Source organism: Cycloclasticus sp. (assembly GCF_019090545.1).
In the GTDB taxonomy this organism is placed as follows: Bacteria; Pseudomonadota; Gammaproteobacteria; order Methylococcales; family Cycloclasticaceae; genus Cycloclasticus; species Cycloclasticus pugetii.
Map to the genome: position 1 here is coordinate 1 of NZ_JAHRVT010000002.1, position 57,671 is coordinate 57,671.

Consider the following 57,671-nt stretch of genomic DNA (forward strand, 5'->3'; position numbering starts at 1 on the left):
CACCATGACAGCCATGGATATGTTTGTCTGGACGATGACAGGTGGCAACCGTGTAGTCGATAGTACAACTGAAACAGTTATTCGTAGAACCCGAAAACAAGACAACGACAACTGGTTTCCCCGTAAACTTATTAAGTCTACTCGAAACGTAAACCCATCTACGGTAACGCCTTGGTCTGTTCCTGTATATATTCGTAATGAAGCCTTCGGTGTTAAATTTGGTACATCAATTAACGCCAATGATTTAAGTGGCAGCACCTACAACATACACATCAAAGTGTGTGAAAGTAGCAGTAATTTAGAAGCTAACTGCGTTCCTTATGGAAGTGGCAGTTATTACAAGCCTGAGGGCTTAATACAAAAGAATGCAGGCCATATGCGTTTTGGTGTAACGAGTTACAGCAACACCAGTGGTAACGGAATAGATGGGGGCGTTTTACGCTCCAATATGAAATATGTCGGCACAACCATGCCAGATGGCTCTGGCGGGACAATGACTAATCCCCTTGCAGAGATTTTATCAACAGGCATTATTAACACCAATGCAAACACTGCTGATTCGGTAGCAAGTAGTGTTTCCTTATCAGGTGTTATTACCTATTTAAATAAATTCAGCGACCCTGGTTATAAAGGGAACGATCCTGCTAGCGAACTATTTTATGAATCTATTCGTTACTTTAAAAATCTTGGTCCAACAGCAGAATACCTTACAGGTGCTAATGGTGGATTCCCTATTTTAGATGGCAGTCGATGGGAAGATCCAATTCAATATGAATGCCAAAATAATTTCATCATCGGCATTAACGATGCCAATCCTTGGAAAGATAAAAAATTGCCTGGCACTCACTTTACGGCCAGTAGTTTTAATGGCACAAATATTAGTGATGATTATGGCGAACCTACCACGCCTGATTCAGACATCGATGTGACCGACCTTACCAATACTGTTGGTGACTTAGAGGGACTAACCGGTACAGCTCAAGTTGTTGGCTGTACAGCACTTAATTGCGACATGGCTAATACCGCAAAAATAATTCCAGGGTTAGGTGAAGTAATGGGCACAGCCCCTTATTCACCAAAGGAAAATTCTTACTATATTGCAGGCCTTGCTTACTATGCTAATACAGAAGATATTCGTACCGGCGCCACAGGAAATTTAGGCGCAACAACCGACTTCGCCGGTAAACAAACTATATCTACCTTTATGGTGGACTCTCAAGAATACAGCTCCAATCCTTTACTAGGGCAAATGAACATGCTGTGGCTTGCTGGAAAGTATGGTGGTTTTGTTGACGACAATGATGACGCAGACCCTAATAATGGTACGCCAGGTACGTCAACAGCCGAATGGGATGCCGACAGCGATGGCGAACCCGATAATTATGTATTAGCGACTGAACCAGACAAACTTGTATCCGCTCTTAACCAAGCCTTTACTAACATTGAGGCACTGACCTCTTCTGCATCATCAGTTGCTACTAATTCTACACGCCTAGATACTAACTCCTACATCTTCCAGGCTCGCTTTAATAGCGCAACATGGACAGGGCAGCTATTAGCGTTTAATTTAAATAATGATGGAAGTATTGGCTCACAAGCATGGGATGCCTCAACACTTATACCTGCTGAAAACAGCCGAAATATATTCTCTTACGATTCTACCAGTGGTAGCTCTACGGGCATTATCTTTGAATACGCTAACCTCAATACTACCCAACAACTACTGATGGACACAGATTCATCTGGCACAACAGATACATTAGGGTCAAATAGAACCGATTATATTCGAGGTGATACCTCCAACGAACAAAATAATGGTGGCCCATTTAGAGACCGTGTGTCTTTATTAGGTGATGTAATTAACTCCGACCCATGGTTTTCAGGTCATGTTGAAGACTTTGGTTACACTCAGTTAGCTAACACGACAGAGGCTTCCGCCTACCCTGCTCATTTAACTGCCAAACTTACTAGAACCCCTGCCGTATACTTTTCAGCTAATGACGGCATGTTACATGCTGTTAATGCAACATCAGAACCTACTGATTCCTCATATTCTTCTAGGGGCGTCGAATTATTTTCCTACGTACCTGATGCAACTATCGGAGCACTGAGTACTTTGACAGACCCTTTTTATGGCTGCGGGGGTGCTGGCTGTATTCCCCACAGGTATTTTGTTGACGGCGCTCCCCGTGGTGGAGACGCTTACTTTAGTAGTGCATGGCATTCAGTTCTAGTCACCACTCTAGGTGCTGGTGGCAAAGGTCTATTCGCCCTAGACGTTACAAACCCATCCAGCTTTTCGGCCAGTAATGTTTTATGGGAGATTTCAGATGCTCAAGCCCCAAACCCCTCAGATGTAGGTTCTTTTGCTGCTGATCTCGGCTACACATTGCCTCAGGCATCAATAGTTAAAATGCAAGATGGCAGCTGGGCTGCTGTGGTTGCTAACGGTTACGAAAGTGCAAACAACTCCGCCGTTTTATTCTTAATTGATATTCAAACTGGGCATATACTTAAAAAAATTGATACTGGTGTCGGCAGTGCAGGTAACCCTAATGGGTTATCTACCCCTATTGCAGTTGATGAAGATGGTGATAAAGTTACTGATAGTATTTATGCTGGTGACTTGCTTGGTAATCTATGGAAATTCGATGTCTCTGGTAACAATACAAGTACGTGGAAAGTAGCTTATGGTACAAATCCTAGTCCTGCACCACTATACCAAGCTCTTGATGGCTCTGGAACCCCACAACCCATTACCGCTAAACCGCAAGTTGGCAAACACCCTAGCGGTGGTTTAATGGTGTACTTTGGCACTGGTAAATACTATGCCGTTAATGACCAAATTGTTGGCCCATCACCTCAAATACATACTTTCTATGGCATTAGAGACCAAGGTTCGGCTGTTGCAAGCCGTACAAATTTACTACAACAAGAAATCCTAACAGAAAAAACTTTTGAGGTAACAGCTTCTAACGTTATACAAACACCTTCTAACCCACTCCCAAGTGACTCAACACTTATCGATTTACGTGCAACATCGAACACAACTGTTGACTACACAACAAAAGATGGTTGGTATATGGATCTAAATGTGCCCATTGCCTCCCCATATAATGGTAATGGTCCAGAAGGTGAGCGCGTGATCGCTGCCCCTCTACTAAGAAATGGGCGCATCATATTTGTTACTCTAATACCTGACCCTAACCCATGTAATTCTGGTGGCTCAAGCTGGCTAATGGAATTAGATGCTGTTAATGGAAGTCGCCTTGATACCTCGCCTTTTGATATTAATAATGATGGTGTTATTGACTTGCTTGACCTAGTAGCAATATACGACACTAATGGAGACGGAAACATTGATGCTCTAGATAATATCCCTACCAGCGGTATACGTAAGGATGGCCTTGGCATTATTAAAACGCCGGGTGTCGTTATTTGCGATGATGGTACAGAATGTAAATACTCAAGTGGCTCTAGCGGTAATTTAGACATGATCAAAGAGTCCTCTGGTAGCCCTACTGGCAGACAATCATGGCGTCAATTAAGATAAACTCTTGTAACAAGTTCATATTATGAAAACTAGAAACGGCTTTACCCTTATTGAATTAATGATTGTTGTTGCTATTATCGCTATTTTGACATCAATAGCATACCCTTCGTATGTGGAAAATACTCGTACCAATAAACGTACAACAGCGCAATCTGACTTGCTGAAATTATCTAATTTTCTTGAGCGCCGTTTCACTGAAAATAACTCGTATTTAATACTAAATGGTACGAGTGACCCTATATCATCCGCTGCCTGTGCAACTGTAGCAGGATGCACCCCGGCCTTAGAGCCAGGTATTATTCATGCTGATTATAATTATTCATTTTCATCAACACCCACGGCAACTGCTTTTGAACTACAAGCTGTACCACAAAATGCTCAAGCATCGGACAAGTGTGGAACAATGACTTATGACCAAACTGGCGCTAAAACAGCCACATTAACAAACTGCTGGCGATAAAAGGGGAGACCGAAGGGTCTAAGCGAAAGTAATCAAGCTGACTAACTTCTTGCTTTCTTAATTAATTACCTATAGTAAAATTTAGCTACTTGAGCATATGACTGAGTACGATAGTAAAAGCAGTCCTGCGCATGAACAAAGAAATACAACCAAAAGCCCTAACTAGGGCTTTTAACATCTGAATGCCCTAATGGTTTATCAGGAAATAAACAATCACGAATACGTTGCTTAACTTCTTTTGCCTCGGGAAAGCGTTGCTCTTGCTTTCGCGACCAGATATGCTTTGTCGCCTCTTCAGTATGTACATTTATTTCAAAAGTGCCCCCACTCGCTGGTATTAAAGTAACACCACCGAGCTCTTCTTCAAACGTTGTCAGTAACTCCTGTGCTAACCAGGCCGCACGTAACAACCACCTGCATTGGGTGCAATACTGTATTTCTATTCTGGGTTTATCGTCGTAGTCCAATTCAGTCACCCGTCAGTAAACTATAAACCAAAAATAATATTATTGATGGTACGCGGGGCTACTTTGATGTACTTCATCAATCATCGCCTTCACGTGCTCTGGATTAATGTCAGGTAGTATTCCGTGCCCTAGGTTAAAGATATGTTTATGCCCGTGACCATAATCGGCCAATACGTCACGTACTTTTTGACGGATTTTTTCTGGGCTAGCATACAAGCTTGTTGGGTCAAGGTTCCCTTGCAGTACAACGCTATCTTTCGTGAGCTCTCGTGCTAGCTTTAAATCTGTTGTCCAATCAACTCCTAAGCCGTTATAGCCAGCATCCGCCATAGTTTCTAGCCAAACACCCGCACCTTTAGTAAATAATAATCGTGGTACGCTTGGGTTTGTTGCTTGTAGGGTGTGTGAAATTTTTCGGCTATAGGCTAAAGAAAATGTTTCATAATCTTTTGTTGATAAGTTACCGCCCCAGGTATCAAACACCATGACTATTTGTGCGCCCGCTTCAATTTGAGCTTGTAGATAGCTTATTACCGATTGACTAACGATGTCGAGCAAACGATGCATCAACTCGGGGGTGTCGTACATCATGCGTTTAATTTTTGCGAAGTTCTTGCTCCCACTTCCTTCAACCATGTAACAAGCTAAGGTCCATGGGCTACCGGAAAAACCAATTAATGGAACAGCACCATTCAACCCTTTTTTAATGGTTGAAACAGCGTTCATTACGTACTGAAGTTCTTGATTCGGATCGGGTACAAATAACTTGTCAATATCCGCTGCCGTTTGCACAGTACGTTCGAACCGAGGGCCTTCGCCTTCTTCAAAATAAAGGCCTAAACCCATAGCATCTGGGATTGTCAGAATATCGGAAAATAGGATCGCTGCATCCATTGGATAACGTTCCAACGGTTGCAAAGTGACTTCACAAGCAAGCTCTGCATTTTTACACAGATCTAAAAAACTACCCGCTTGAGCGCGTGTCGCACGGTATTCAGGCAAATATCGGCCCGCCTGACGCATCATCCAAACAGGCGTACGCTCTGTTTTTTCACCACGCAATGTTCTTAACATTAAATCATTTTTTAACGTGGTCATTATTTAATACTCTTAAGTGTAAAAGCCGTGTATTGGCGTTGCTAAAATAGGGTAATGAAGACTATATGTTTAAGTAATCAAGGATGCCTTGGGCGGCCTCACGACCTTCGTAAACAGCCGTAACAACAAGATCCGACCCCCTAACCATATCGCCGCCAGCAAATACTTTTTCATTGGTGGTCTGATAACCAAATTCATTATGCTCTGGTGCTATCACACGGCCACGCTCATCAAGATCTATACCAAAATCTGCAAACCATGGCATTGGACTTGGCTGAAAACCAAAAGCCACAATAATACTATCAGCCGGTACGATTTCTTCCGTGCCTGGTATTACAACAGGGCTACGTCGGCCGCGTGCATCTGGCTCACCTAACTCGGTGGTCACTAATTTAATGCCTTCAACCTTGTCCTTACCAATAATTTCTACCGGTTGACGATTCCAAAGAAAGTTAACACCTTCTTCTTTTGCGTTTGCTACTTCACGACGAGAGCCCGGCATATTTTCTTCATCACGACGGTAAACACAAGTCACTTCTTGTGCATTTTGACGAATACTTGTACGGTTACAATCCATCGCCGTATCTCCACCACCGAGCACCACAACTCGTTTCCCTTTCATGTCGATGAACTCATCGCCCATGATGGTATTAACGCCTTCTAAGTCCATCAAGCGGTTGATATTAGACACTAAGAATGGAAGTGCCTCATGCACGCCCTCTAAGTTTTCACCCGGAAAACCACCTTTCATAAATTTATAAGTACCCATCCCTAGGAAAACAGCATCGTACTCGTCTAGTAATTGCTGAAATGGCACATCTTTGCCAATTTCTGTCTCTAATATAAATTCAACACCCATACCTTCTAGAATTTCACGACGGTTTTTCACCACGCTTTTTTCTAATTTGAACGGAGGTATCCCAAAAGTTAATAGTCCGCCTACTTCAGGGTAACGGTCATAAACCACCGGCTTTACACCATTACGAGCAAGAATATCGGCACAACCTAAACCGGCCGGTCCTGCACCAATAATCGCTACGCGTTTACCCGTCTGTTTGACCGTTGATAGGTCTGGACGCCAGCCTTGTTTGAAAGCCTCATCAGAAATATATTTTTCAATAGAGCCAATAGTAACAGCACCAAATTCATCGTTTAGCGTACAGGAGCCTTCACACAACCTATCTTGTGGGCAAATGCGTCCACAAATTTCCGGTAATGAATTAGTTTTATGCGACAACTCGGCCGCTTCAATAACCTTACCTTCTGAAATCAGTTTAAGCCAATTTGGAATGTAATTATGCACGGGGCATTTCCATTCACAATATGGGTTTCCACAGTGTAGGCAACGATCAGCTTGATCGGCTGCTTGCTCTGCATCTAACTCACCATAAATCTCTTTAAACTCTTGTTTTCTTTGATTCGCAGGCACCTTTATTGGGTCAATGCGAGGTACGTCAACAAATTGAAAATTATTAGCCATTTTATCTGTGTTTCTCTACGTTAAACTTCTTATGAGGTTATTGAATCTAATAGCGATTTAACGTCAGCCGCTTTAGGTGCAACCAGCCAGAAGTGTTGTATATAATCAGCAAAATTATCAAGTATATCTTGACCTCTTTTACTGCCTGTTTCGACTGTAAACTCTTCTATTAAACGGCGTAAATAGCCACAATGTGCATCCATTGACTCTGTATACACACGATGAATATCTACCAATTCATGGTTATATCTGTCGACAAACGTACGTGACTCGTCCAATACAAATGCAAAGCCACCCGTCATTCCTGCCCCGAAGTTAATGCCGGCCTCTCCTAAGACAGCAATAACACCACCTGTCATGTATTCACAACCATGGTCTCCAATGCCTTCAACAACCGCTATTGCGCCAGAGTTTCTAACAGCAAAACGCTCTCCTGCTAGGCCAGCTGCAAATAATTTACCATTGGTAGCGCCATATAAGCAGGTGTTACCCATGATGGTTGAATCATGACTATCGAACATGCTATTTGCTGGTGCTTTTAGAACCAGTTTACCACCGGCCATACCTTTACCAACATAATCATTCGCATCGCCTTCAAGTGTCATATTTAGACCACCCGCATTCCACACACCAAAACTTTGGCCTGCTGAACCGCTAAAGTGAATATCAATAGGGGCATCGCTCATGCCATTATTGCCATAACGTTTCGCGATTTCACCTGATACGCGAGCACCAATAGACCGGTGAATATTACTAATCGTATATCTAAACGAACCACCCGCTTTTGCTTCGATTGCTGGCAGCACATCTACCACTATTCCTTCAGCAAATGCGGCATCGTCAAACGGATCATTTTGTGGCGTAATGCAGTGCTGTGCTTTCGTTTCATTGCCCGGAATATAATCCAAGATAGGCTGTAGTTTTAAGCCACTTTGCTTATCTGTTAGTCCCTCAATTTGCTCAAGCAAATCTGTTCGCCCAATGATGTCTTCAAGTTTTTTAAAGCCCAGTTTCGCTAACCATTCGCGCACCTCTTGAGCAAGGAAGCGGAAGTAGTTCATCACATACTCTACTTCTCCGTGATAATGTTTCATGCGAAGTACATTATCTTGTGTCGCAATGCCTGTCGCACAGTTATTAAGATGACAAATACGAAGGTATTTACACCCCATAGCAACCATTGGGCCCGTACCAAAACCAAAGCTTTCGGCACCTAAGATAGCCGCTTTAATAACATCTAGACCAGTTTTTAGCCCCCCATCTGTTTGCAGACGAACTTTGTCTCTTAGATCATTTGCAAGCAATGTTTGATGCGTTTCAGTTAACCCTAACTCCCACGGTGCTCCAGCATAACGTACTGAGGTTAGTGGGCTGGCACCTGTACCGCCGTCATAACCCGCAATCGTAATTAAATCGGCATAGCATTTAGCAACACCTGCGGCGATCGTTCCAACACCCGCTTCTGAAACCAATTTAACCGACACAAGGGCTTCTGGGTTCACTTGTTTCAAATCAAAAATAAGCTGAGCCAAATCTTCAATTGAATAAATATCGTGGTGTGGTGGTGGTGAAATAAGTGAAACGCCTGGCTTAGAGTAGCGCAGCGTTGCAATCATTTTATTAACTTTATCACCCGGCAGCTGCCCACCTTCGCCTGGCTTAGCACCCTGAGCAACCTTAATTTGCAGGACATCGGCATTAACTAAATAATGTGGTGTTACACCAAAGCGCCCTGATGCAATTTGTTTTATTCTTGACAGCTTTTCAGTGCCAAATCTTGCAGGGTCTTCACCCCCTTCACCAGAATTTGAACGGCCACCCAAACGATTCATTGCAATAGCTAATGTTTCGTGCGCCTCAGGTGACAACGCACCCAATGACATTGCAGCTGTATCAAAACGTGTATACAAGCCTTCTGCGGGCTCTACTTCATCGATAGAAATAGCTTTTTTCTCATCTAACTTCAAGCTAAACATATCGCGAATGGAGGCAGGTGCACGGTGATTCACCTCATCAGCATACAGACGGTATTTACTAATATCACCTGAACGGACCGCTTGTTGCAAAGAGTTGACAACATCTGGGTTATAAGCGTGATACTCCCCCCCATGAACATATTTCAACAAACCGCCTTGTTCAGTACTTTTTCGTGGGTTCCAAGCTACTTTAGAGAGTTGTTTTTGCTCATTTTCTAGCGTTTCAAAACCAACCCCTTCAATGCGGCTGGTGGTTCCTTTGAAACAGGTATCAACAACTGCCGATTGCAGCCCAACAATTTCAAATAACTGCGAGCCACGATAGCTAGCAATTGTTGAAATACCCATTTTAGATAGTATTTTGTACAGCCCTTTATTGATACCCTTACGGTAATTCTGAGCCAACACATCTTCTTCAATACCAGTTATATCGCCCGTTTCCAGCATGTCGTTCAGCGTTTCATAGGCAAGATATGGACAAACAGCCGTTGCACCGTAACCAATAAGCGTTGCAAACTGGTGTGGATCTCGGACCGTAGCCGACTCAACAACAATATTTGACTGGCAACGCAAACCAACGTTGACCAAATGATGATGTACAGCACCCGTCGCTAATAAGGCATGTACTGGTAAAAAGCCCGCTGCTAACCCTCTGTCACTTAAGACAATAACAACATTACCTTCACGAACTTTTTCCTCAGCTTGCTGACATATATGCTGAATAGCACTTTCTAAATTAAACACAGACAAGTCATATTGCAAACTTATAACCGCGCTTTTATATGACGAATCTGTCATTGACAGCAGTACATCAAATTTTGATGCTGATAAGACCGGTGAACCCACTTCTAAGCGGTGCGCATGTTCGGCCGACTCTTCAAATAGATTTTTTTCCCGACCAAAGCTTGTCATCAATGACATAACCACTTGCTCACGCAAAGGGTCAATAGGCGGGTTCGTTACTTGTGCAAACTGCTGTCTAAAATAATCATACAAGCTACGAATTTTAGTTGATAAAACAGGCATGGGGATGTCATCACCCATTGAACCAATTGCTTCTTGGCCTGCTTCTGCCAACACTTTAAGTACTTGATCTCGCTCTTCAAAAGTCAACTGGTACTGCTTTTCATGCACCTGTAAAGTTGCTTTATCTAATGGCGCCAAAGTCAGTGGATCATCATCTCTTTCTGTACATAGTTTTTTAGTGTGCTCAGCTAACCATGCTTTGTACGGTTGACGAGCCTTTAAACGGTCATCAATTTCCTTCGGCGTAATCAGTTCGCCTTTTTCTGTATCCACAGCTAACATTTCGCCCGGTTTTAAGCGACCTTTTTGCACAACGTCTTCTGGCTTATAGTCATACACGCCCACCTCAGACGCCAGGGTGATATGACGGTCCTTAGTAATCACATAACGAGCAGGGCGTAGGCCATTTCGATCGAGACAACACGCTACATGACGACCATCTGTCAGCACAATGGCTGCAGGGCCATCCCAAGGCTCCATATGCATGGATGAATATTCATAGAAAGCACGCAGTTCAGGATCCATAGTGTGAACATTTTGCCATGCTGGTGGGACGAGCAGGCGCATAACACGGAAAATATCCATGCCGCCAGCAATCAGACCATCCACCATATTATCCAGACTATTTGAGTCTGAGCCTACGGACGAAACCCAAGGTCGAATATCATCCATATTAGGTATTAAAGGCGTTTCAAACGTATAGCTACGTGCTTGCGCCCAGCTTCTATTACCGCGAATAGTATTAATTTCACCATTATGTGCCAGAAACCTAAACGGTTGAGCTAGACGCCATTGTGGAAATGTGTTCGTTGCAAATCGCTGATGGAAAACACATTGTGAACTTTCCAGCTCTGGATTATTTAAGTCTGGGTAAAAAACCGGTAAAAACTCTGGCATTACCAAGCCTTTGTAAGAAATGACATTTGAAGCCAAACTCGCCACATAAAACATCTCGTCGTTTTGTTCTATCCGCTTTTCAGCACGACGTCTTGCAATATATAGGCAACAATCCATTGCTGCATTATCCATCCCCTCTTTTGCATTGACAAATACCTGCTCAATACAAGGCAAGGTTGCTAAGGCTTGTTCACCACATGCTTCTGTATTGGTTGGCACAGTTCGCCAGGCAATAACAGTGAGCCCTTCTTTTTCTATTTCTTCTTTAAGGATTAGTTTTGCTTGCTCAGCCTTAGACGCATCTTGGCTTAAAAAGACCATGCCAACAGCGAACAATTCAGTCGGTGTCGCGCCAAGCTCTTGTGCTTTTGCACGAAAGAATTTTTCTGGCGTTTTAAGGAGCAAACCACAGCCATCACCTGACTTGCCGTCTGCTGCGATGGCGCCACGGTGGGTTAATCGAGCTAACGAATCGATGGACGTCTTAATCAGCCAGTGGCTCGGTTTGTTATCAATGTGCGCAATGAGTCCAAATCCGCAGCTGTCTTTTTCAAACGCAGGGTCATATAAACCCGCTTGAGGGATTGAGGTATGTTTCACTCGGTTAACCTTATGTGCTTAGTTATTGAATAGACAACTTACTTACGCAAGTCGGCTAATAATTATACCAATCAGATAGATTATTTTCAATTTTGAAGAGCATATCTATTAACAAATACCATACTCTTAAGACCTACGCGACACACGCTTAGCTGAATATCAGCTTTTTAGCACCTAGCTCACTCTTTAACTAGAACATCTCTTTGAACGGCGTCAAACGTACGAACCCAAGGTTTTAATGCCGTCAAAGAAGCCGGCATCTTATTCGCTTTTTCTTCTGCTAGCTTTTTATTTTCAAAATCACCATAGATAACCACAAACCATTGCCCAGCATTTCTTTTATGTTGAAAAAAATATAATGGTTTAAGGGTGTTATGTTTAAGAATAAACTTTTTTGCAGACTCTTCTGTGGACACACCCAACAATTGCAAAGTGAAATGTTTTTTATCTCTACTTTCAAGCCATTGGTGATTCAACTGAATAGCTGTTAATGCTGCGGGTGCTTTGGCGCTAGGATTACTATTTTCTTTTATAGATACGACCTCCTTGCTATCGCTACCTGCCTCCTCTGCTTTGATGTTAGCTAGAACCACCGTTTGAGCATTAACGCTCCTCTCTACCTTAACGGCCTCTACCTTAACGGCCTCTATCTTTTCATCTGTATTCCTCAGGCCGCTCACCTTTGTTTTACTCGCCGTCTCTAAAGGAGCGTCTAACGTTGAAGAAGGCGTTTTGACATCTTTTATCTCGCTAAAGCCGCTTACTCTTGGCTGCTCAGTAATCGCTGTTTTAGCAGGAGTTTCTAGCGTTTGGCTATGTATCCGCCCTGCCGACTGAGCCTGCACAACAGTAGAAGGCACCTCCTCACTTTCTTCTTGAGGGTAAAAGATAAAAACTGAAACACCCAGCAATAAAATAGCTAGTGCTATTAACCCTATTACGGATCCTGATTTCACAAATGTAGGCTTTTCATGCCCCATAGCTGAGGTGCTCATTTGCGCTAAGACATCATTTATTCGCCCTGGCAAACCACCTGTTTCAATAAATAACACCACTTCATCTAGGCCTGCCAAATTAGTCAGGCCTGGATCGTTTTTTTGTATTATCTTTCGCGCATACTCTGTTGTCTGCCGTTGCGTAAATGGCTCTAGGTCAATCAACTGGCAACGCGACTCAACGGCCTCTCCTAGATTATCCGCAGAGCTTAATAAAACTTGCAAACAATCATAGCTGTCTGCCAATTTAAACAAAAAATCGAACTGCGCCTCGCCTAGTTGATGTGTATCTTCAATACAGATAATGACTTTTTTTTCTGCTTTTGACGCGGCTGCCAATCGCACAAGAAGCTGTTTATTATTGCCTTCCAATTCATCAAAAGCTTGAGTTAATACCTCCAATGGAGATGTTGTATCCATTAGCGATTTCGCTGGTATTAAGCAAAACTGCCAACGCTTATCCCTTTGTTTGTCAAATTGCCTAAGAAAAAAAGACTTTCCTGATTGTTCTGGCCCTCTTAATAAAATAGCTTGCCTTGTATTTGGAATAAGGTGAAGCATTAGATCAAGCCGCTGCTGCCTTTCTGCTGGGAAAAACTCCTCCAGCCCCACCTCTTCATTTAGGCGATTAAGAGACATCTCTGTCTTTTCCGTCAATCACTTTTTTAATTAACGACTCATCAGTGCAGTCATAAATAACGGCTTCACCAAGATTTTTTAGCAGCACTAGTCGAATAGAACCTGAGGTGTTCTTTTTATCGACTTTCATATGCTTTATAAAATCAGCACCGCCCATTTCTTCAGGTGCTTTTACTGGCAAGTTAGCTTTTATACATAAGGCCTTTATCCGGGCAGCCTTATCAGAGCTCATCCAACCCAACTGCACAGATAATTCTGCTGCTAAACACATTCCAGCGGCTACCGCCTCGCCATGTAACCATTCACCATATCCCATATGAGTCTCGATGGCGTGCCCAAATGTATGCCCAAAATTAAGTGTTGCGCGTATTCCAGACTCTTTCTCATCCTTCTCGACGATCTCAGCTTTTTTCTCACACGATCGTTTAATTGCATAAATTAATGCGTCCGCTTTTTGTGCTAATAGATACTCTATATTTTTTTCCAGCCAGACAAAAAAATCCACATCATTTATCGCACCATATTTTATGACTTCCGCCAAACCAGCACTTAGTTCTTTGGCTGGCAATGTTGAGAGCACTGTCGTATCGATCAAAACAGCTTTAGGCTGATAAAACGCCCCAATCATATTTTTACCCAAACGATGATTGACCCCTGTTTTTCCACCCACAGAGGAATCAACCTGAGATAACAAAGTAGTCGGGAGCTGAATAAAACTAACTCCTCTTTGATAGCTTGCAGCTGCAAAGCCGGTCATATCTCCAATCACACCACCACCCAAAGCGATCAACGTGACTTGCCGGTTACATCTGTTTTCTAATAATGAATCAAATATTTTATTTAAGTACTCTAGCGTTTTAAACCGTTCACCATCTGGCAGAATAGCGGTTCTAACGTCTACACCTACTGGTAGCTGATCGACTAACTGGCTTAAATACATTGGTGCAATCGTTTCATTCGTGACAATCAATACTTGGTTAGAGACAATGTGCTTTTCAACGAATGCTGGCTGCGTTAATAAACCCTCACCGATGTAAATAGGGTAGCTTCTATCACCAAGGTCAACATTCAATATCTCTAATTTATTATTCATTTTTTCTTTAGTTGCTCAAGAATACTTAAGATTACTTTCTTACTACTTGTTTTGTTTGTGCTAACAACGATGTCTGCAATTGATTCATAAATCGGCGCTCTAAGTCGCATTAATTCTTCCAGCTTCTTCCGTGGGTTGTCAATTTGCAATAAAGGCCTTTTTGTATCAAATTTTGTTCGGCTTAACTGCTGCTCAACAGAACATTGTAAGTATATAACCCAGCCTGTTTCCGTTAACACTTTACGATTTTCTTCGCTTAAGACAATACCACCACCTGTTGCAATGATAGCGCCATCCAATACCGACAGTAACTTAAGTTTATCGGTTTCTCTAGACCTAAAACCTTCTTCCCCTTCAAGCTCAAAAATTAAGGATATTTCTACCCCTGTACATTTAATAATTTCTGCATCTGTATCATAAAATGCTTTATTTAAACGCCGCGCTAACAGTTTACCAATCGTTGATTTGCCGGCTGCCATTGGGCCCACAAGATAGATATTATTTTTTTCTGGCATGAACTTTATCTTATTCTGAAATTTGCTAGAACTATATCACGAGCATTTCATAGCGCGTGCAATGTATTACTTACAACAAGTACAAGCACATAAAAAAACGGGGCTTAGCCCCGTTTTTTTATCCATCTATCGTTTTTAATTAACCGCTAAATTATCTTTTAATATTTTAGGTGTAATGAAGAATAAAAGCTCTCTGTTATTATCTTGCTTAAAGTCTTTCTTAAATAACACCCCAACACCCGGCAAATCTCCAAAGAAAGGAACTTTACGAACACTGTGATCTTTCGAACGCTCATAGATACCCCCTAAGACAACTGTATCGCCATTATTTACCAGTACTGTCGTATCTACTTCCTGTGTATTAATTGGCACACCACCCGGTTGAACATTTGAGAAATCTGGCGAGTCCTTCGTTATATTTAACTCTAAGTTAATGCGGTCATCTGGTGTAATTCTTGGCGTCACCGATAACTTTAACTCTGCCTCTTCAAAACTCGTTGAAGTAGCGCCCGAAGAGGATGCCTCTTGAAATGGAATTTCAACACCTTGACTGATTTCAGCTTCAATTTGATCAGACGTAATAACACGGGGGCTTGAAATAACTTCACCTTTTGCTTCCGTCTGTAATGCTGATAGCTCTAATTGCAACAATGAACTTCCAATCTTACCAACTACAAATTGAATGGCCCCCGCTGGCGATGCTGCGGGCAAATCCACTAATAAACCTTCACTGCCGTTTACATCAAAAATATTCCCCCCTGCAACCTCAACACCATTTCCTAGGGCACCAGCAGCAATTGCAATTGAGTCATTACTTTGATCAACACCACTTAAACCAAACCTTACCCCCAAATCTCGTGTAAAGTCATCATTTGCAATCACAATTCTTGACTCAATCATCACTTGGCGAACAGGGCGGTCTAAACGCTCAATAATTCTACGAATTTCAACTAATTTATCCGTTGTTTCTTGAACCAATAAAGTATTCGTTCTTTGATCAACAGAAACTCCTCCTCTACTTGAGATTAGTTTTGTATTCGAATTGCTATCCCCGCTGCCACCCGTTGATTTTAGGATGGTCACCAAATCAGAGGCTTTCGCATAACTAATCTCAAAAAACTCCGTCAATAATGGTGATAGCTCTACTACTTGTTTTTTAGCTTCCAACTCTAATTTTTCTTGTGCCGCTACCTCTGCCTGCGGCCCAACCATCATAACGTTACCTTTTACACGCTTAGCTAAGCCTTTACTTTTTAAAATAATATCTAAAGCCTGGTCCCATGGCACATTATTTAACCGTAAAGTCACGCTACCACCCACTGAGTCACTAGCCACCAAATTCATATCCGTAAAGTCTGCAAGCAGTTGTAATACAGAGCGAACCTCTATGCTTTGGAAATTTAAAGATAACTTCTCCCCCGTATAAGGAAATTTATCTGCTGCCAACTCTTCTTGTTCTTGTTTTGTTAATGGCTTGAACTCAATAGTTAACAACTCGTTCATTTGATACGATAAAAACTCATAATGACCAATTGCCGCAATTGATAACTTTGTATCGCGACCAGATCGCATCACATCAATAGTTTTTACAGGTGTAGCAAAATCTAATACATCTAATCTATTAGCAAGCTCAGGAGGTAACGTAGTGTCTTTAATATCTACAATAACTTTGCCACCTTCCTGCTTAACATCCACAACCGAAGAGGTATTTGTAAGGCTCACCAAAACACGCCCTTCACCTTCTTCACCACGTCTAAAATCAACAGCACTAACTAGTTTATCTGTCGCTTTTACTGGTGCTATTGTTGCACTAGGGCTGCTAATCACAGGAGCACTGGTCACATTACCTAAAGTTATAAAAATGCTTTTACCTTCTACTTTCGTTGCATAAGGCGCAGCATCATTCAGGTTTAGTACCACTCGCGTTCTTCCTCCTGCTTCTAACGCTCTGACACTAATAGCTTTACCAATATTAATTGGTATGGTGGCTTTACCAACACCATTACTTACCCCTAAAAGATCTATAGCTATTCTAGCTGGGTTATCTGTACTAAAACTTTTCAACTGATCTGGTGCAGAATCCAGCGACAACTCAAGCTGTACTTTATTCCCAGGCAAACCAGAAAATTGAATGTCTTTAAGAACAGCTGCTTGTACCGACATCATTGACATTGAAGTCCAACATGCCATAGCAAATATTCCTTTTATTAGCCGAGCTTTTTGCTTTGCTATGCCCCATCCACTTGCATTTGACTTGTGCATGACTTTTCCCTTATTTACATGTTTCATTATCAATATTCTCTTCTTTATTCAACAAGAGCCAAAGAAGCTTCTCTTTCACGCCACTTACCCGTTGTCGTAGCTACCCATTCTGCAAGATTAATTTGATGGTCTTGTATAGCTGTAATTTTGCCAAAATTTTGACCTAAATAATTGCCGGCCTGAACGCGATGAATAACCCCATCATTCGCCTTCACTAGTGCCCACAACTCATTATTTTTGGAAAGGATGCCAACCATACGTAATGTATCTAACGGGTAAGCCTCTAACTCTTCTTTTGCTCTTTCTAGGTCAGGCCCAGGCCCCTCAACACTTGCCACTACATCAATTGCTTGGGGCTCTTCAAGCTTCTCAAAGGGGTTACGCAAGCCATCAGAAACATAGATGTATGATTCATATGATTTAATAATTGGCATTGGCTCAATTGGGGTTGCCGGCTTTGACTTTACTTGTGCAATATAAGTTTTTAAATCATCAAAATCTTCACTAACACATCCGCCCATCAAGGATATCAATGCAACAGAACTTAGTAGCTTACTCAAATTAAATCGGGCCATTATTTATCACCCTCGTCTAAATAACGATAGGTTTTCGCTATTGCATTCATTGTCATCTGCCCACTTTTCTCTGTAGGCTTTAGAGCCACATTGTGAAGCGTAACAATACGTGGTAATGCCGCTAAATTACTGACGAACTTTCCAAACTCGTGGTAACCACCCACCACTGTTAACTTGATTGGTTTTTCTGCATAGAAGTCTTTTCGTCTCTCAACTGAAGGCTGAAATAAGCTAAATTCCAACCCACTCGCTAAGCCTGCTTGCGAAACATCGACTAACAAATCAGCAATTTGTGTTTTATTAGGCAGCTGTTGCAACATAGCACCAAACTGCTGTTTCATATCAATGAGTTGTTGTTTATAAGCCTCTAAGTTTACTGCCTTCGCTTGTTTTCGCTCGAATGTTTTTTTTAAAACGATCTCTTGTTTCTCAGCTCGCTCCAAATCACTCAGCTGATCAAGCGTGTCATAGTAAATCCACGCAGCAATCAAAATGACGCACATTATTATTATAGACACTACCTTAATGCCAAAAGGCCAATTACCTGCTTCTTTAAAATCCCAGTTTATATCAGCTAAATTCATCTAATTTCCCTCCACGGGTTCCCCAACTTTAGCCTGGACGACTTTTAGGGTAAAACTGTTTGCATCAACGCCTTTTGAACGAATCACATTTAAGTCGGTCCCCTTAAGCCAAGGTGATTGTTCTAAATTTCGCATATAAGCAGACACTCTTGTATTCGATTGGGCACTACCCTCGATGCTTAGTTTTTCTCCACTTTGAGTAAATTTAGTAAGGCGCACACCCTCTGGTACCGTTTTAGCTAACTGATCAAACATATGTACAATTTCAGGCCGACTACTTTGCAAACGTTGAATGACTTCCATCCGAGCAAGCAACTTACTTTTTGTCCTATCAAGCGTTTGAATTTCCTTGATTCTTTTATCTAAAACAGATATCTCATTTTGAACAAAGTGATTACGATTATGTTGCGTCTCTATCAGCCCATCAATCGAAAAATGCACCACTGCCATTACAAAAATTGACACCAACACACCTAAACCCAGGAAAATCAAAAAGTCGACTTGGCGCTGCTTTCGCAGTTCTTCACGCCACGGAAGAAGGTTAATTTTAGCCATTAATCAAAACTCCTTAATGCAAGACCTGTTGCAATCATCATTGCTGGCGCATCATTACTAAGTGCTTGTGTCTTCACTTTCCCAGCCAACGACATCTGAGAAAACGGGTTCGCTACTGTCGCGGGAGTACCTAACTTTTCCTCCAACAATGCATCAACACCTAATAATGAAGAAGTGCCACCAGAAAGAATAATATGGTCTACGCTATGTTGTGCACTAGATGAGAAAAAGAATTGCAATGAACGTCCAATTTGTTGGCACATCACATCTTTAAATGGGTCTAACACCTCTGTTATATAACTGTCTGGCAAACCACCATGTTTTTTGGCCATCCCGGCCTCTTCGTACGAAAGTCCATATCGACGTTGAATCTCTTCTGTTAATTGTTTGCCACCAAAACCCTGCTCTCGAGAGTAAATTACTTTATTCTTATGAATAATATTAAGTGTCGTCACAGTGGAACCCGTATCAGCGATGGCAATCGTTGCCTCAGGACCATAATCAGGCAACCCGCTTTGCAAAAGTCCATAAGCATTTTCCAGTGCATATGCTTCCACATCCACTATTTTGGCCTTCAACCCAGCCAAATCCAATACTGCCACCCTATCATCTATATTCTCACGCCTTGATGCTGCCAGCTGCACATCTATTAAACCAGCATTTTTTTCATTTGGGCCAATAATACTAAAGTCTAGGTTAACTTCGTCCAGAGCGTAAGGGATATATTGGTCAGCAACCATTTCAACCTGCGCTTCAAGCTCCTCATCATTTTCAGGCACTGGGATTGTAACAATTTTAGTAATAACTGCAGAGCCAGAAACAGACAACGCAGCTTGCTTTAGTTTTGTACCTGAACGCTCAATAACCGTAGACAAGGTATGCCCGATAGCTTCAATATCTGCAAAATTATTATCAATAACCGCATTTTCAGGTAGCGCTGCAACAGCATAGCTTTCTACACGATAACGCGAACCATGCCGACTGAGTTCAATTAGCTTAATCGCTGATGAACTAACATCAATACCTAATACATTAGGGTTATTACGTTTGAAAAAAGACATCCTGTATTTCCCTTCTCTTTAATCGTTCTTATAATCACACAAAGAACTTTATAAACAATTTAAATATAACTAAACAATAAAATCAATAACTAACGGCGTTTTCTTTGAGTATAGCCTCACTTTTGAATATATGTACCTTTATTCTAAAAAAATTCATTAAGCCCCAGTTAATGTGATTTTCCTCACAATGCTTATACAATAGCTCACTTTCACTTAACCCTTCGGTTACTTTTACACCTAAAATTTAGAATGAATCAACAACCCAACGCTTCCTCACTTTTTAAAAAAATCAGCATATCTATTTTTTTGATAGGTGTGATTTTTATTGGTGCCCTCGGTTTATACATCAAATTTTCAATAATACCCGACCTCCCTGATGTCAATCTCTTAAAAAATATCCAGCTCCAAACCCCTATGAGCATCTACAGCCGAGACGGCTTACTCATTGCTAAATTTGGTGAAAAAAAACGCATTCCTACACGTTACGAAGACATTCCAACGACCCAAATCAATGCCTTTCTTGCCGCTGAAGATAAAGACTTCTTTCAACACTCAGGTGTCGATTTTATTGGGCTTCTGCGTGCCACAGGCCAGCTTCTATTAACTGGCGAGAAGAAACAAGGAGGCAGCACCATTACCATGCAGGTCGCCAGAAACTTCTTTCTCACGAAGAAAAAAACGTATTCGAGAAAAATACGTGAAATCCTCTTATCTTTTATTATTGAAAGAGAGCTAAGCAAACAAGACATTCTAACGCTTTATCTAAATAAAATTTACCTTGGCCATCGCTCGTACGGTATAGCAGCAGCCGCTCAAGTGTATTATGACTCAACACTGTCAGATCTCTCTTTAGCCCAGCAAGCAATGATTGCTGGACTTCCAAAGGCACCTTCCGCCTTCAACCCAATCTCCAACCCAGAGAGATCGCTCCTTCGCCGTAACTATGTTCTTAACCGATTACTAAGTCTTAACTACATTAGTCAACCGGAGTTTAATGCCGCCATTGCCGAACCCATTACCGCTCGCTTACATTCTGCTTCTGTGGAAATTGAAGCACCTTATGTTGCAGAAATGGTGCGCAATAAAGTTTATGAAATATATGGTGATGAAATTTATACCAGCGGCATGCATGTTGTCACCACTCTCGACAGCACTCACCAAAATGCTGCCAATCATGCCGTTAGAAAGGCCTTACACGCCTATGATCGGCGCCACGGGTATCGCGGTATTTTAGACCATATTGACTTAGACAATATCGACACCAACGACTTAGATTTAAGTCCTTTATCATCGTATAAAAAAATTGGTGAAACAGAACCCGCCATTGTGACCGCTTTAACGGACAAGAGCGTTACTGCCATCACCTCAGATAAAGTACTAGTCGAAATTACTTGGGAAAACCTGAAATGGGCATGGCCATATATCAACGAAAATAAGCAAGGCAAAAAGCCAACCTCAGCCGCTGAAATTTTGGCTGTTGGTGATATTATTCGGGTTCGTCAGCAACCTAATACTGATATTTTTGAGCTTACCCAAGTGCCTAACGTTTCTGGCGCGCTCGTTTCAATTAACCCAAACGATGGTGCTCTCACTTCTCTTGTTGGGGGCTATGATTATTACTCCAGTAAATTTAACCGTGCCTTTCAATCTCAACGCCAACCGGGGTCTGGCTTCAAACCTATTTTATACTCCGCCGCCCTATCTAAAGGCTATACAACGGCTACGTTGATTAATGATGCTCCTGTCGTTTTTGATGACGCAGGCCTCGAACAGCAATGGCGACCAGAAAATTATAGCGGCAAGTTCTTTGGCCCTACCCGTTTACGTGAAGCGCTTATTCACTCAAGAAACCTAGTCTCAATAAGAATTCTACGGGACATCGGCACAAAATATGTACGAAACTTTGCCGGACGTTTTGGCTTTAACCCCTCCTCACTACCAAACAACCTCTCCTTGTCCCTTGGTAGCGGTAGCGCTAACCCATACAAAATGGCAACCGCTTATTCTGTCTTTGCTAATGGCGGCTTCAGTGTAAGCCCTTATTTTATCCAACAAATTACTTCTGCCTCTGGCGAAATACTCTTCCAAGCTAATCCAGCTGTCGCCATCATCGACAAGCAAGAAACGCCACAAAGCAAAAATCTACTTGCCGACTCAGCAATGACAACGCCGCTAATAACGCCTACGCTATTAGATAACAACACACCCATTGACCCCATCGTTGAGCCTCCTATTAGAAAAGCTCCTCGTGTTATTTCCCCACAACTTCACTTTCTTATTAATTCTTTATTAAGGGATGTTGTCAACCGAGGAACCGGGAGAAAAGCCCTTTCTTTAGGTCGCTCAGACCTAGCAGGTAAAACGGGCACGACCAATGATCAAAGGGATGCTTGGTTCAATGGATTCAACCCTTCATTGGTTGCCGTTGCTTGGGTTGGCCTTGATAACGGCAAACCATTAGGCAATAGAGAAACAGGTGGCCGCGCCGCCTTACCTATTTGGATTGACTTTATGAGGGAGGCACTTAAAAACACACCTAATATCCCCCTCTCACAGCCCGACGGCATTGTTGGTTTATTAATTAACTCTGAGACAGGGTTAAAAACAAACCCTTCAAACCCAAAAGCTATTTTTGAATATTTCCGAGAAGAAAATACACCGCCAGCTGATAATAAAAATAATGAATTCAGTAACTCGTCCCTAGGAAAACAACCCTCCATCGAAGAGTTATTCTAAAACACGCGATCTAGCTACCAAAAAAAACGCACTTAAAAGTGCGTTTTTTGTAGCAATTATTAAACGTTACGGCTATTAACGTTCGTCCAGTGACACATAATCACGTTTTGGAGAACCTTTGTATAGCTGACGTGGACGACCAATTCTACCGTTTGGATCAGCCATCATTTCTAACCAATGTGACACCCAACCAGATGTTCTAGCAAGTGCAAACATCACCGTGAACATACTGACAGGAATACCAAGTGCCTTATAAATAACACCCGAATAAAAATCAACATTTGGATACAACTTACGCTCAACAAAATACTCATCTTTCAATGCAATTTCTTCAAGCTTCATTGCTAATTCAAACATCGGATCTTGCGTGCCCGTCTCTTCAAGCACCTCGTAGCATACCTTTCTAATAATCGTTGCTCTAGGATCAAAATTCTTATATACACGATGTCCAAAACCCATGAGTTTAAATGGGTCATTCTTATCTTTGGCTTTTTCTAAGAATTTAGGAATATTTTCCACACTGCCAATTTCGTCCAGCATTGTCAGCACCCCTTCATTAGCACCACCATGGGCAGGCCCCCATAACGCTGCAATACCCGCTGAAATACAAGCAAATGGGTTTGCACCTGTACTGCCTACCAACCTAACTGTTGAAGTACTCGCATTTTGCTCATGGTCAGCATGCAAAATAAACAATAGATTCAGGGCTTTTGCTGCAATCGGGCTAACGACATAATCCTCACAAGGTACTGAAAACATCATGTACAGTAAGTTTTCACAATAATCTAAATCATTACGCGGGTAGACAATTGGCTCACCGATTGAGTGCTTATAACAAGCCGCAGCAATCGTAGGTAATTTAGAAATCAGCCTGTGCGCCGAAACCATCAAGTGCTCTTCATCATTCATGTTTAAACCATCATGATAAAAAGCCGCTAACGACCCTACCACACCCATCATCATAGACATAGGATGAGCATCATGACGAAAACCATCAAAGAACTTTTTCAACGACTCGTTAATCATCGTATGACGGCGAATAATATTACTGAAAGTTGCAAACTCTTCCGCATTTGGCAATTCACCATGAATTAACAAATACGCTGTCTCGATATAGTTACTATTTTCAGCCAACTGCTCAATGGGGTAGCCGCGATGCAACAACACGCCTTTATCGCCATCAATAAACGTAATTTCACTTTCACAACTTGCAGTTGTTCCAAAACTAGGATCGTGTGTGAAGTACCCTAGTTCACCCGGTATTCCTTTAACATCAATGGTTGAATTACCAAGCGTGCCCTCAAGTAATGGCAGCTCTACACTTTTCCCAGTTGTATTATCTGTTAGCGTTAAATTTTTTGACGACATTTATAACTCCCTATCTATAAATAGTGCTATCTCACTACTTACGCGCAATAAAAACATGCACTCATTAAAAATAATTTGAAAACTTACTCATGATTTTAACGAACTATCTTAATCAGGTCACCTAGTTTGGGCTCACGATTCGGAAAAAGATCATTCAAAAGCCTCAGTTGGTCTTCTACATGGTGAGTGATCGGCGAGTTTTTAGCCAGCAGCTTTATACTTTTATTATGTTGGCCAACCTTCACTAACACCACCTTTAACTCTTTTGCGACTTTTCTATCCTTAGCATTCAACCTTGAAAAGCTTTTAATGCTCGTAAGCACTTGCTTATCAACCTCTACAAATCTATCAGCTCGTTTTGTTGTCGCAAAAAAGACAAACGCCCTTAAGCCATCAAATACCACGGCTATTCGAACCTTGCCTTGCCCATATGGTGTTTTACCGTTAACTATCGCCTGATAGCCAGCTAACTGACCCACTGAAAAAGGCTTTTCACTGAGTGTTTTTGTTATTCCTAAGCGAGTTCTTAGAAACTCCTTAGGGGTTATTTTTTTATTTAAATCTTCTAACGTTAATTGCATCAACGCATCGTTGTTAGGGGTTGATGCAGCAATTGCGTTCGGCTTGTTCAAAATAAGCCACTGACTAGGAAACGTCAGTTTAAAATTCATCTCAGGGTGATAAAAGTGACGCCCACGAATGATTCCATCTTTCTCGCTGTCGCCAAATGTTAAGCCCTCTATTTTTTTTAAAAACGTAGTGTCTTGACCAGTCGTTCCTGAAACAACTGATGAAGCCCCTGCTCCACTTAACACTTGTTGCAAACGGGTATCATTATCGGGGTGGGTTGAAAACACACCGTGATAAGCTCGTGGCTCACGGCCTTGCTCAATAGCTAGTTTTTTATCGAACAACTCTTGATTCTTTAACGTTGAGATAACTTGTCGCATGGCAGAGGCACGATACCCCGCATTAATCAGGTACTGAACCCCTAAACCGTCGGCTTCTAACTCGTGTTCACGCCCATAACCTCTGACTATGCCCGTGCCTAACATATTCGTTAATTGTCCAGCCCCCTGCACCCCAGATGCGGCCGCAATAAGGCTTCCAATGATATTTGTTGTCGTTGCTAGGCTATGCTGACGAACAGAGTGTCTCGCTGTGACATGACCTAATTCATGACCCAACACGGCAGCCAACTCAGCCTCACTATTAAGGTACACCAATAAACCTCGAGTAATATAAATATAGCCGCCGGGTAATGCAAAAGCGTTGACTTGAGTGCTATCTAATAAGGTAAATCGGTAAATTAAGTTTTGTCGATGGCTAACACGTGCAACCCGATCACCCACCGATTGCACATACTGCTGAAGCTCTGGGTCATCATAGCGACGATATGCCTTCATTACTTGCTGACTATGCTGCCGACCTAAGGCCAGTTCTTCTTGCTCTGACATTAAGACAAAGTCACGCTCTCCCGTTACTGGGTTAACCGAGCAGCCAACACAGAGTAATACGATTATGACAATACTATAACGACTTACCATGCCTCCTCCCTAAAACACTTAAGCAAAAAAAATGCTACCTATAAGGTAGCATTTTTTTCAACTATACGCTTTAGCGTCAACTTATCCACGCTGATAACGTTTATTAAACTTATCAACACGGCCAGCCGTATCAACAATACGCTGTTTACCGGTATAAAATGGATGACACTCTGAACAAGATTCAATATGCAGTTCAGACTTACTGAGTGTTGAACTAGTTTTAAAAGCATTCCCGCAACTACAAGTAACGGCTACTTCGTTATATTCTGGGTGTGTATCTGGTTTCATAGTATTCTCTAAAAATCTGTGGCAGGACAGTACCGTCCTTAAGCTTGGTCGCGCATCATACGAAAAATGTTAGCTTTTAGCAAGTCCTTTCATTGTTACCTTTGTTCGGTATGATGTCTAATTTTATTAATTGTTCAGAAAACCCCTCATGAAAATTGTTTCAATCAATATTAACGGCATTCGCGCTGGCGAAAGAAAAGGCTTTTTTAACTGGGTACAACAACTCGATGCTGATGTACTGTGCTTACAAGAAATAAAGGCCCAAGAAGATCAACTAACTGCCGATACCTTCTGGCCCGCTAATTACCATTGTTTCTACCATCCTGCCGAAAAGAAAGGTTACAGCGGCGTCGCCATTTTTTCCAAACAAAAGCCTGACAATGTAACTAAAGGTATTGGTTGGGAAGACTTTGATGCCGAGGGTCGCTTTATTGAAGCCGCCTTTGGCAACCTAAGGGTATCATCTATTTACATGCCATCGGGGTCCTCAAAAGAATCCCGCCAAGCCTTTAAGTACGACTTAATGGATCGATTAATGCCCGTTCTACAAGAAAAACAAAAAGATGGCAAACAACATATTATTTGTGGGGACTGGAATATTGCACATAAAAAAATAGACATTAAGAACTGGCGCGGCAATCAAAAAAACTCTGGTTTTTTACCCGAAGAACGCGCCTGGCTAGACGAGCTATTTGGCAAAGAAGGCTGGGGTGATGCCTTTCGCCTTGTGAACCAAGAAGCCGAACAATATACATGGTGGTCCAACCGAGGACAGGCGTGGGCCAATAACACTGGCTGGCGGATAGATTACCAAGTTATTTCAGAAAACTTAAAAAATACGGTTGCCAATGCATCCATCTATAAAGATGAGCGGTTTTCTGACCATGCCCCCTTGATTGTTGATTACGACATCCCTACAGCCTAATTATGCCGATCTCTATCGCCCAAGGAAGTTGGCTAGGCTCTATTCGTGCCTTCTGCCAACCACCCGTCATAGCGATGCTATTTTTAGGTCTGTCTGCAGGCATTCCACTCCTATTAATTTTTTCTTCATTAGGCTTATGGCTGCGCGAAGCTGGCATTGAGCGTGCTACTGTTACTTATTTTAGTTGGGCTGCTTTGGGCTATTCTTTTAAGTTTGTTTGGGCACCCTTGGTTGATAAATTACCACTGCCTTTTTTAACCACTTGGCTCGGCTATCGACGAAGCTGGATTTTATTTTCACAGCTAATGATTATCATCTCGATTTGCTTGATGGCGTTCATAGATCCGCACCAAGATGACCTAGTTCTCATGGCTTTTGCCGCTATTTTGCTCGGTTTCTCTTCAGCGACGCAAGATATTGTTATTGATGCTTATCGCATTGAATCAGCCGAGAGCAGCCTACAGGCGCTGATGTCATCTAGCTACATTGCCGGCTATCGGATTGGCATGATTGTTTCTGGTGCTGGCGCGTTATTGCTAGCCAACCACTTAGGGTCCAGTATAGACAGCTACAGCTATAGTGCATGGCAGTGGACCTACCTATGTATGGCCAGCATCATGTTGATTGGCGTTATCACAACACTTTTGATATCTGAGCCCCGTCAAAAAATTCACTCCAATTTTTTCCACGACACCCGTGAGCATGTCCAGCTATTAACGCTTTTCACCTTGGCTGTTACGGGTTTTATTGCTGTTTATTTTTTTAGCGCCGATACGGCAAACCAACTCAAAGCAGAGCTCACCACGCTTTTCTCAAACAGACCCCTAGCCAGTGTTTTAGTCGAATTCTTCCGCCTTGGACTGGCACTGGCAGGTGCAAGCCTTGTCACCCGCCTGCTGATATCAAGTGGGCTTATTTCTTATACACTGGTCACCAAAACTTACATAGAACCCGTTAAAGACTTTTTCTCACGTTATGGTTATTCAGTTGCTTGGCTGCTACTGGCTTTGGTTGGCTTGTATCGAATATCTGATATTGTTCTAGGCGTCATTTCAAACATCTTTTATCAAGACCTTGGCTTCAGTAAGCCCGAGATCGCGAGCGTGGTAAAAACATTCGGACTACTGATGACTCTTCTGGGTGGTTTTATTGGCGGCTTACTTGTTTTACGTTTCGGCGTGATACGAATTTTGTTTATCGGCGCCTTACTATCTGCACTGACTAACTTGCTCTTTATGCTGTTAGCACAAATAGGTCACAATATGCCTATGCTTTACCTTGTGATTTCTGCTGATAATTTGTCTGCTGGTCTTGCTAGCGCTGCCTTCATTGCTTTTTTATCGAGCCTCACCAATGTTTCATTCACCGCCGTACAGTACGCCATTTTTAGTTCTTTGATGACCTTGCTCCCCAAAATATTAGGTGGCTACTCTGGTTCGATGGTTGAATTATTTGGCTATGAACAATTTTTCCTAATCACCGCGTTAATGGGGGTCCCTGTCCTTGTGCTGATCAGTTGGATTAATAAACACATTAAACTAAACGTTTAAAGGGACGTAAAAAACTACGGCACCTTGATGAATAGCTGACTAATCAACATAAAACTGTTGTTTAAAACTCAATTCCAGCGGTTTTATTACACCTTTTGGTTTTAGGCTGATATTAAATGTCACCACTTCTTTGTTCGACACTCTAAACTCACTTAAATAATAAATAGCCTTTCCTTCCGCTACTCTTCTTGATTCAAGAGTCTTTAACTGGCCCGCACGGTTAACGGCCGTTACTTTAACGTCTGCATTAACTGCTTGAGGCAACTGGCCCGGGTGTGGCTTCTTTTGAACCGACAGGTTTAACACCCCTTTATAACGGCTCCGCAAAATGCCATAAGCCGTAGCCATTTGTGGCGGCAAGGTATCAGCAGTAAACGCATTGTAATACACAATATAGTCACCAAAATCGTAAGCATTTTCTGCTGTACTCAATGTTGGGCATAACAATAAAAGTAATAAAAAGTATTTTTTAAATCGCATCTTTTTTTCCATCAAGTTGATAGAGTGCCACTTCGCCAAATAAATTAGGCCATAGCTTCATTAATGTACTTGGTCGATGATCATAATCCATGATCCCTTTTTTAGAAATCACCATTGAACGTTGATGACAAAACTGTTCAAAATCACTCACTGTACATAAATGTATGTTTTTTGTATCGTACCATTCAGCCGGTAAAGCCTTAGAAACGGGCATCCGCCCTTTCAGCGAAAGGTAAAGGCGACAGCGCCATAAACCAAAGTTTGGGAACGTCACTATACTTTTTCGTCCTACCCGCAGCATTTCCTCCAGTGTTTTATCTGGTCGATGCAGCGCCTGTAATGCTTGGGTCATAATCACGTAATCAAATGATCCATCAGCAAAATCAGTTAAACCTGCATCCAAGTCTGTCTGAATAATATTGACGTTCTTTTTTAAACAACTCAAGACATTCTGTTGGTCTATTTCTACCCCATAGCCCGTCACCTGCCGATTTCTTTGCAACCAATCGAGTAACGCACCATCACCACAACCTAAATCTAGCACCCTAGAGCCCGGCTCTACCCAATCGCAAATTTTTTCTAGTTCGGGCCTAAGCTCACTCACGGCGACACCTCAATATTTCGCATAAAGGCACCAAATGCATCGAGATAGTCGTCATTGTGCACTAAAAATGCATCATGCCCATAATTCGACTCAAACTCTAAGTAGCTAACATCTCGACCCGCCTCGGTTAATGCACTGACAATCTCTTTTGAACGAGCAGGTGAAAAACGCCAATCTGTAGTAAACGAGGCTAAAAAGAATTTTGCTTGAACTTTCTCAAATACAGCAGATAAATCGCCCCCCTCTTTTTCAGCAGGGTCAAAATAATCTAACGCCTTGGTCATTAATAAATAAGTGTTCGCATCGAAACGGTTAGCAAAAGATTCTCCTTGATATCGCAAATAGCTTTCTACTTGAAACTCAACACCGTAATCATATTTAAGTTGATCGTTTTTTAGTTCTCGACCAAATTTATCACCCATTGCATCATCAGATAAATAGGTTATATGCCCCAACATTCTTGCGACCTTTAAACCATTAGCCGGCACCGTATTATGATCATAATAACGACCGCCGTGAAAATCAGCGTCACTCATAATAGCCTGTCTCGCGACCGCATTGAAGGCGATATTTTGTGCTGATAATTTAGGGGCAGACGCAATGACGATGGCATGGCGTATCATATCTGGAAATTGAATCGCCCATTGCAACGCCTGCATACCTCCTAAACTGCCGCCCGCTACAGCGGCCCATTGACTGATACCGAGCTTATCTGCCAGTCTTTTTTGATAGTTAACCCAATCAACAACGGTCACTATTGGAAAGTCTTGACCGTAAGCTTGCGAGGTTTTCGGGTCAATACTTCGCGGCCCTGTTGAACCACTGCAGTGGCCCAAATTACAGGGCGAGACCACAAAAAACCGGTTCGTATCAATTGCTTTTCCCGGCCCTATGCATATATCCCACCAGCCTGGCTTTGAGTCGCCTTCATGATGATACCCAGCTGCATGATGATCTGCCGATAAGGCATGGCAAATTAGAACCGCATTATCTGCTGCCGAATTTAACCTGCCATAGGTTTCATAAACAATATCGTATTGCTCAATGAGCCTACCACTCTCCAACGATAACGGCTCGTCAAAATGAAGGGTTTGTGGCTCAACAATACCCACTGAATTTGTTTTAATATTAGACAATTTATTCTTTTAAGTTATAATAATATCAGTTAATATTATTTTTAATTATATCAAAAACCCTTTATATTCACCGGCCTAGTATGAATTTACTGCGCCTTAAGCGACGATAATAACATGTACCTGTATAACGAATTTGATCAAACTCTTGTCAACGAACGCGTTGAACAATTTCGCGATCAAACAAAGCGGTTCTTAAATGGCGATCTAACGGAAGAACAATTTCGCCCCTTACGCCTTATGAATGGTTTATACATTCAAACACATGCGCCAATGTTGCGCATCAATATACCGTACGGCTTATTATCAAGTAAACAGCTTCGCATGCTTGCCCACGTTTCTCATAAGTATGACAAAGACTACGGACACTTTACGACTCGCCAAAACATTCAGTTTAATTGGCCAGAGCTAAAACGGGTGCCCGATATTCTTGCTGACTTAGCAAGCGTGCAAATGCATTCTATTCAAAGTAGTGGCAATTGCATCCGAAACACGACTGCAGACCCACTAGCCGGCGTTTGTGCAGATGAAATTGAAGACCCAAGACCCTATTGCGAAATAATTCGTCAATGGTCAACTTTACACCCAGAGTTTTCATACCTGCCACGCAAATTTAAAATTGCCGTAAGCGGTTCACCAAAAGATCGTGCCGCTACGCAAGTACACGATATTGGTCTACATCTTAAAAAAAATGCTGATGGCAACATCGGTTTTGAAGTTTTAGTTGGTGGAGGACTTGGGCGCACCCCCGTTATTGGTCAAACAATTAACAACTTTATTGCTGAAAAAGACCTCTTGTCCTACCTTGAAGCGATTCTTCGCGTTTATAACCGCTTTGGCCGCAGAGATAATAAATACAAAGCCCGTATTAAAATACTCGTTCGCGAAACAGGCTTAGATACTTTTAAAGAACAGGTCGAAGCAGAATGGGCTTCCATCCGAGACAGTCAATTAACGCTAACCGACGATAACATTCAACGTGTAAAACGTTACTTCACACCACTAAATTACGAAACAGCTAACGATGAGGCTTTAGAGCAACACTTGGCTAATAGCGGTGCTTTTCGTCAGTGGTTTCAACAAAATACTAAAGCGCACAAACAATCCGGTTACCGTATTGCCTTTGTTTCGCTTAAATCACCAAAGCGTCCGCCGGGCGATGTAACCAAACAGCAAATGGAACTCATCGCCGATTTGGCTGACCAATATAGTTTTGGCCAGATCAGAACCACTCACGACCAAAACCTTGCATTAACCGATGTAAAATCCTGTGATTTATATGCCCTTTGGCAGCAATTAGCCGAGCATGACCTTGCGACAGCAAATATTGGCACGATTACCGATATGATTTGCTGCCCCGGTCTCGATTTTTGTAGCTTAGCAAATGCCAGCTCTATTGATATCGCACAAGGTATTACTGACCGTTTTACTGACAGCGCCATTGACGCTGGTAATATCAGCCTCAAAATGTCTGGTTGCATGAATGGCTGTGGCCACCATAGCATCGGTGAAATTGGTATTTTGGGTGTCGATAAAAAAGGCGAGCAATGGTATCAATTAACTCTAGGTGGTTCCGATAGCCATCAAAGTAAATTAGGGGACAGGCTTGGAAAAGCCATTGCCAAAGATGGTGTAGTAGATGCTATTGACGACATTGTTCAGGTCTATAAAGCCAACAGAATAGATGATGAAAACTTTGCAAGCACACTGCAACGCATCGGATTACAACCGTTTAAGGATAAAGTGTATGACGCTCATTAAAAACAACGAAATCGTTCAAGACCGTTGGACCAAGCTAGACGAAGAGCAAGCTCTACAAGCAGACTATAACATCATCGATCTTGCCTATTGGAATGCCAATAAAGATTCCTTAATCGCCAGCAAAGGACATCTTGGCTTATGGGTTCAAGGCGATGAAAGTGCAGAACAATTTGCAGATGACTTACAATACTTTGAGCTTATCGCTATACACTTTCCAACATTTGTTGACGGTCGTGGTTACTCACTAGCGAAAATATTACGTGAAAAGCACCATTACACCAAAGAAATCAGAGCCGTTGGTGATGTCCTACCCGATCAGGCTCTTTATTTAACACGTGTAGGCTTCGATACACTTGAATTCTCAACTAAAGAAGCTGGTTCGCTTGCCTTAGAAAAATTAAATGAGTTTAGCGTTTTCTATCAGGCTGCTACCAACTAGCAGCCTTGCCCTTATCGTTATTTTTATCAAAATAACGACAAGATACGCAAAAAAACATATTACACCACTAGCTTGCTTCTTAGCTCCCTTGCCACGCTGTAACTAAAACACCCCCTAACCGTCACACAAGCGTCATAACCTGTTGGTACATTTGATGTCCCGTTTCAATGCATAAGGACATCCAATGGATTCACTAATAAAGCTCACTCTCGGCGTCAGCTTAACGCTTGGCATATCATTCTCTACACTTTCTTTTGCTGATATTAATATCGTTAAAAAAGGTCAATATACCGAGGAATGTGGCGGTGAAGAAAGTTGCACCGAGATTTCAGCTTTTAGTCCTGTGTCGAATAGGATTTACACCACCAATGCCGAAGAGAATGAACTCAAAATTCTTAATGTAGATAGTAACGGCTGGCTCTCCGAGCACAGCACTCTGACTTTGATTGGTGGCGGCCCAAACAGTGTTACTACCTACGGGAATTGGGTTGCTGTAGCCGTAGAGGCTGTCAATAAACAAGATGATGGCAACGTTCTTATCTATGACCTTGAAGGAAATTTACAGCGGATCATAAAAGCTGGCGCATTACCCGACATGCTGACATTTACCCCGAACGGTCAATTTTTAATTGTTGCTAACGAAGGAGAGCCTGACGATGAGTATAAAAATGACCCTGAAGGTACGGTAACTGTTATCAATACAAACACTTGGATGCCTGCAACGGCTGATTTTAATACGTTTAACAGTACTAAATTAAAAAACGTGCGTATTTTTGGCCCAGGTGCGTCAGTTGCCCAAGACCTAGAACCTGAATATATTACTGTTTCAGCCGACTCCAGTACGGCTTGGATTAGCCTGCAAGAAAACAATGCTCTAGCAAAACTAGACATTGCGTCAGCGACTATCACCGATATTTATGGCTTAGGTTACAAAAAACATCAACAAAATAAAAATGCCTTTGATGCCAGCAATAAAGATAATGCAATAAACATTCAAACATGGCCAACATACGGCATGTATCAACCCGATGCTATTGCAAGTTTCGAGTATAAAGGTTCAACTTTCATTTTATCTGCCAATGAGGGCGATGCTAGAGACTACGACGGTTACAGCGAAGAAGTGCGTGTTGAAGACCTAATATTAAACCCTGACGCATTCGAAAATGCTAGAGAGCTTCAACAAATAGAGAACCTGGGGCGATTAAAAACCACCACTGCCAATGGCGATATAAACAATGATGGGGCACATGAAAAGATTTACTCTTATGGCGCACGCTCTTTTTCTATCTGGGATGAAAAAGGGTCTCGAATCTATGACTCTGGGTCTGACTTTGAACGCTTCTTAGCCACCTATGCTGATAACAACGTTGATAATGAACCATGGGAAGAAGGACGTAGTGACGACAAGGGGCCTGAACCTGAATCTATTACTACCGGTGAGCTAAGCGGTAAAATTTATGCCTTTATTGGCTTAGAAAGAGCTAATGGTATTTTTATATATGACATCTCTAATCCGCGCAAACCAAAGCCTACCGGTTATATCAACATTGAGAAGCAAGGTGACATTGGACCAGAAGGGTTAATTTTTATTAAAAAAACTGAGTCTCATGGTTGGCTAATTGTTACTAATGAGATTAGTAACACGATTAGTATTTACGAAATAAGCATTGATTAACACAATGCTTTGTTAAAAAGTCCCTGCTGATAAAACCAGCAGGGACTTTTTGTGTTCATTGCTGAAACAGCGTGCAATTTAGTTAATGATCTTACCCACTACCATTTGTGCCGATCTTTTCCGAAGCTGATATGAAATAGGCTCAAGCTTCACCCCCCGTAAGGCTAATGTGGGTAACATTTCTTGCAATACACTTAATGTTTCTGGATATGGGTGACCAATGCCCACGGCATAACCGTTTTCTAAAGCTTGTTTAATCAATATATCAAACTGTTGTTTAATCTTTTCTTCATCAATAGTGTGGTCGAGAAAAACATCACGACTAAGGACGGGCACACCTTGTTCAACGGCAATTTGCGCGGCAATAGACTGCCCAGCAGTACGACTATCAACAAAAAAATAATTTCCCTGCCGCATTGTTTTCATCACCCATTCCATATGGCCAGGATGCCGTGTTAGCAAACTCCCTTGGTGATTATTCATACCGATTGCGTGAGGTACTTTATTAAACGCTTGCAACAGGGCCTGCTCCACCTCTTTTTCTTTCATATCAATGGCTAAGGCACCCTCTTCGGCAGCTTCTCCAAGGGTTGACTGCATTGGCATATGCAGCATAACTTCGTGCCCATGCTGATGCGCAAGATTGGCCAACTGTCTGGCTTTTGGTGCATTGGGTAAAACCGCATACGTTAAGTTGGCCGATAGATTAATCAGCTGCCGGCCTTCTTCTAAACGATAACCAATATCGTCAATAATAATACTGATAACCGCCTCTGGTTTTACTTCCTCGGCGTGGCTAGGCCCTATCAAAAAAACACAAGCGATCAATAAAAAAGTCCGAGCCATAATTAACTTTTCCACCGGTCGCTCGTGCCTATCGCTTACTTTCTTAAAATATTGATGCCTTTAAGCAAATTAAGCGCTTCGTGCAAGGGGTAATCTGTACTCACTTGCTCTACTACTTTTTCTTCCTTTTCTTCTTCGCCTTCGGGGTTCACTAAATGCTTTGTTAAATCTTTTTCTTTAATTGCAACAAAATCATCTTCTAATTGTTCTAACTTTACTGCCGATAAAGTGATGTCAGGCGTGATCCCTTCAGCTTGAATTGAGCGACCTGATGGCGTGAAGTAACGCGCTGTGGTTAATTTAATCGCTCCGCCTTTATTGTTTTCTAAAATCGTTTGCACCGAACCTTTACCAAAACTTTGCTGCCCCATAATCACTGCACGCTTATGGTCTTGTAACGCACCAGCAACAATTTCTGAGGCCGACGCAGAACCACCATTAATCAACACAACAATTGGAGCACCTTTTAAAACATCATTGGGGCCTGCTTTAAAGCTCATTTTAGAATGCTCAATACGGCCTTCTGTGTAAACAATTAAACCCTCGCTTAAGAAAGCATCACTCACTGACACAGCCGCATTTAATAAACCACCAGGGTTATTACGTAAATCCAATACCAGACCTTTTAGCTCATTACCTTCAGATTCTTTTTTTAACTCAAAAATCGCGTCATTTAGGTTTTCTCCAGTCCTTGTTTGGAAGCTGGCAATTCTTACATAGCCATAGCCGGGTTCTAAAAGACGATTTTTCACACTAACCACTTTAATAACTGCACGGGTGATCTTAATTTTAAGTGGCTTCGGCTCACCTTCTCTTATAATCGTTAACAGAATATCCGTCCCTGGTTTGCCGCGCATTATTTTTACTGCATCTGACAAGGTCATGCCTTTTACTGGTTTTTCATCTAAACGAATCACCAAATCACCGGCTTCTATCCCTGCTTTAAAAGCAGGCGTATCATCAATTGGCGTAATAACTTTTACAAAACCATCTTCCATACCTACTTCGATGCCTAAACCACCAAATTCCCCACGTGTACCTTCACGCAAATCTTTAAAGGCTTTTTTATCCAAATAGGTTGAGTGAGGGTCCAAGCCCGTTAACATCCCTTTTATCGCATTCTCTAATAGGTCGTGATCACTCACCTCTTCAACATAAGACGCTTTAATTTGGCCAAATACTTCTGAAAATGCCTTTAAATCCTCTAATGGTAACGAACTGTTAACCCGTTCTTTCTCAGCCAACACGGTCCCGCCAATGCTCAACATAATACCCAGTGCAGCACCTACCATTAACACTGGCAATGTTTTACGTAAAAAATTCATATCAACTCCATTAACTTACAAAATTACCCAACGCGACCTTTTTAAACCGCTCGACACCATTGAATAGGATTCACCGGCTTTCCATTTTTTCTAATGCTGAAGTATAGACCGGCTTTTTGTTGTCCGCCACTCACTCCAACCGTTGCTATCATTTCACCCGCTTCAACCCAGTCACCCACTTCTTTGTACAACCCTTCATTGAAGGCATATAAACTCATATAGTTTGAACCATGATCGACGATAATCAACAAACCATAGCCTCTTAACCAATCCGCATACACTACTCTACCATGCGAGATAGCCTTAATGGCGGTGCCTTCGCTTGCAGCAATAACAACCCCGTCATAGCGACCAGATTGTCTTGCACTACCAAATCGCTTACGTATCGAGCCTTTTATAGGCCAAGGCAATCGACCTTTTAAGCTCTTAAAAGGTTTATTTTGCTGGGCCAACACAGGCGTATCAATAATGACTTGGCGAATACTAGCTAATAGCGTTGTTAAGCGTTTTTCATTTTCTTTTAATTCAGCCAATTCATCGGCCGCTGATTTCATCTCTTTACCTAACTGAGCCAACACCTTTTTACGTTGACTCTTAGCCGCCATTAACTGCTCGTTCTCCGTTTTTTTTGCGTCAATAAAGGTGGCTAACTCACTCAACTGATCATCTAGCGCCACTTCAACATCGAGTAATTGTTTAATACCCGCGTCCAGTGCCGTTACATTGTCCAATCTCGCTTGGTTGAAATAGTCATAGTACTGTATTACTCGACTCATCCGATCTGGGTGCTGTTGATTAAGTAACATCTTCACACGCTGTTGCTTACCCATTAAATACGCCGACTTTAATTGCTCTGCCAATAACTGTTTTTGCACCTTAGTCTGTTCTTTTAGCCTAGCTTGCTGGGCTCGCAATTGCTTAATTTTTTTGTCTGTTTCATCAAGCTTTTCATTCAGCAAACGAAGCCTTTTTGAAGACTCAGCCAAGCGTTTATCCAGTTGTTTAAGCGCCCTTTCCTCTTTAGTTTTTGATTGCTGCGTTAAAGCGATGTTTTTTTCCACCAATTGCATCCGCTCGCGCAACAAAGCCAGTTGTTTCTTTTTCTCACTCTCAGGCGATGCAAATAAGGACCCTGAACCCAGTAAAGAAACTAATATAAGCGTCGTTAAAATAAGTCGTTGCTTTAACATTCTTATTGGCTAGAGGTACTACTTTAACTGGTTAAATGAAGCAAACTATGCCCACTCATCTCGGCTGATGGACTAAGCCCCATAGCGGCCAACATCGTAGGCGCGACATCTGCTAAATCACCGCTGCTATCAAGCTGTGCAGAACGGCCAACATAAACAAAGGGCACTGGGTTGGTGGTATGCGCTGTGTGCGTCTGACCAGAATCTGGATCCGTCATTTGTTCGGCATTACCATGATCCGCCGTGATAAAAACCTCACCGCCTACTTTTTCAAGTGCTTCCAACAACCTTGCAATGCAGGCATCAATCGTTTCAACAGCTTTCACCGCTGCATCAAAATTACCTGTATGGCCAACCATATCGCAGTTTGCATAATTGGTAATAATGGCATCATATTTTTCTGATAAAACAGCCTCAACCAATTTATCTGTGAGTTCTGGCGCACTCATCTCTGGTTGTAAATCATATGTTTTAACATTTGGCGATGGAATTAAAACTCGATCCTCACCCTCATTTGGTGCGTCATCACCACCATTAAAAAAGAACGTAACATGTGCATACTTTTCAGTTTCAGCAATACGCAACTGCTTTAGACCTTTACTGGCAAGCACCTCTCCAAAGCCGTTATTTACCTCTATAGGAGGGTAGGCAACGGGCAAATCAAAATCCTCATGGTACTGTGTTAAACACACAAATTTATTCAATAACGGCACCTCAGCTCGCTCAAACTCATTGAAGCCAGTTTCTGTAAATGCCCTGGTAAATTCACGTGTTCTATCTGATCTAAAATTCATAAAAACAACGCTGTCGCCATCTTCTATTTTAATAGCCTGGCTACTGGTAGGGTGTATGCTGGTTGGCAAGACGAACTCATCTGTTTGCTCGCGTCCGTAAGATGCCATTAATCCACTAATTGCATCTTCAGCAGAATATTCTGCTTTCCCTTGGCTCAATAGGTCATACGCCAGTTGGACTCTATCCCAACGATTATCTCTATCCATCGCATAAAAACGACCTACTAAAGACACCGTTTTGCCAACACCTAACTGTTTATATAAAAGCTCCATTTTTTCTAATGACGCCTTAGCACTTTTCGGCGGTGTGTCCCTGCCATCTAAGATGGCATGCAAATAAAGCTTTTTAACACCTTTCTCAGCAGCCATTTCTATCATTGCTTTTAGGTGATCTTCATGGCTATGTACACCACCAGGCGATAATAAGCCTACAACATGTAGCGCCTTATCATCTTCAATCACATCATTTACTACATCACAAAGTACTGGATTGTTTTTAAATTCACCCGAATGAACATCATCATTTAATTGCGTAAACGTTTGCGGCAATAAGCGTCCTGCACCCAAGTGCAAATGCCCAACCTCTGAATTACCCATTTGCCTATCTGGTAACCCCACTACCGAGCCTGAACAATCTAATAAAGCTTTAGGCTTGGTTGCCCATAGTCTGTCCCAGGTTGGCGTGTTCGCCGCATTAATGGCGTTAGATTCTCCTGCCTGAGCGTAACCAAAGCCATCTAAAATCATTAACACAATAGGGCGTTTAATTAAATGTTGCTTCAAAATGCTATCTCCACAGTTTGCTTGTTATAATGGGTTAATATATGTCATCCATTTTACGATATATGCCCTTTTAATACTTTAACTATATGCAAAGACAAGCCCTATGAGCAACCTAGCTATGGACAAACTCATCGAAAGTGATGAGGAAATAAACAAAGCCGCTGATCTTCTTAAAGTGCTCTCTCACCCTATTAGGCTAAAAATCATTTGTCAGCTAGGGCATGACGAAAAAACTGTACAACAACTATTAGACAGTGTTGGCTCTACCCAAAGCAACGTCTCACAACATCTTGCAATTATGCGAAATAATGGCGTTTTACAATACCGTAAAAATGCCACTCAAGTCCTCTATAGCGTGGCTGAAAAGGCCTCTATAGATGTCGTACATTTATTAAAAAAAATCTACTGCTAATTAATCTAATACTTTAAGGCTCACCCTAAGATGGATATTTATTTGGAATTTATCAGCAATCACAGCCTGCTTTTTATTGCCTTGCTGTTTGTTATTATTTTATTGTTACAGTCTTTTTTTAGCGACATTACCCGCAAATATAAACTCATTTCCCCATCTGAAGCGATCAATCTGATTAATCGTGAAGACGCTGTCGTTATTGATACACGTACTAAAGACGAGTTTAAAAGTGGTCACATTTCAGGCGCCGTATTGATGCCGATCTCTGAGATAAAAGATAACGCTGATGCGTTAAATAAATACGAGGAACGCCCGCTAATACTTTACTGTAAGTCAGGAACACGTTCTGACGAAGCTTGCAAAACACTCAGCAAGCTTGGCAGAACTAATGTGCATGCTTTAAGCGGTGGCATCCAAGCTTGGGAAGCCGCCAGCATGCCACTCGTTAAAAAATAACCCTTTTCATCTGGAATCCATATGGCCTCTACCGAACAAACCGCTTCATCTGACAAACAATTTGCAATTCAAAAACTATATGTAAAAGACCTATCTTTTGAATCGCCTAACACACCCACTGTTTTTACAGAAAAGTGGGAACCCAATGTTGATATAAACTTAAACAGTAATTCCAAAAAAGCACCTCAAGACCTTTTTGAAGTCTCAATCACTGTTACCGTCACCGTAAAAAATAATGACAGCGTGGCCTACTTAGTTGAAGCGACCCAGGTAGGCATTTTCGGCGTTAAAGGTTTCTCAGAGCCTGAGTTAGGCCCACTCTTAGGTAGCTTTTGCCCAAGTGTTTTATTTCCCTATTTACGTGAAGTGGTTTCTGAGGTTGTCACCAAAGGCGGCTTCCCTCCAATGTTACTAAACCCTGTTAACTTTGATGCTTTATACGCTCAGCATAGCCAACAAAACGATATCTCCAAAGCCAATTAACTAATACGCAGATGAGCCCTAAAAAAATAGCTGTTCTTGGTGCTGGCTCGTGGGGTACCGCCATGGCTGTGATGATGGCCAGAGCAGGTCACCACATTACATTATGGGGACATAACCCGAGCCATATCAAGCAACTCCAGATTGATAATAGTAACGTTGAATTTCTTCCTGGCACCGACTTCCCCAGCACCTTAAGCGTTACAGATCAGCTGGAAGAAACCGTCGCAAAACACGATTTTTTAATGCTTGCTGTTCCCAGTCATGCGTTTAGACAAACGCTACTTAAATGTAAGCCTCAGCTTAAAAAAGATACTATCGTGAGCTGGATAACAAAAGGCTTTGAAACCGGCACAGGGCTATTAGCACATGAAATCGTCATAGAAACCCTAGGTAAGGATACAAAGTTAGCCCTAATCTCTGGGCCTAGTTTTGCACTTGAAGTTGCAGATAATCTGCCCACAGCCGTTGTAGTAGCTTCTACAGATATCGAGGTTGCCACTGAGGTTGCAGATATAATACGAAACGCTAACTTCCTGACCTTCCCAACTAAGCACCTTGCTAGCGCAGAAATAGGTGGCGCCATGAAAAATATCTTAGCCATTGCTGCCGGTATTTCTGATGGTTTAGGTTACGGAGCCAATGCTCGAGCCGCATTAATCACCCTAGGCTTAACTGAAATGGTACAACTCGGCCATGTCTATAATTGCTCGGAAAGTTCTTTTCTTGGCTTAGCCGGTGTCGGTGATTTAGTGTTGACTTGTACCGATAATAAATCACGTAACCGACGTCTTGGTTTACAGCTTGGACAGGGCAAAAAAATTGATGACGCAAAACAAACGATTGGCCAAGAAGTAGAAGGCATCCATGCTGCTCGTGAAGTGCATGCTATTTGTGAAAAGTGGTCACTCGATATGCCCATCTGCATTCAAACATACCGAATTTTGTATGAAGGATTAGCCCCTGACGTAGCCGTTAGATATTTGCTCAGCCGCGCTCAATTGGCCGAACCTCAGCTAGACTAGTTTTTACCATTCGAAATCATGTTGGCGCCATGCTTCATACACCGCTACAGCAACTGAGTTTGATAAATTAAGACTTCTATTACCCTCCTTCATTGGAATTAAAAGTCGCTGCTGCTCTGGTAAGGCTTCAATAAATGCCTTTGGCAAGCCTCTCGTTTCAGGACCAAAAACCAAGGCATCGCCAGCTTGATAGCTGACCTGCGAATAATTACTTTTTGCAAACCTAGAAAAAGCAAACACCCTGTTTGGTTTTTCGCCGTCTAAAAATTCATCAAAATTTTGATATTCCTTCACATCCGCCACGTCTCGGTAATCCATCCCTGCTCGCCTTAACTGTTTATCGTTAATTTCGAAACCGAGCGGGTGAATTAAACTTAAACGCACCCCAGCATTAGCGCAAAGGCGCATTACATTACCCGTATTAGGAGGAATTTCTGGTTCAAATAAAACGACATGGATCATGATGATATTAACCTTGGGTTAACTGGTATAATTGAGCATATTATCTCACTATCAGTCAGCAAATGTTACACCCTAAATTAGCCTCTTACTTTTGTGGAATGCGATTCCAAACACCCGTTGTCTTACTTTCTGGCTGTGTTGGCTTCGGTCAAGAATACACCCGCGTAGAGGGTTTTTCTCATCGAGATATTGGCGCTGTTTGTCTTAAAGGCACCACGTTGAGCGCCCGCCCTGGAAACCCAACACACCGCGTTTACGAAACCCCATCGGGCATGTTAAACGCGATTGGCCTGCAAAACCCCGGTGCCAATAAGGTTGTTGATGAGATACTTCCTTCGCTAAATTTCCAAGAAACTCGTTTTATTGCGAATGTTTCTGGCTCCACTATTGAAGAATACACTGAGGTAACACGGCTTTTTGATCAATCTGCTATTGATGCCATAGAAATTAATATTTCTTGCCCGAATGTAAAAGAAGGTGGTGTGACATTTGGCAACGATCCTGACATGTCTGCACGCGTGGTAGAAGCCTGTCGATCCGTTACCAACAAACCACTAATTACTAAACTATCCCCCAATCAAACAAATATTGCTGACAATGCACAACGTTGTATTGACGCCGGTAGCGATGCCTTTTCAGTCATCAACACCTTAATGGGCATGGCTATCGACACCAACACAAGAACCCCCATTATTGGTAATGTACAGGGCGGGCTTTCTGGCCCGGCAATTAAACCCATTGCTTTATTGAAAGTTCATCAAGTCTATCAAGTCTGCAAAGCACATAATATTCCTATTATTGGCCAAGGCGGTATCACTACCGCTAATGATGCGCTTGAGTTTATTATTGCTGGAGCTAGCGCAGTTGGTCTTGGTACAGGGCTATTCTATGACCCCTTACTGAGTAAAAAAGTTAATGATGGGATAGTCGATTATCTCGATACACACCAACTTAACCACTTTTCTGAATTAATCGGTAGCCTCGACTGTTAAGCACTAAAATCTTTAATTTTCCGAGTTAAGGTATTTCGCCCAAGGCCTAGTAATTTTGCCGCTTCTTGCCGGCGCCCCTTGGTAACATCCAATGCTTGCATAATTAATACTTTTTCTACCGAAGCCACCACCCTTTTCGCCACATCTGCTTCCCCTGCTAATAATCTTTTAGTAATATCTTCTTTTGCAGCGTCTAACCAGTCACCCTCAACCATCACTTTTTCTGTCGAGGTGATATTTTTCAACTCATCAGGTAGGTCATCTAACTGAATGATGTTGCTCGGGCACATTGCCGTTAATAAATGACAGGTATTTTCAATTTGCCTTACGTTGCCCAACCAAGGCAAACCTGACAGATACCGCATGGATTCGTCATCCAACAACTTCACATCATCTTCCAACTCGCTGGCAGCCTTAGCTAAAAAATGTTTTAGAAGTAATGGAATATCTTCGCGACGTTCTCGAACCGGAGGGATTTTGATACGCACCACATTTAAACGATGGAATAAATCTTCTCTAAAAAGTTTTTCTTCAACAAGTTTTTCTAGCCCCTGATGTGTTGCCGCAATAATACGCACATCCACCTTTATTGGTTGATGACCACCGACAGAAAAGAACTCTCCATCTGACAGTACCCGCAATAAACGTGTTTGCATATCTGCTGGCATATCACCAATTTCATCTAAAAACAGCGTCCCACCATCGGCTTGCTCAAAACGCCCTTTTCGACGACTCGTTGCGCCAGTAAATGCCCCTTTCTCATGCCCAAATAGCTCAGACTCTAATAAATCTTTAGGAATCGCCGCCATATTTAACGCTATAAACGGTTTATCTCTTCTTAAACTATGTTGATGAAGGGCCTTGGCAACTAATTCCTTACCGGTGCCTGATTCTCCATTTACCATCACCGTAATATTAGACTTTGACAAGCGCCCAATCGCCCTAAAAACAACCTGCATAGCTGGAGCACTACCAATAATGCCCGACTCACTGGCCTCATCTTGAGTATCAGGTTGCTCAACAGCGCTTGTTTTCTTTTTAAGGTGCTCGTAGGCTCGTTCAACTTGATTAACAACCTCATCAACATCAAAAGGTTTAGGCAAATATTCAAAAGCACCACCATCATAGGCAGACACCGCACTGTCCATATCTGAATGAGCCGTCATCACAATCGCAGGTAAATCTGGATAATGTTTCTGTAGTTCTGCAAGGAGTTCAATGCCACTTTTGCCGGGCATACGAATATCAGTTAGCAACACATCCGGCTTATCTTTACGCATAAGATTTAGAATACCCTCTGCACTTTCAAAACATGTGACTTGGTGCCCCTCTCTTTTTAATGCTGTTTCCAACACCCATCGAATAGAACGATCATCATCGACCACCCATGCTTTTATCTTTTCACCCATAATTAATACTATCCATTTATCTGATGCTTACGTTTTACTCGACAACCCATTAGGTATTACACTCCCTAGTTATCCTGCTTTTTCTAGCGGTAATATTGTTGAAAAAACCGTGTGGCCCGGTTCACTGGCCACTTCTATAATGCCACTATGGCGCTGCACATTTGTCTGAGCTATTGATAAGCCCAAACCTGTTCCGTCAGTTCGCCCAGTCACCATTGGGTAGAAAATTTTTGTTTGCATCTCTTTCTCGATGCCAGGCCCATCATCAATTACATCAATTTTTACCGCTAACTTTCTAGTCTCATCACCTATCGTAAAATTTCGATGTATTCGCGTTCTAAGGATAATTTCACCACCATCTTGAACAGCTTGCGTTGCATTCCTAACTACATTTAGTAATGCTTGAATAAGCTGATCTTTATCTGCCTTGATATCTGGAAGACTAGGATCATAATCTGCTCTTATGATGACTTTTTCATTAACCTCGGCTTCCACTAATTGCCTTACACGTTCCAAAATCACATGTATATTAATGTATTGATGATTCGGTAACTCTGATGACCCCAACATTCGATCAACTAGCGTTCTTAAGCGGTCCGCCTCTTCGATAATAACGTGTATATAGTCAGAAAAATCACCATTTAACTCTTTTGATAGCAACTGAGCAGCCCCCCTAATACCACCTAATGGGTTTTTAATTTCATGGGCAAGCCCTCGTAACATATTGGTCGCTAGTTCATTTTGTGCTAATAATTTTTCATCATGATCGATCTGTAAATAGTAATTAAAATCAACGATTTCAACGAGCAGCTCTTCTTCATCGTCATTACTATTATTTGATAATGGTGTTGCTGATAAACTTACGCTTCTTTTTGTTCCAACGGGGTGGCCGATGGGAACCAAGTGCTCAGTCACTTTTGACCCTAGTTGCCGGCTACGCTGAAACACCTTATTGATATCAAAGCGTGCGGTTTCAAACAGGTTTTCTGCCTTCGCGCCAATGGCTTTACGTTCACTGATATCAAGTAATTCTTCAGCTGCATTGTTTATATAAACTAACGCATTTTTTTCGTTAAACAGCAATATACCGACAGACAGTTGTTCCATGACAGAATTTGGCATAAAGGTGTGTTTTTTCATTCTAGATACCTAGCAATTAATGCGCCAAGTAGTATGAGGCGCCCTCTTTAATAAACATAGGTCTCATCATACTCGTTAACAGAAATTTTATGCACCAGTACAGTGCATTTTTATTTTAACGTCCCATTGTTAAACGCTTTATATCTTTATGATGCTGTGCTTCTTTGTAAATAAAAAGTCACACTGGGGCTAGTTATTTTTACCTCACCATTCTTATCTATTACTTGCACCTGAACAACATGCGCACCACGCTCCACCCCCTCAAGATTGAAGCCTTCTTGAACCACCCCATCAAGTAATAATTCAACCGTATCTTCTTCTTGCAAAGCCGGCTGCAAATCATATGTAACATTCACAATACCTTGATTACTCCTAACCGTTCCCTGCTCAATGGGTGAAATAATACTAATATGATCATAAGGAATATTGGCTTCAGTTAACTCTTTGCGCTCTTCTGAAGTCACTATTTTTTTTGTAGGAATATTAGGTGCCTCATAAGTCATAATCGGCGGCACAATCACTTTCTCTGCACCTTTAACAGGTGTGTCGGAGTAGGCTGTTTTCCCTTGTTTATTGATATATTTATAAACATCGGCTTGCACAAAACCCGCTAAAAAAATTGTGATTAAAATAATACTTCGCTTCATACCCTGCTCCTTTATGACTGTGCTATGCAACCATAAGACCATATTTCTTAAAATTTGTGCAAAAAAAACCCCGCAATAGCGGGGTTTTCATTACATCAATGCAATTTTACAAGCTGTAGTACATATCAAACTCAATCGGGTGAGTGCTCATCCTTAGGCGAGTCACTTCTTCCATTTTTAATTTAATGTAGCCATCAATCATATCATCAGTAAACACACCGCCCTCAGTTAAGAATGCACGGTCTTTATCCAATGCAACTAGTGCTTCATCAAATGAAGTCGCTACTTGTGGAATTGCAGCTTCTTCTTCTGGTGGCAAATCATAAAGGTCTTTATCCATAGCTTCGCCAGGGTGGATCTTATTCTTAATACCATCAAGACCCGCCATTAACATGGCTGAGAAACATAAGTATGGGTTTGCCGTTGAATCAGCAAAACGCACTTCAATTCGACGACCTTTAGGGTTTGCTACAAAAGGAATTCGAATAGATGCTGAACGGTTACGTGCAGAATAAGCCAACATAACAGGTGCTTCAAAACCCGGTACTAAACGTTTGTAGCTGTTTGTTGAAGCATTTGCGAAGGCGTTAATTGCCTTAGCATGTTTAATAATACCGCCAATATAAAACAAGGCTATTTCAGATAAACCGCCATATAAATCACCAGAAAATAATGCTTTGCCGTCTTTAAAAATTGATTGGTGAACATGCATACCATTACCGTTATCACCAACGATTGGCTTCGGCATAAAAGTAGCTGTTTTGCCATAGGCGTGAGCAACGTTTTGAACTACATATTTAAGCTCTAAGACCTCATCTGCTTTCTTCACCAATGTATTGAACACTGTGCCAATTTCACACTGGCCCGCTGTTGCTACTTCATGGTGATGAACTTCAGTCTCTTGACCCATTTCTTCAAGCGTTAAACACATAGCCGCACGCATGTCATGAAGAGAATCAACAGGAGGGACTGGGAAATAACCGCCTTTTGTACCAGGACGGTGACCCATGTTGCCACTTTCATAATCTTTTTCTGAATTCCAGCCCGCTTCTTCAGAGTCTATTTTATAAAAAGACCCCGACATGTCTGTTTTCCAACGAATATCATCAAATACAAAAAACTCATTTTCTGGACCAAAATAAGCCGCGTCACCAATACCTGTTGACTGAAGATACTCTTCTGCTCTTTTAGCAATTGAGCGAGGGTCTCTTTCATAGCCAGACATATCGCTAGGCTCAACAACATCACAACGGATAATCAGCGTTACGTCATCAAAAAATGGGTCTAAAACAGCTGTTGATGGATCTGGCATCAAAATCATGTCTGACTCATTAATACCCTTCCAACCTAGAATGGAAGATCCATCAAACATTTTGCCGTCCTCAAACACATCAGCATCTACCGTATGTGATGGAACTGTTACGTGTTGTTCTTTACCAATAGTATCAACGAAACGGAAATCAACAAAAGCGACTTCTTTTTCTTTGATCAAATCTAATACATCTTGTGCTGACATGATTACTCCTAAAGTTTTTTAAATGATTGCTTCTAAAATTAAGTTAGCTCGACATTTTGTGCACATAATATGCCAAAACATAACTTGTTGTATTTTACGGATATTTACCTTTTTCACGGCTTAAAATCCCAATATTGGTGCATTATTTACACTAGCCGCACCAATTTTGGGCAATTTAAACAAATAACACTTTTACATCCGTCACCTCTGGAAGTGTTAACGTTTTCTTTTTAAATTTTTCTGACACATCCCGTGCTTCACTAATATTATTAATGACCTCTAAAGGAAGCTCTATTTCAACCTCTACCTTACCATCCAGATAATGAAGGGTGACATTTGACACTCCGTCTTTTTCAGCAATGCCTTCCCATGACTCATTAAGCTGGCCTATAAGACGATGCCTTAAGGGTAAATCGACACTTGGCGAATAAATCTCATCATCCTCTGGGTCGATATGGACCGTCACCTCACCAATATTTTCAACGCCCTTTATTAATGATAAGCGTACCCTTTCGCTAATTAAATGTCCCTCAGAAACACTTATTTTAGGGTCCACCAAGATATGCACATCTACAAGAGCTGTATCCCCCATTTTTCGAGTACGTAAAAAATGTAGCTCTCTCGTGCCACTGGCGTCTAATATGATTTGCTTAATTTTTTCTACAACCTCTTCATCCAATGCAGTGTCGACTAACTCCTTACTCGCATTCAATGCTAGATCAACCCCAACCTTTGCCACCATTAGACCCACGATAATTGCCGCAATAGAATCAAAGTATTGAAAGCCAGCCATATCAAGACCAACACCTATTAATACAACTAAAGAAGAAATCGCATCACTCCTGTGATGCCACGCATTAGCCTTCATCAACTCAGATTTTGTATCCCGAGCAATTTTCATCGTCAGCTGGTACATGACTTCATTAGATAAGACAGAGATCATTACAATAGTAATAACCAACCAACCATGCAGCAATACATCATCATTAAAGAAGCCGGCTATTGCATTCCAAATAATTCCCCCAGCCGTAGCCACCAACAAAGCACCTAAAATGACGGTTGCTAATGTTTCAAACCTTGCATGACCGTACGGGTGTTTTTCGTCCGCCTCTTGGCCGGCATGATGCGATGCGTAATACACCAAGCCATCTGTTAATAAATCGGACAGAGAATGAAAACCGTCAGCGACCAATGCGTGTGATTGAGCGAACCAACCACAACCAATTTTGAAAACGGACAATACTAAATTAGCCAAGCCACCAATCACGGTGATATTCTTTTTGGCCCTGGTTTCAGTCATCAGTTGAGACATATTATTTAATCGCTTCCAACTTTGATAATTAGGATATATTCGTGATCAATTTCTTCTGTGCTTAAAACAGTATGTCCATTGATTCTACACCAAGCAGGAATATCTTGCATAACACCAGGATCTGTACAGCTGACTCTTACTTTATCACCTGAAGAAAGTGTCTTTATTATATTTTGCGTTTTTATAACCGGCATAGGGCACATTAACCGGCGTGCATCTAGCTCTATCATACGCGCCAAGCGTCTTGAATCTGATCCGCCTTTAAAGGCGTTACGGTAAAGTTTTTATTAACCCCGTTCTCAGTCACTTCAACATCAACAGTTTTTGCATCTCTACCTTGACTAAACCGTGCGACAATTTGTGCCGCTAGTTTAAGGTCTTCATCATTGGCCGTTCCATCCAGCAACGTTAATGGCCCTTTATGACTCATGGTTCTTAGCGTTATAAACTGCTTTTTATAACCCTGTAAGAAATTATTCTCACCTTCTTCACGAGCCACTATCAATTTAAAGTTTGGTTTTGGTCGAATATGCCGGCCTACTTTTAACAACATAATGTCGTCTATTTCATAATCTCGTTTGCCTCGAGAAGCCCATAAATCAGTTAACTTAACGGAATACGCTTTATCGGTTAAGAAACAACAACCACCAGCAGGTTGGGCGTAATCATCAAAGCCAAATTTTTCAGCCAGCGCCATTTGAGGTTTACGTGTCCGCCCACTAAAGTCATACAATTGGTCACGATTAACCCAGCCTTCACGCTCGGGCAGCGTTTCTGGCAAATTTTGCGCGCACAAAGGGCGCAATAACAAATCATCCGCGCCCGACTCTTCAGAAATTACCGGCATAGTCTCCTTACGCTGTGACATCGGACGTTGACCAATAACTTCACCGGTAATAATAAAGTCAAAGCCATTTTCTTCTGCCCACTCTTTGGCTTTTCCCACCATAAAGATTTTACAATCTAAACAAGGGTTCATATTGGCGCCATAACCATGCTTTGGGTTAAGCAAAACATCTTTATATTCTTCAATAATATCAATAATATGAAGCTTAATGCCTAGCTTTTCAGCGCTCCATAATGCATTGTTTCTTTTCGGTTTTGCTTTATCTTTTTTTCGAATTGCATGGGTATGCCCTTCCACACAAAACCCTGTATAAAAATTTATACCCTCTACATGAACCCCTTGCTCAAGCATAACTTTTGCCGCTAATAGTGAATCTAAACCACCTGATATCAGTGCGACCGCTTTACGTTGCGTTGCCATAATCTTCTCTTAAATACATTGATTGATCATTATACCCAAAGGGCCTCAAGTTTCGTATAAATGCTTAAATAGCTTATGCATTTAAGCTTGCTTTAATGATAAGTGTAGGCTTATTAGATATACTTCTCTTTTTTATTCAAACAACCGCCGAAACTACTGTGTCAAAATCTACTCAAGACCTTATGACGTTCCAAGGCCTTATCCTTGCTTTACAAGAATATTGGGCTAACCAAGGGTGTGCTATTCTTCAACCGCTAGACCTTGAAGTGGGCGCTGGAACTTTCCACCCTGCCACTTTTTTGCGTGCCATAGGCCCTGAACCTTGGTCAACGGCCTATGTACAACCCTCGCGCCGCCCAACCGATGGCCGCTTTGGTGAAAACCCAAACCGTCTACAACATTATTATCAGTTTCAGGTGCTTATCAAACCATCGCCCATTGATATTCAAGACTTATATTTAGGTTCACTCAGTCATCTTGGTTTAGACATGCTTGAACATGATATACGCTTTGTTGAAGATAACTGGGAGTCTCCTACCTTAGGTGCTTGGGGCTTAGGCTGGGAAGTCTGGTTAAATGGTATGGAAGTCACCCAATTCACCTATTTTCAACAAGTCGGCGGCTTAGATTGCCGCCCCGTTAGTGGCGAAATCACCTATGGTCTAGAACGCATTGCCATGTATATACAGGGCGTTGAAAGTGTGTATGACCTTGTCTGGACTAAGACCAATAAGGGTGTCGTTACTTACGGTGATGTATTTCACCAAAATGAAGTGGAACAATCGGCTTACAACTTTGATCATGCCAATATAGACGCCATGTTTAAACAATTCGATGAATGCGAACAGGCTTGCAACCTTTTAATTGAAAAAGGTTTGCCACTGCCTGCTTACGAACAAGTTTTAAAAGCCTCGCATACCTTTAACTTATTAGATGCTCGTCACGCCATTTCTGTGACTGAACGGCAGCGCTTTATTTTACGTGTCCGCAGCCTTTCTAAAATGGTCGCTGAAACATATTTTGCCTCTCGAGAAGCGCTAGGCTTCCCCATGCTAAAAACTGAGGAGACACCGTAATGGCCGAAACAAAAGATTTATTGTTTGAGCTCGGTTGTGAAGAACTTCCACCATCAACATTAAAAACCTTACGCGACCACCTGCTATCTGCAATATGCAGTGGCCTTGAAGAGGCAAAATTAGGTTTTACTCGTACTCATAGTTTTGCCACACCCCGCCGTTTAGCTGTATGGATAGAAGAACTCGAAACAACTCAAGAAGATATTCATGTTGAAAAGCGTGGCCCCGCTATAGCGGCTGCTTATGATGCTGAAGGCAACCCATCTAAAGCTGCTTTAGGGTTCGCACGTGGCTGTGGCGCTAGTTTTGATGACCTTGGCACGCTGAAAACAGATAAAGGCGAGTGGCTTTCGTATAAAAAGCTTGAAAAAGGTCAATCGGCTAAAGCGCTTATTCCTAGCATTATAGAAAAAGCCTTGACTCGCTTACCAATTGCAAAACGTATGCGCTGGGGTCATTCTAACGATGCATTTGTACGGCCTGTACATTCAGTATTATTGCTCTTAGGTGATGAGGTCATTAATACTCAATTTTTTGCTGTTAACGCCTCAAATACTTCATTCGGTCATCGCTTTCATGCACCTGGCCCTATTACCATTGAAGAGGCCAGCCAATACAATGATAAGCTCGCTAATGCCCACGTGATCGCTTCTTTTGAAGACCGCAAAGCCCTTATTGAACAGCAAGCCATTCAAGCTGCTAACGCGGTCAATGGTCAAGCGCACATCGAACCTAGCTTGTTAGATGAAATTACTGCATTAGTAGAATACCCTGTTGCCGTAACAGGTAGTTTTGACGACCATTTTTTAGCACTCCCCAAAGAAGTCCTCATTACCACCATGCAAATCAACCAAAAATACTTCCCTATTTTGGATGAGAACGGCGAGTTGCTTCCATACTTTATTACCATTAGTAATATTGATAGCAACAACCCAAGCTCTGTTAGTCATGGTAATGAGCGAGTTATTCGCCCGCGCTTATCCGATGCTGAGTTTTTCTGGCAACAAGATATGAAAAAGACACTTGCTGAACGAATCAGCTCATTAGATAACGTCATTTTTCAGCAAAAGTTGGGATCTATTGGTGAAAAAACTCGTCGCGTTGAAAAACTCTCTATTCAACTTGCCGATCAACTCGGGCGTGATACAGCACTAGCCTCACGCGCCGCACTTCTCAGTAAAACAGACCTGGTAACGGATATGGTTGGCGAATTTGCTAGCCTACAAGGCGTTATAGGCCGTTACTATGCCAAAGAAAATGGCGAACCAGATGAAGTCGCCGAAGCCTTACAAGAACAATACTGGCCGAAACAGTCGGGTGGTGTGCTACCGACCAGCAAAACAGGTCAACTTCTTGCCCTTACCGATAAACTCGATACCGTTGTGGGGATTTTCAGTGTCGGTTTATTACCTACCGGCGACAAAGACCCATTTGCTTTACGTCGCGCCTCTTTAGGTATTTTAAGGATTATTATTGAAGGTCAACTCGAATTTGACCTAAAAGAACTCATTAGCCTATCTTGTGCGCAATTTAGCCACACGTTTGACGCAAATAAGACCAAAGAGCTCGTTTTAAATTTTATGCTCGACCGTTTAAAAGGCTATTGTTTGTCAAATCATTACTCTCCTGAGCAATTCGTTTCCGTTGCCTCTGTTGACTGTACTCGACCTGTAGATTTTATGAATCGTATTCGTGCGGTCAAAGATTTTTCTAAACTAGACGAAGCTATGAGCTTAACTGAGGCCAATAAACGGATTCAAAACTTATTAAAGAAAGCACCGGACAATGTCAGCGCGCTTTTTGATGCCTCGCGTTTAGTCGATCAGCAAGAAATCTACCTATATCAACAATTACAACTGATCGAAACACAGACTCAGCCATTAATCGAGCAACAACAATATATTGAAGCGCTAAAAGTATTATCTAAGCTGAAAACGCCCATCGATGATTTCTTTGAACACGTTTTTATTATGGCCGAAGATGAACAGCTTAAACATTCGCGGTTGGCTTTGCTTAACAAAATTCACTCTAATTTTATTAAAATAGCTGATATATCAATTTGTTAGATAGACAGTAATGCTTACTAAAATAAACAAGCCAGACATTATTTTAGACCGTGATGGTGTTATTAATATCGACAGTGACAGCTACGTTAAAAGTGTTAATGAATGGCTCCCAATTCAAAGTAGCATTCTTGCGATTGCTAACTTGCACAAAGCAGGTCATCGAATTTTTATTGCAACCAACCAATCCGGTTTAGGTCGTGGGTACTTTAGCTTAGATACCTTAACCGCCATGCACAACAAAATGCTCGATTTAATACATCAAGCCGGCGGTGAAATTACTGGGATAGCCTTTTGCCCACACACACCTGATGATCATTGTACTTGCCGTAAACCAAAGCCTGGCTTATTGCATGATTTATCCCTAGAATTCAATATTGATTTAAACGCCGCTATTGTCATTGGCGATAGCCTAAGGGACTTACAAGCCGCAACTGAAGCTGGTTCAAAAGCCATACTTGTTTTGACCGGAAAAGGAAAAAAAACTCAACAAGAAAACCCTGAGCTCCCTTACCCTATTTTTGAGACACTTTATGACGCAAGCCAAAACATCCTTATTTAAACTGTTAATTCCCGGATTACGATCGGTTGTTTTTTTTATATTCCAAGTCACTACTTTGTTTATATTTGCACCACTGGTTCTACTGTCTTTTCCGTTCTCCTATAACATAAGATACGCCATAGCTAGCACCTGGGCTAAACTGGTTATTAAAGGCCTTAAAGTTATTTGTAAGCTGGATTTTCAGGTAACTGGTTTAGAAAACATAAAAGGTAATGGCATTATTTTTTGTAAACATCAATCTGCTTGGGAAACCTTTGCGTTACAAGTCATGTTTCCAGAGCAATGCTGGGTCTTAAAAAAAGAACTGCTGTGGATCCCTTTATTTGGCTGGGCGCTTGCACTAACGCAACCTATTGCAATAGACCGCTCAAAAAAGAGTAAATCGTTTCGACAAATTATCAAACAAGGCAGCCAACGACTTCAATCTGGTCGGTGGGTTGTTATTTTTCCAGAAGGCACACGAACAGCCCCTGGTGAACGAAAAAAGTACATGGTAGGCGGTGCCTTATTAGCGGAAAAGTCTGGTTACCCGGTTATTCCTGTTGCACATAATGCCGGCGAGTTTTGGAAAAAAAATGCTTTCATAAAGCACCCAGGTACGATTCAAGTTCGAATTGGAAAAATGATCGACAGTAACGCCATGTCTGCCAAAGAGCTCAATCAACAAGCAGAAAACTGGATTGAAGGGCAGATGGAAGAAATAACAAACAAATCGCCTTAAAACGTTATTAGTGTCCCTTAACTATCATGCTATTAAATCAACTCTTATAGCTTTCAAGTGATCACTAATAACCCCATTAGCAATAGGTTTTATTAGGTATAGTTGACCTATCCAGAGTAAAGTTTCGGCTTTAAAGCATACCTTCTTTAACTAGAAAGTCGATAATGCTGGCGCGACCTTCACCGGTCTTAAGGTTTGTAAAAACATAAGGTTTATCTACTCGCATTCGCTTCGTATCCTTATCCATTACATCCAATGATGCGCCTACATAGGGTGCTAAATCAATTTTGTTAATCACCAGAAGGTCTGAGCGCGTAATACCAGGGCCACCTTTCCTAGGAATTTTTTCTCCTTCAGCAACATCAATAACATAAATTGTAATATCGGCTAATTCAGGACTGAATGTAGCCGATAAATTATCACCACCGCTTTCAATAAATATTAGATCTAAATCTGAGAATTTCTCACTCAAATCCTCAACAGCAGCAAGGTTCATTGATGCATCTTCACGAATAGCTGTATGAGGACAGCCACCCGTTTCAACTCCTACAATTCGATCAGCTGCAAGCGCTTCACTTTTAGTTAAGAATTGCGCATCTTCTTTTGTATAAATATCATTCGTAACCACTGCTAACTGGTAATCAGCACGCATCGCTTTACAAAGGGAGTCCAATAAAGCTGTTTTACCTGACCCAACCGGGCCTCCCACTCCAACTCGTAAAGGTATTTTTTTTGAACTATTCATCATTTTCTTTTTTACCCAAATGTTAAGATCTAAATAATCGTGTGTATTGTGTTTCGTGGCGTGCGCTAGCATGAGCCAACGCTGGCGATGAGCTACCTATATCTTCATCAAGAATTTCCAACCCCTGCTCCACTGATGTAGCTAACGGCTTTGCTAAATCACGTAAAATACGTTGGCCAGAAACTTGACCTAAAGGTATTAGTTTTACACCAGAAATAACTAGGTTCTCCAGCCAAGTCCAAGCAAAACCATGAGCAGCTATATTGACAGGAATACCCCATTGATTGACAGCTAACGCAAACCCAGCTGTTTGCGTTTTCGCCAGTGTTGACTGTAAATCAATAGAAGCCTCCACCTCTAAATCTATTAATAATCGCGTCATTGCTCGGCCACGGTTATTTTCTTCTAATCTCAGCTCACTGGTTTCTCTATAGGCCAATAAAATATCTGACCAACGCTTTAATGCTAATTCGTCATTATCTTCACACGCTCTAAGCATTCTCAAAAAAACTGGAATTTCAAGCTGTTGCAGATTAGTTTTTATGAGATCTAATAACCATGCTCGCAAATCGTTTTCACTATTCACCCAGTGTCCTTCAACAGCCCATTCTATGCCTTGTGAGTATGTGAATCCGCCTATCGGCAACGCACTACTACACAATTGTAATAGCCGTATTAAACTAACATTAGACTCCAGCATTAATTACTTTTTACTAAAAGCGGCTCCAATAACAACAATCAAAACAATGCCCAACGATAAAGGCCACACATGTTCTGGATTTGAAAATATATGCGAAATATTTTCTGATAGGTTGTGCCCATGCTCTTGGTGGGCATATGCTAAAGCTGGAAATAAAGTGACGATCGCTACGAGTAATTTATTCATGAAGAAAGCTCCTACTTAATGTTCATGGTGATGTAATCCAGTACTTTGGTAAGCACCTGGCTCAGGTTCAAATGGCGCTTTTTCGACCTTAACGGTTAACCCAAACCCCTTAAGCATGTCGTCTAAAACATGGTCATGAAGGTAGCGCAGCTGTCCGGGTTTAATCTGTAGGGCAACATGCCTATTACCCAAGTGGTAACTTGCTCTTGCCTGTAATAGATAATCATCGCAATTTACTGTCGACACGGTTTCATCCGCAGCAATGACCTTAACAACCAACCCATCGGTACTTACTAATAAGTCTCCATGATAAAGAGTTTGGCCTCTTTCTAAAAATAAGCCAACTTCTCGACCATCATCGAGGGTTGATCGTAGCCGACTTTTAACCCTACTTGCCAGTGGCAGGGTTAAGCTTGCTTGCGCATCAGCCGCTTCTTTCAGTTTTTTTACTAACTTCAGCATCATTAAAATAAAAAATATCGTTGCGTTAACGGTAACTCTGTTGCTGGCTCACAGGTCAACTGCTCACCATCAGCAAACACTTGATAGGTTTGAGGGTCAACTTGAATATTAGGCTGATAATCATTAAGCAGCATATCCGACTTACATACATCACGGCAATGTTTGACTACCCCAATCATGCTTTTTAAGCCTAACTTGCCTGCAATATCATCTTTCGCTGCAGCTTGTGACACAAACGTCATACGAGTTGCATGCCGTGCACCGCCGAGTGCTCCAAACATAGTTCGATAATGCACTGGCTGAGGTGTAGGAATAGATGCATTTGGATCGCCCATTGGAGCGGCTACTATCATGCCACCTTTAATAATCAGGCTTGGTTTTGTGGCAAAAAATGCGGGCGACCATAAAACCAAGTCAGCTAATTTACCAACCTCAATTGAGCCTAATTCATGGGACATGCCATGTGTTATTGCAGGATTAATTGTATATTTAGCAATATAGCGTTTTGCTCTAAAGTTATCCGACAACTCATCATCTGTTTCTAATGCACCCCGTTGTACTTTCATTTTATGTGCTGTCTGCCATGTGCGCGTAATAACTTCGCCAACCCGTCCCATTGCTTGCGAATCAGACGCAATCATTGAAAATGCACCTAGGTCATGCAGAATATCTTCTGCTGCTATGGTTTCCCGGCGAATACGAGACTCTGCGAAAGCCACATCTTCAGCAATATTAGGGTCTAAATGATGGCAAACCAT

Annotated in this window: 52 protein-coding genes (1 of these 52 running past the window's edge); 17 read left to right on the forward strand and 35 right to left on the reverse strand. The window is 41.8% G+C overall.

Going from position 1 to position 57,671, the window contains the following annotated elements:
• Window positions 1-3,553: pilus assembly protein (locus tag KUG63_RS00380; RefSeq protein WP_287553609.1), on the forward strand; the 3,553-nt coding region annotated here is incomplete at its 5' end.
• A 22-nt stretch (window positions 3,554-3,575) separates the two neighbouring features.
• Window positions 3,576-4,013, forward strand: a complete 438-nt coding sequence (locus KUG63_RS00385; protein ID WP_073024138.1) for a type IV pilin protein — start codon at window positions 3,576-3,578, stop codon at window positions 4,011-4,013.
• 158 nt (window positions 4,014-4,171) lie between these two features.
• On the opposite strand, the gene KUG63_RS00390 is transcribed toward KUG63_RS00385, so the two are convergent.
• From KUG63_RS00390 to KUG63_RS00445, 12 genes are all read right to left on the reverse strand, one after another.
• The gene (locus KUG63_RS00390; protein WP_020931781.1) at window positions 4,172-4,489 is read right to left on the reverse strand and encodes a SelT/SelW/SelH family protein; all 318 of its coding nucleotides are present in this window, start codon (window positions 4,487-4,489) and stop codon (window positions 4,172-4,174) included.
• A 30-nt stretch (window positions 4,490-4,519) separates the two neighbouring features.
• A complete protein-coding gene (hemE, locus tag KUG63_RS00395) occupies window positions 4,520-5,578 on the reverse strand; it encodes a uroporphyrinogen decarboxylase (protein ID WP_287553611.1) in 1,059 nt (352 codons plus the stop codon).
• A gap of 61 nt (window positions 5,579-5,639) precedes the next feature.
• The gene (locus KUG63_RS00400) at window positions 5,640-7,058 is read right to left on the reverse strand and encodes an FAD-dependent oxidoreductase (RefSeq protein WP_015004874.1); all 1,419 of its coding nucleotides are present in this window, start codon (window positions 7,056-7,058) and stop codon (window positions 5,640-5,642) included.
• A gap of 29 nt (window positions 7,059-7,087) precedes the next feature.
• Window positions 7,088-11,557 carry a glutamate synthase large subunit gene (gene gltB / locus KUG63_RS00405; protein ID WP_287553616.1) on the reverse strand — a complete coding sequence of 1,490 codons (4,470 nt, stop codon included), beginning with the start codon at window positions 11,555-11,557 and terminating at the stop codon, window positions 7,088-7,090.
• Between the two features lie 179 nt (window positions 11,558-11,736).
• Window positions 11,737-13,191 carry an SPOR domain-containing protein gene (locus tag KUG63_RS00410; protein WP_287553617.1) on the reverse strand — a complete coding sequence of 485 codons (1,455 nt, stop codon included), beginning with the start codon at window positions 13,189-13,191 and terminating at the stop codon, window positions 11,737-11,739.
• On the reverse strand, window positions 13,181-14,284 hold the full coding sequence (gene aroB, locus KUG63_RS00415) for a 3-dehydroquinate synthase (RefSeq protein WP_277642500.1): 1,104 nt from the start codon (window positions 14,282-14,284) through the stop codon (window positions 13,181-13,183). The genes KUG63_RS00410 and aroB overlap by 11 nt, the downstream gene beginning before the upstream one ends.
• On the reverse strand, window positions 14,281-14,799 hold the full coding sequence (aroK, locus tag KUG63_RS00420; protein WP_016390277.1) for a shikimate kinase AroK: 519 nt from the start codon (window positions 14,797-14,799) through the stop codon (window positions 14,281-14,283). The genes aroB and aroK overlap by 4 nt, the downstream gene beginning before the upstream one ends.
• 135 nt (window positions 14,800-14,934) lie before the next feature.
• Window positions 14,935-17,061, reverse strand: a complete 2,127-nt coding sequence (gene pilQ / locus KUG63_RS00425) for a type IV pilus secretin PilQ (RefSeq protein ID WP_073024213.1) — start codon at window positions 17,059-17,061, stop codon at window positions 14,935-14,937.
• A gap of 44 nt (window positions 17,062-17,105) precedes the next feature.
• Window positions 17,106-17,636 (reverse strand): pilus assembly protein PilP, encoded by a 531-nt coding sequence (locus tag KUG63_RS00430; RefSeq protein WP_020931776.1) that lies wholly within the window; start codon window positions 17,634-17,636, stop codon window positions 17,106-17,108.
• A complete protein-coding gene (locus tag KUG63_RS00435) occupies window positions 17,636-18,220 on the reverse strand; it encodes a type 4a pilus biogenesis protein PilO (RefSeq protein ID WP_020931775.1) in 585 nt (194 codons plus the stop codon). The genes KUG63_RS00430 and KUG63_RS00435 overlap by 1 nt, the downstream gene beginning before the upstream one ends.
• Window positions 18,221-18,775 carry a PilN domain-containing protein gene (locus tag KUG63_RS00440; RefSeq protein WP_020931774.1) on the reverse strand — a complete coding sequence of 185 codons (555 nt, stop codon included), beginning with the start codon at window positions 18,773-18,775 and terminating at the stop codon, window positions 18,221-18,223.
• Window positions 18,775-19,836, reverse strand: a complete 1,062-nt coding sequence (locus KUG63_RS00445) for a pilus assembly protein PilM (RefSeq protein WP_073024144.1) — start codon at window positions 19,834-19,836, stop codon at window positions 18,775-18,777. Before KUG63_RS00445 ends, KUG63_RS00440 begins: the two co-directional genes overlap by 1 nt.
• Window positions 19,837-20,250: 414 nt before the next feature.
• Between KUG63_RS00445 and KUG63_RS00450 the strand changes: the two genes are divergently transcribed.
• Window positions 20,251-22,572: a penicillin-binding protein 1A gene (locus KUG63_RS00450; protein ID WP_258954355.1), complete on the forward strand. Its 2,322-nt coding sequence runs from the start codon at window positions 20,251-20,253 to the stop codon at window positions 22,570-22,572.
• A gap of 75 nt (window positions 22,573-22,647) precedes the next feature.
• On the opposite strand, the gene KUG63_RS00455 is transcribed toward KUG63_RS00450, so the two are convergent.
• The 3 genes from KUG63_RS00455 to rpmE form a co-directional block, all read right to left on the reverse strand.
• Window positions 22,648-23,940 carry a citrate synthase gene (locus KUG63_RS00455; RefSeq protein WP_020931771.1) on the reverse strand — a complete coding sequence of 431 codons (1,293 nt, stop codon included), beginning with the start codon at window positions 23,938-23,940 and terminating at the stop codon, window positions 22,648-22,650.
• Window positions 23,941-24,035: 95 nt separating this feature from the next.
• On the reverse strand, window positions 24,036-25,487 hold the full coding sequence (locus KUG63_RS00460) for a M48 family metalloprotease (RefSeq protein ID WP_073024148.1): 1,452 nt from the start codon (window positions 25,485-25,487) through the stop codon (window positions 24,036-24,038).
• An 81-nt stretch (window positions 25,488-25,568) separates the two neighbouring features.
• On the reverse strand, window positions 25,569-25,775 hold the full coding sequence (gene rpmE, locus KUG63_RS00465) for a 50S ribosomal protein L31 (RefSeq protein WP_015004861.1): 207 nt from the start codon (window positions 25,773-25,775) through the stop codon (window positions 25,569-25,571).
• 148 nt (window positions 25,776-25,923) lie between these two features.
• On the opposite strand from rpmE, the gene KUG63_RS00470 reads away from it, so the two are divergent.
• Together KUG63_RS00470 and KUG63_RS00475 are read left to right on the forward strand one after the other, a co-directional pair.
• Window positions 25,924-26,700 (forward strand): exodeoxyribonuclease III, encoded by a 777-nt coding sequence (locus tag KUG63_RS00470; RefSeq protein ID WP_020161603.1) that lies wholly within the window; start codon window positions 25,924-25,926, stop codon window positions 26,698-26,700.
• Between the two features lie 2 nt (window positions 26,701-26,702).
• Window positions 26,703-28,250 carry an AmpG family muropeptide MFS transporter gene (locus tag KUG63_RS00475; protein WP_277642503.1) on the forward strand — a complete coding sequence of 516 codons (1,548 nt, stop codon included), beginning with the start codon at window positions 26,703-26,705 and terminating at the stop codon, window positions 28,248-28,250.
• Window positions 28,251-28,289: 39 nt separating this feature from the next.
• Here the strand turns inward: KUG63_RS00475 and KUG63_RS00480 are convergent, their stop codons facing one another.
• The 3 genes from KUG63_RS00480 to metX are packed head-to-tail and all read right to left on the reverse strand — an operon-like array spanning window position 28,290 to window position 30,470.
• Window positions 28,290-28,730: a DUF4426 domain-containing protein gene (locus KUG63_RS00480; RefSeq protein ID WP_016390268.1), complete on the reverse strand. Its 441-nt coding sequence runs from the start codon at window positions 28,728-28,730 to the stop codon at window positions 28,290-28,292.
• Window positions 28,720-29,334 carry a methionine biosynthesis protein MetW gene (gene metW, locus KUG63_RS00485; protein ID WP_015004857.1) on the reverse strand — a complete coding sequence of 205 codons (615 nt, stop codon included), beginning with the start codon at window positions 29,332-29,334 and terminating at the stop codon, window positions 28,720-28,722. Before metW ends, KUG63_RS00480 begins: the two co-directional genes overlap by 11 nt.
• A complete protein-coding gene (metX, locus tag KUG63_RS00490) occupies window positions 29,331-30,470 on the reverse strand; it encodes a homoserine O-succinyltransferase MetX (RefSeq protein WP_073024152.1) in 1,140 nt (379 codons plus the stop codon). The genes metW and metX overlap by 4 nt, the downstream gene beginning before the upstream one ends.
• Window positions 30,471-30,584: 114 nt before the next feature.
• On the opposite strand from metX, the gene KUG63_RS00495 reads away from it, so the two are divergent.
• The 3 genes from KUG63_RS00495 to KUG63_RS00505 all read left to right on the forward strand — a co-directional run bounded on the left by KUG63_RS00495 (window position 30,585) and on the right by KUG63_RS00505 (window position 34,342).
• The gene (locus tag KUG63_RS00495) at window positions 30,585-32,228 is read left to right on the forward strand and encodes a nitrite/sulfite reductase (RefSeq protein ID WP_287553623.1); all 1,644 of its coding nucleotides are present in this window, start codon (window positions 30,585-30,587) and stop codon (window positions 32,226-32,228) included.
• Window positions 32,215-32,667: a DUF934 domain-containing protein gene (locus tag KUG63_RS00500; RefSeq protein ID WP_015004854.1), complete on the forward strand. Its 453-nt coding sequence runs from the start codon at window positions 32,215-32,217 to the stop codon at window positions 32,665-32,667. The genes KUG63_RS00495 and KUG63_RS00500 overlap by 14 nt, the downstream gene beginning before the upstream one ends.
• 184 nt (window positions 32,668-32,851) lie before the next feature.
• A complete protein-coding gene (locus KUG63_RS00505; protein ID WP_287553625.1) occupies window positions 32,852-34,342 on the forward strand; it encodes a choice-of-anchor I family protein in 1,491 nt (496 codons plus the stop codon).
• Window positions 34,343-34,420: 78 nt separating this feature from the next.
• Here KUG63_RS00505 and KUG63_RS00510 read toward each other — a convergent pair whose 3' ends face one another.
• From KUG63_RS00510 to gpmI, 4 genes are read right to left on the reverse strand one after another with little or no spacing between them, the layout of a single operon-like run.
• Window positions 34,421-35,203, reverse strand: a complete 783-nt coding sequence (locus KUG63_RS00510; RefSeq protein WP_016390265.1) for a divergent polysaccharide deacetylase family protein — start codon at window positions 35,201-35,203, stop codon at window positions 34,421-34,423.
• A 20-nt stretch (window positions 35,204-35,223) separates the two neighbouring features.
• On the reverse strand, window positions 35,224-36,513 hold the full coding sequence (locus tag KUG63_RS00515; protein ID WP_073024155.1) for a S41 family peptidase: 1,290 nt from the start codon (window positions 36,511-36,513) through the stop codon (window positions 35,224-35,226).
• A gap of 41 nt (window positions 36,514-36,554) precedes the next feature.
• On the reverse strand, window positions 36,555-37,703 hold the full coding sequence (locus KUG63_RS00520; RefSeq protein ID WP_073024156.1) for a murein hydrolase activator EnvC family protein: 1,149 nt from the start codon (window positions 37,701-37,703) through the stop codon (window positions 36,555-36,557).
• 23 nt (window positions 37,704-37,726) lie between these two features.
• Window positions 37,727-39,265, reverse strand: coding sequence for a 2,3-bisphosphoglycerate-independent phosphoglycerate mutase (gene gpmI, locus KUG63_RS00525; RefSeq protein WP_220386928.1), 1,539 nt, complete (start codon window positions 39,263-39,265; stop codon window positions 37,727-37,729).
• Window positions 39,266-39,383: 118 nt separating this feature from the next.
• Here gpmI and KUG63_RS00530 point away from each other — a divergent pair, with 118 nt between their 5' ends.
• The 4 genes from KUG63_RS00530 to KUG63_RS00545 are packed head-to-tail and all read left to right on the forward strand — an operon-like array spanning window position 39,384 to window position 41,653.
• Window positions 39,384-39,692, forward strand: a complete 309-nt coding sequence (locus KUG63_RS00530) for an ArsR/SmtB family transcription factor (RefSeq protein WP_016390261.1) — start codon at window positions 39,384-39,386, stop codon at window positions 39,690-39,692.
• A gap of 30 nt (window positions 39,693-39,722) precedes the next feature.
• Window positions 39,723-40,148: a rhodanese-like domain-containing protein gene (locus KUG63_RS00535; protein WP_015004847.1), complete on the forward strand. Its 426-nt coding sequence runs from the start codon at window positions 39,723-39,725 to the stop codon at window positions 40,146-40,148.
• Between the two features lie 21 nt (window positions 40,149-40,169).
• Complete coding sequence (gene secB, locus KUG63_RS00540; protein WP_073024158.1) at window positions 40,170-40,631, forward strand: protein-export chaperone SecB; 462 nt, start codon at window positions 40,170-40,172, stop codon at window positions 40,629-40,631.
• Window positions 40,632-40,642: 11 nt separating this feature from the next.
• On the forward strand, window positions 40,643-41,653 hold the full coding sequence (locus KUG63_RS00545; protein WP_073024159.1) for an NAD(P)H-dependent glycerol-3-phosphate dehydrogenase: 1,011 nt from the start codon (window positions 40,643-40,645) through the stop codon (window positions 41,651-41,653).
• A gap of 3 nt (window positions 41,654-41,656) precedes the next feature.
• On the opposite strand, the gene KUG63_RS00550 is transcribed toward KUG63_RS00545, so the two are convergent.
• Window positions 41,657-42,115 (reverse strand): tRNA (cytidine(34)-2'-O)-methyltransferase, encoded by a 459-nt coding sequence (locus tag KUG63_RS00550; RefSeq protein ID WP_015004844.1) that lies wholly within the window; start codon window positions 42,113-42,115, stop codon window positions 41,657-41,659.
• A 62-nt stretch (window positions 42,116-42,177) separates the two neighbouring features.
• On the opposite strand from KUG63_RS00550, the gene KUG63_RS00555 reads away from it, so the two are divergent.
• On the forward strand, window positions 42,178-43,107 hold the full coding sequence (locus tag KUG63_RS00555; RefSeq protein WP_015004843.1) for a dihydroorotate dehydrogenase: 930 nt from the start codon (window positions 42,178-42,180) through the stop codon (window positions 43,105-43,107).
• Here KUG63_RS00555 and ntrC read toward each other — a convergent pair.
• From ntrC to KUG63_RS00590, 7 genes are all read right to left on the reverse strand, one after another.
• Entirely contained in the window at window positions 43,104-44,516 is a 1,413-nt protein-coding gene (ntrC, locus tag KUG63_RS00560; protein WP_020931761.1) for a nitrogen regulation protein NR(I), read from the reverse strand. The genes KUG63_RS00555 and ntrC overlap by 4 nt on opposite strands.
• A gap of 69 nt (window positions 44,517-44,585) precedes the next feature.
• Window positions 44,586-45,656, reverse strand: coding sequence for a nitrogen regulation protein NR(II) (glnL, locus tag KUG63_RS00565; RefSeq protein WP_015004841.1), 1,071 nt, complete (start codon window positions 45,654-45,656; stop codon window positions 44,586-44,588).
• Between the two features lie 146 nt (window positions 45,657-45,802).
• Complete coding sequence (locus KUG63_RS00570) at window positions 45,803-46,303, reverse strand: DUF4124 domain-containing protein (RefSeq protein WP_015004840.1); 501 nt, start codon at window positions 46,301-46,303, stop codon at window positions 45,803-45,805.
• A 106-nt stretch (window positions 46,304-46,409) separates the two neighbouring features.
• On the reverse strand, window positions 46,410-47,819 hold the full coding sequence (glnA, locus tag KUG63_RS00575) for a glutamate--ammonia ligase (protein WP_015004839.1): 1,410 nt from the start codon (window positions 47,817-47,819) through the stop codon (window positions 46,410-46,412).
• Between the two features lie 175 nt (window positions 47,820-47,994).
• Entirely contained in the window at window positions 47,995-49,119 is a 1,125-nt protein-coding gene (locus KUG63_RS00580) for a cation diffusion facilitator family transporter (RefSeq protein WP_223253200.1), read from the reverse strand.
• 17 nt (window positions 49,120-49,136) lie between these two features.
• The gene (locus KUG63_RS00585) at window positions 49,137-49,361 is read right to left on the reverse strand and encodes a sulfurtransferase TusA family protein (protein WP_015004837.1); all 225 of its coding nucleotides are present in this window, start codon (window positions 49,359-49,361) and stop codon (window positions 49,137-49,139) included.
• On the reverse strand, window positions 49,358-50,398 hold the full coding sequence (locus KUG63_RS00590; protein ID WP_015004836.1) for a tRNA (5-methylaminomethyl-2-thiouridylate)-methyltransferase: 1,041 nt from the start codon (window positions 50,396-50,398) through the stop codon (window positions 49,358-49,360). Before KUG63_RS00590 ends, KUG63_RS00585 begins: the two co-directional genes overlap by 4 nt.
• 95 nt (window positions 50,399-50,493) lie before the next feature.
• On the opposite strand from KUG63_RS00590, the gene glyQ reads away from it, so the two are divergent.
• Genes glyQ through KUG63_RS00610 form a run of 4 tightly spaced genes read left to right on the forward strand, consistent with a single transcriptional unit; the run spans window position 50,494 to window position 54,820 of the window.
• Window positions 50,494-51,474 (forward strand): glycine--tRNA ligase subunit alpha, encoded by a 981-nt coding sequence (glyQ, locus tag KUG63_RS00595; RefSeq protein WP_015004835.1) that lies wholly within the window; start codon window positions 50,494-50,496, stop codon window positions 51,472-51,474.
• On the forward strand, window positions 51,474-53,540 hold the full coding sequence (gene glyS / locus KUG63_RS00600) for a glycine--tRNA ligase subunit beta (protein WP_020931759.1): 2,067 nt from the start codon (window positions 51,474-51,476) through the stop codon (window positions 53,538-53,540). Before glyQ ends, glyS begins: the two co-directional genes overlap by 1 nt.
• Window positions 53,541-53,550: 10 nt before the next feature.
• Complete coding sequence (gmhB, locus tag KUG63_RS00605; protein ID WP_020931758.1) at window positions 53,551-54,099, forward strand: D-glycero-beta-D-manno-heptose 1,7-bisphosphate 7-phosphatase; 549 nt, start codon at window positions 53,551-53,553, stop codon at window positions 54,097-54,099.
• Complete coding sequence (locus KUG63_RS00610) at window positions 54,071-54,820, forward strand: lysophospholipid acyltransferase family protein (RefSeq protein WP_015004832.1); 750 nt, start codon at window positions 54,071-54,073, stop codon at window positions 54,818-54,820. Before gmhB ends, KUG63_RS00610 begins: the two co-directional genes overlap by 29 nt.
• A gap of 130 nt (window positions 54,821-54,950) precedes the next feature.
• Here the strand turns inward: KUG63_RS00610 and ureG are convergent, their stop codons facing one another.
• The 5 genes in view from ureG to ureC are tightly spaced (at most 22 nt apart) and all read right to left on the reverse strand, a layout consistent with a single transcriptional unit that may run on beyond the window.
• A complete protein-coding gene (gene ureG, locus KUG63_RS00615) occupies window positions 54,951-55,565 on the reverse strand; it encodes an urease accessory protein UreG (RefSeq protein ID WP_020161593.1) in 615 nt (204 codons plus the stop codon).
• 22 nt (window positions 55,566-55,587) lie between these two features.
• Entirely contained in the window at window positions 55,588-56,265 is a 678-nt protein-coding gene (locus KUG63_RS00620) for an urease accessory protein UreF (protein WP_277642311.1), read from the reverse strand.
• A 3-nt stretch (window positions 56,266-56,268) separates the two neighbouring features.
• Window positions 56,269-56,451, reverse strand: a complete 183-nt coding sequence (locus KUG63_RS00625; protein WP_016390251.1) for a hypothetical protein — start codon at window positions 56,449-56,451, stop codon at window positions 56,269-56,271.
• Between the two features lie 15 nt (window positions 56,452-56,466).
• Window positions 56,467-56,916: an urease accessory protein UreE gene (ureE, locus tag KUG63_RS00630; RefSeq protein WP_015004828.1), complete on the reverse strand. Its 450-nt coding sequence runs from the start codon at window positions 56,914-56,916 to the stop codon at window positions 56,467-56,469.
• Window positions 56,916-57,671: the 3' end of an urease subunit alpha gene (ureC, locus tag KUG63_RS00635; protein WP_015004827.1), read on the reverse strand. The gene runs 948 nt beyond the window's last position; only the last 756 of its 1,704 coding nucleotides appear in the window; its start codon lies beyond the right edge, outside the window; it ends in the stop codon at window positions 56,916-56,918. The genes ureE and ureC overlap by 1 nt, the downstream gene beginning before the upstream one ends.

Bases quoted from the DNA above. Each gene is read 5' to 3' on its own strand.
- KUG63_RS00455 (WP_020931771.1), bottom strand. From the start codon at position 23,940: ATGTCGTCAAAAAATTTAACGCTAACAGATAATACAACTGGGAAAAGT.
- KUG63_RS00475 (WP_277642503.1), top strand. From the start codon at position 26,703: ATGCCGATCTCTATCGCCCAAGGAAGTTGGCTAGGCTCTATTCGTGCC.
- KUG63_RS00470 (WP_020161603.1), top strand. From the start codon at position 25,924: ATGAAAATTGTTTCAATCAATATTAACGGCATTCGCGCTGGCGAAAGA.
- KUG63_RS00515 (WP_073024155.1), bottom strand. From the start codon at position 36,513: ATGAATTTTTTACGTAAAACATTGCCAGTGTTAATGGTAGGTGCTGCA.
- KUG63_RS00545 (WP_073024159.1), top strand. From the start codon at position 40,643: ATGAGCCCTAAAAAAATAGCTGTTCTTGGTGCTGGCTCGTGGGGTACC.
- glyS (WP_020931759.1), top strand. From the start codon at position 51,474: ATGGCCGAAACAAAAGATTTATTGTTTGAGCTCGGTTGTGAAGAACTT.
- KUG63_RS00585 (WP_015004837.1), bottom strand. From the start codon at position 49,361: ATGATAGAGCTAGATGCACGCCGGTTAATGTGCCCTATGCCGGTTATA.
- KUG63_RS00555 (WP_015004843.1), top strand. From the start codon at position 42,178: ATGTTACACCCTAAATTAGCCTCTTACTTTTGTGGAATGCGATTCCAA.
- ureE (WP_015004828.1), bottom strand. From the start codon at position 56,916: ATGATGCTGAAGTTAGTAAAAAAACTGAAAGAAGCGGCTGATGCGCAA.
- KUG63_RS00570 (WP_015004840.1), bottom strand. From the start codon at position 46,303: ATGAAGCGAAGTATTATTTTAATCACAATTTTTTTAGCGGGTTTTGTG.
- KUG63_RS00435 (WP_020931775.1), bottom strand. From the start codon at position 18,220: ATGAATTTAGCTGATATAAACTGGGATTTTAAAGAAGCAGGTAATTGG.
- glyQ (WP_015004835.1), top strand. From the start codon at position 50,494: ATGATAAGTGTAGGCTTATTAGATATACTTCTCTTTTTTATTCAAACA.
- ureG (WP_020161593.1), bottom strand. From the start codon at position 55,565: ATGAATAGTTCAAAAAAAATACCTTTACGAGTTGGAGTGGGAGGCCCG.
- KUG63_RS00400 (WP_015004874.1), bottom strand. From the start codon at position 7,058: ATGGCTAATAATTTTCAATTTGTTGACGTACCTCGCATTGACCCAATA.
- KUG63_RS00550 (WP_015004844.1), bottom strand. From the start codon at position 42,115: ATGATCCATGTCGTTTTATTTGAACCAGAAATTCCTCCTAATACGGGT.
- KUG63_RS00445 (WP_073024144.1), bottom strand. From the start codon at position 19,836: ATGTCTTTTTTCAAACGTAATAACCCTAATGTATTAGGTATTGATGTT.
- KUG63_RS00460 (WP_073024148.1), bottom strand. From the start codon at position 25,487: ATGGTAAGTCGTTATAGTATTGTCATAATCGTATTACTCTGTGTTGGC.
- KUG63_RS00535 (WP_015004847.1), top strand. From the start codon at position 39,723: ATGGATATTTATTTGGAATTTATCAGCAATCACAGCCTGCTTTTTATT.
- KUG63_RS00430 (WP_020931776.1), bottom strand. From the start codon at position 17,636: ATGGCCCGATTTAATTTGAGTAAGCTACTAAGTTCTGTTGCATTGATA.
- KUG63_RS00440 (WP_020931774.1), bottom strand. From the start codon at position 18,775: ATGGCTAAAATTAACCTTCTTCCGTGGCGTGAAGAACTGCGAAAGCAG.
- gmhB (WP_020931758.1), top strand. From the start codon at position 53,551: ATGCTTACTAAAATAAACAAGCCAGACATTATTTTAGACCGTGATGGT.
- aroB (WP_277642500.1), bottom strand. From the start codon at position 14,284: ATGAATAATAAATTAGAGATATTGAATGTTGACCTTGGTGATAGAAGC.
- KUG63_RS00480 (WP_016390268.1), bottom strand. From the start codon at position 28,730: ATGCGATTTAAAAAATACTTTTTATTACTTTTATTGTTATGCCCAACA.
- KUG63_RS00410 (WP_287553617.1), bottom strand. From the start codon at position 13,191: ATGTCTCTTAATCGCCTAAATGAAGAGGTGGGGCTGGAGGAGTTTTTC.
- secB (WP_073024158.1), top strand. From the start codon at position 40,170: ATGGCCTCTACCGAACAAACCGCTTCATCTGACAAACAATTTGCAATT.
- KUG63_RS00590 (WP_015004836.1), bottom strand. From the start codon at position 50,398: ATGGCAACGCAACGTAAAGCGGTCGCACTGATATCAGGTGGTTTAGAT.
- KUG63_RS00580 (WP_223253200.1), bottom strand. From the start codon at position 49,119: ATGACTGAAACCAGGGCCAAAAAGAATATCACCGTGATTGGTGGCTTG.
- KUG63_RS00620 (WP_277642311.1), bottom strand. From the start codon at position 56,265: ATGCTGGAGTCTAATGTTAGTTTAATACGGCTATTACAATTGTGTAGT.
- glnL (WP_015004841.1), bottom strand. From the start codon at position 45,656: ATGAAAAAACACACCTTTATGCCAAATTCTGTCATGGAACAACTGTCT.
- KUG63_RS00625 (WP_016390251.1), bottom strand. From the start codon at position 56,451: ATGAATAAATTACTCGTAGCGATCGTCACTTTATTTCCAGCTTTAGCA.
- KUG63_RS00385 (WP_073024138.1), top strand. From the start codon at position 3,576: ATGAAAACTAGAAACGGCTTTACCCTTATTGAATTAATGATTGTTGTT.
- glnA (WP_015004839.1), bottom strand. From the start codon at position 47,819: ATGTCAGCACAAGATGTATTAGATTTGATCAAAGAAAAAGAAGTCGCT.
- KUG63_RS00500 (WP_015004854.1), top strand. From the start codon at position 32,215: ATGACGCTCATTAAAAACAACGAAATCGTTCAAGACCGTTGGACCAAG.
- rpmE (WP_015004861.1), bottom strand. From the start codon at position 25,775: ATGAAACCAGATACACACCCAGAATATAACGAAGTAGCCGTTACTTGT.
- pilQ (WP_073024213.1), bottom strand. From the start codon at position 17,061: ATGCACAAGTCAAATGCAAGTGGATGGGGCATAGCAAAGCAAAAAGCT.
- ntrC (WP_020931761.1), bottom strand. From the start codon at position 44,516: ATGGGTGAAAAGATAAAAGCATGGGTGGTCGATGATGATCGTTCTATT.
- KUG63_RS00610 (WP_015004832.1), top strand. From the start codon at position 54,071: ATGACGCAAGCCAAAACATCCTTATTTAAACTGTTAATTCCCGGATTA.
- KUG63_RS00495 (WP_287553623.1), top strand. From the start codon at position 30,585: ATGTACCTGTATAACGAATTTGATCAAACTCTTGTCAACGAACGCGTT.
- KUG63_RS00530 (WP_016390261.1), top strand. From the start codon at position 39,384: ATGAGCAACCTAGCTATGGACAAACTCATCGAAAGTGATGAGGAAATA.
- KUG63_RS00505 (WP_287553625.1), top strand. From the start codon at position 32,852: ATGGATTCACTAATAAAGCTCACTCTCGGCGTCAGCTTAACGCTTGGC.
- KUG63_RS00450 (WP_258954355.1), top strand. From the start codon at position 20,251: ATGAGCATCTACAGCCGAGACGGCTTACTCATTGCTAAATTTGGTGAA.
- KUG63_RS00520 (WP_073024156.1), bottom strand. From the start codon at position 37,703: ATGTTAAAGCAACGACTTATTTTAACGACGCTTATATTAGTTTCTTTA.
- aroK (WP_016390277.1), bottom strand. From the start codon at position 14,799: ATGCCAGAAAAAAATAATATCTATCTTGTGGGCCCAATGGCAGCCGGC.
- hemE (WP_287553611.1), bottom strand. From the start codon at position 5,578: ATGACCACGTTAAAAAATGATTTAATGTTAAGAACATTGCGTGGTGAA.